Annotated in this window: 37 protein-coding genes; 26 read left to right on the forward strand and 11 right to left on the reverse strand. The window is 53.0% G+C overall.

Features of this window, described 5'->3' with window-relative positions; translation table 11 throughout:
- The first annotated feature begins 697 nt into the window (after window positions 1-697).
- From OSC10802_RS54685 to OSC10802_RS56185, 5 genes are all read left to right on the forward strand, one after another.
- Window positions 698-865, forward strand: coding sequence for a hypothetical protein (locus tag OSC10802_RS54685; RefSeq protein ID WP_232731715.1), 168 nt, complete (start codon window positions 698-700; stop codon window positions 863-865).
- A 239-nt stretch (window positions 866-1104) separates the two neighbouring features.
- Window positions 1105-3015 carry a bifunctional serine/threonine-protein kinase/formylglycine-generating enzyme family protein gene (locus OSC10802_RS0120335; protein WP_017718608.1) on the forward strand — a complete coding sequence of 637 codons (1911 nt, stop codon included), beginning with the start codon at window positions 1105-1107 and terminating at the stop codon, window positions 3013-3015.
- Window positions 3016-3136: 121 nt separating this feature from the next.
- Window positions 3137-3484 carry a diversity-generating retroelement protein Avd gene (avd, locus tag OSC10802_RS0120345; protein ID WP_017718610.1) on the forward strand — a complete coding sequence of 116 codons (348 nt, stop codon included), beginning with the start codon at window positions 3137-3139 and terminating at the stop codon, window positions 3482-3484.
- 22 nt (window positions 3485-3506) lie between these two features.
- Window positions 3507-4655 carry an RNA-directed DNA polymerase gene (locus tag OSC10802_RS0120350; protein WP_017718611.1) on the forward strand — a complete coding sequence of 383 codons (1149 nt, stop codon included), beginning with the start codon at window positions 3507-3509 and terminating at the stop codon, window positions 4653-4655.
- A gap of 24 nt (window positions 4656-4679) precedes the next feature.
- On the forward strand, window positions 4680-4985 hold the full coding sequence (locus tag OSC10802_RS56185) for an SUMF1/EgtB/PvdO family nonheme iron enzyme (protein ID WP_155968123.1): 306 nt from the start codon (window positions 4680-4682) through the stop codon (window positions 4983-4985).
- 55 nt (window positions 4986-5040) lie between these two features.
- On the opposite strand, the gene OSC10802_RS53120 is transcribed toward OSC10802_RS56185, so the two are convergent.
- Entirely contained in the window at window positions 5041-5241 is a 201-nt protein-coding gene (locus tag OSC10802_RS53120) for a hypothetical protein (RefSeq protein WP_198525155.1), read from the reverse strand.
- A gap of 103 nt (window positions 5242-5344) precedes the next feature.
- Between OSC10802_RS53120 and OSC10802_RS0120355 the strand changes: the two genes are divergently transcribed.
- From OSC10802_RS0120355 to OSC10802_RS0120385, 6 genes are all read left to right on the forward strand, one after another.
- Window positions 5345-7144 carry a bifunctional serine/threonine-protein kinase/formylglycine-generating enzyme family protein gene (locus OSC10802_RS0120355; RefSeq protein ID WP_017718612.1) on the forward strand — a complete coding sequence of 600 codons (1800 nt, stop codon included), beginning with the start codon at window positions 5345-5347 and terminating at the stop codon, window positions 7142-7144.
- 671 nt (window positions 7145-7815) lie between these two features.
- Complete coding sequence (locus OSC10802_RS0120360; RefSeq protein WP_017718613.1) at window positions 7816-8853, forward strand: ParB/RepB/Spo0J family partition protein; 1038 nt, start codon at window positions 7816-7818, stop codon at window positions 8851-8853.
- A 154-nt stretch (window positions 8854-9007) separates the two neighbouring features.
- Window positions 9008-9169, forward strand: a complete 162-nt coding sequence (locus OSC10802_RS50435) for a hypothetical protein (RefSeq protein WP_017718614.1) — start codon at window positions 9008-9010, stop codon at window positions 9167-9169.
- A 425-nt stretch (window positions 9170-9594) separates the two neighbouring features.
- Window positions 9595-10629, forward strand: a complete 1035-nt coding sequence (locus tag OSC10802_RS0120370; protein ID WP_017718615.1) for a T6SS phospholipase effector Tle1-like catalytic domain-containing protein — start codon at window positions 9595-9597, stop codon at window positions 10627-10629.
- 98 nt (window positions 10630-10727) lie between these two features.
- Window positions 10728-12368 carry a peroxidase family protein gene (locus tag OSC10802_RS0120375; protein WP_026098665.1) on the forward strand — a complete coding sequence of 547 codons (1641 nt, stop codon included), beginning with the start codon at window positions 10728-10730 and terminating at the stop codon, window positions 12366-12368.
- A gap of 648 nt (window positions 12369-13016) precedes the next feature.
- Complete coding sequence (locus tag OSC10802_RS0120385; protein ID WP_017718618.1) at window positions 13017-14216, forward strand: catalase family protein; 1200 nt, start codon at window positions 13017-13019, stop codon at window positions 14214-14216.
- 170 nt (window positions 14217-14386) lie between these two features.
- Here OSC10802_RS0120385 and OSC10802_RS0120390 read toward each other — a convergent pair whose 3' ends face one another.
- Entirely contained in the window at window positions 14387-16288 is a 1902-nt protein-coding gene (locus tag OSC10802_RS0120390; protein ID WP_017718619.1) for a PEP-CTERM sorting domain-containing protein, read from the reverse strand.
- Between the two features lie 436 nt (window positions 16289-16724).
- On the opposite strand from OSC10802_RS0120390, the gene OSC10802_RS0120395 reads away from it, so the two are divergent.
- The gene (locus OSC10802_RS0120395) at window positions 16725-18101 is read left to right on the forward strand and encodes a helix-turn-helix domain-containing protein (RefSeq protein WP_017718620.1); all 1377 of its coding nucleotides are present in this window, start codon (window positions 16725-16727) and stop codon (window positions 18099-18101) included.
- A 674-nt stretch (window positions 18102-18775) separates the two neighbouring features.
- Here the strand turns inward: OSC10802_RS0120395 and OSC10802_RS50440 are convergent.
- The 4 genes from OSC10802_RS50440 to OSC10802_RS0120410 form a co-directional block, all read right to left on the reverse strand.
- Complete coding sequence (locus OSC10802_RS50440) at window positions 18776-18925, reverse strand: hypothetical protein (RefSeq protein WP_155968125.1); 150 nt, start codon at window positions 18923-18925, stop codon at window positions 18776-18778.
- Between the two features lie 241 nt (window positions 18926-19166).
- Complete coding sequence (locus OSC10802_RS50445; RefSeq protein WP_155968127.1) at window positions 19167-19370, reverse strand: hypothetical protein; 204 nt, start codon at window positions 19368-19370, stop codon at window positions 19167-19169.
- A 762-nt stretch (window positions 19371-20132) separates the two neighbouring features.
- Window positions 20133-21314, reverse strand: coding sequence for a response regulator (locus OSC10802_RS0120405; RefSeq protein WP_017718622.1), 1182 nt, complete (start codon window positions 21312-21314; stop codon window positions 20133-20135).
- A 236-nt stretch (window positions 21315-21550) separates the two neighbouring features.
- Window positions 21551-23731 carry a lytic transglycosylase domain-containing protein gene (locus tag OSC10802_RS0120410; protein ID WP_017718623.1) on the reverse strand — a complete coding sequence of 727 codons (2181 nt, stop codon included), beginning with the start codon at window positions 23729-23731 and terminating at the stop codon, window positions 21551-21553.
- Between the two features lie 388 nt (window positions 23732-24119).
- Here OSC10802_RS0120410 and OSC10802_RS0120415 point away from each other — a divergent pair, with 388 nt between their 5' ends.
- From OSC10802_RS0120415 to OSC10802_RS41025, 3 genes are all read left to right on the forward strand, one after another.
- Window positions 24120-25592: a leucyl aminopeptidase gene (locus OSC10802_RS0120415; protein ID WP_017718624.1), complete on the forward strand. Its 1473-nt coding sequence runs from the start codon at window positions 24120-24122 to the stop codon at window positions 25590-25592.
- Between the two features lie 240 nt (window positions 25593-25832).
- Window positions 25833-26099, forward strand: a complete 267-nt coding sequence (locus tag OSC10802_RS50450) for a hypothetical protein (RefSeq protein ID WP_155968129.1) — start codon at window positions 25833-25835, stop codon at window positions 26097-26099.
- 546 nt (window positions 26100-26645) lie between these two features.
- Window positions 26646-28583 (forward strand): calcium-binding protein, encoded by a 1938-nt coding sequence (locus tag OSC10802_RS41025; protein ID WP_017718625.1) that lies wholly within the window; start codon window positions 26646-26648, stop codon window positions 28581-28583.
- A 72-nt stretch (window positions 28584-28655) separates the two neighbouring features.
- On the opposite strand, the gene OSC10802_RS50455 is transcribed toward OSC10802_RS41025, so the two are convergent.
- Complete coding sequence (locus OSC10802_RS50455) at window positions 28656-29087, reverse strand: ribosomal eL19 family protein (RefSeq protein WP_155968131.1); 432 nt, start codon at window positions 29085-29087, stop codon at window positions 28656-28658.
- On the opposite strand from OSC10802_RS50455, the gene OSC10802_RS44630 reads away from it, so the two are divergent.
- From OSC10802_RS44630 to OSC10802_RS0120440, 4 genes are all read left to right on the forward strand, one after another.
- A complete protein-coding gene (locus tag OSC10802_RS44630) occupies window positions 29068-29457 on the forward strand; it encodes a hypothetical protein (protein WP_017718626.1) in 390 nt (129 codons plus the stop codon). The genes OSC10802_RS50455 and OSC10802_RS44630 overlap by 20 nt on opposite strands.
- Complete coding sequence (locus OSC10802_RS50460; RefSeq protein WP_017718627.1) at window positions 29454-29630, forward strand: hypothetical protein; 177 nt, start codon at window positions 29454-29456, stop codon at window positions 29628-29630. The genes OSC10802_RS44630 and OSC10802_RS50460 overlap by 4 nt, the downstream gene beginning before the upstream one ends.
- Window positions 29631-29824: 194 nt before the next feature.
- Window positions 29825-30898, forward strand: coding sequence for a RuBisCO accumulation factor 1 (locus tag OSC10802_RS0120435; RefSeq protein ID WP_017718628.1), 1074 nt, complete (start codon window positions 29825-29827; stop codon window positions 30896-30898).
- A gap of 150 nt (window positions 30899-31048) precedes the next feature.
- Window positions 31049-32110, forward strand: coding sequence for a phytanoyl-CoA dioxygenase family protein (locus OSC10802_RS0120440; protein ID WP_017718629.1), 1062 nt, complete (start codon window positions 31049-31051; stop codon window positions 32108-32110).
- Between the two features lie 26 nt (window positions 32111-32136).
- Here OSC10802_RS0120440 and OSC10802_RS0120445 read toward each other — a convergent pair whose 3' ends face one another.
- Both OSC10802_RS0120445 and OSC10802_RS0120450 read right to left on the reverse strand, forming a co-directional pair.
- Window positions 32137-33936 (reverse strand): glycosyltransferase family 39 protein, encoded by a 1800-nt coding sequence (locus OSC10802_RS0120445; protein WP_017718630.1) that lies wholly within the window; start codon window positions 33934-33936, stop codon window positions 32137-32139.
- 90 nt (window positions 33937-34026) lie between these two features.
- Entirely contained in the window at window positions 34027-34512 is a 486-nt protein-coding gene (locus tag OSC10802_RS0120450; RefSeq protein ID WP_017718631.1) for a hypothetical protein, read from the reverse strand.
- Between OSC10802_RS0120450 and OSC10802_RS55755 the strand changes: the two genes are divergently transcribed.
- A complete protein-coding gene (locus tag OSC10802_RS55755) occupies window positions 34507-34632 on the forward strand; it encodes a hypothetical protein (RefSeq protein ID WP_255349157.1) in 126 nt (41 codons plus the stop codon). The two genes, OSC10802_RS0120450 and OSC10802_RS55755, sit on opposite strands and share 6 nt — an antisense overlap.
- Before the next feature lie 204 nt (window positions 34633-34836).
- Window positions 34837-36201 (forward strand): serine hydrolase domain-containing protein, encoded by a 1365-nt coding sequence (locus OSC10802_RS0120455; RefSeq protein WP_026098667.1) that lies wholly within the window; start codon window positions 34837-34839, stop codon window positions 36199-36201.
- A gap of 146 nt (window positions 36202-36347) precedes the next feature.
- On the opposite strand, the gene OSC10802_RS0120460 is transcribed toward OSC10802_RS0120455, so the two are convergent.
- The gene (locus tag OSC10802_RS0120460) at window positions 36348-37286 is read right to left on the reverse strand and encodes a DUF4349 domain-containing protein (RefSeq protein ID WP_017718633.1); all 939 of its coding nucleotides are present in this window, start codon (window positions 37284-37286) and stop codon (window positions 36348-36350) included.
- A gap of 212 nt (window positions 37287-37498) precedes the next feature.
- On the opposite strand from OSC10802_RS0120460, the gene OSC10802_RS0120465 reads away from it, so the two are divergent.
- The 3 genes from OSC10802_RS0120465 (at window position 37499) to OSC10802_RS0120475 (ending at window position 40835) form a co-directional block, all read left to right on the forward strand.
- Entirely contained in the window at window positions 37499-39904 is a 2406-nt protein-coding gene (locus tag OSC10802_RS0120465; protein ID WP_017718634.1) for an ATP-dependent helicase, read from the forward strand.
- A 131-nt stretch (window positions 39905-40035) separates the two neighbouring features.
- Window positions 40036-40416 (forward strand): type II toxin-antitoxin system HicB family antitoxin, encoded by a 381-nt coding sequence (locus tag OSC10802_RS0120470; protein ID WP_017718635.1) that lies wholly within the window; start codon window positions 40036-40038, stop codon window positions 40414-40416.
- Complete coding sequence (locus OSC10802_RS0120475; RefSeq protein WP_017718636.1) at window positions 40413-40835, forward strand: type II toxin-antitoxin system VapC family toxin; 423 nt, start codon at window positions 40413-40415, stop codon at window positions 40833-40835. Before OSC10802_RS0120470 ends, OSC10802_RS0120475 begins: the two co-directional genes overlap by 4 nt.
- A 550-nt stretch (window positions 40836-41385) precedes the next feature.
- Here the strand turns inward: OSC10802_RS0120475 and OSC10802_RS0120480 are convergent.
- The gene (locus OSC10802_RS0120480; protein WP_017718637.1) at window positions 41386-41625 is read right to left on the reverse strand and encodes a DUF433 domain-containing protein; all 240 of its coding nucleotides are present in this window, start codon (window positions 41623-41625) and stop codon (window positions 41386-41388) included.
- Between the two features lie 214 nt (window positions 41626-41839).
- Between OSC10802_RS0120480 and OSC10802_RS0120485 the strand changes: the two genes are divergently transcribed.
- Window positions 41840-42037 carry a DUF433 domain-containing protein gene (locus OSC10802_RS0120485; protein ID WP_017718638.1) on the forward strand — a complete coding sequence of 66 codons (198 nt, stop codon included), beginning with the start codon at window positions 41840-41842 and terminating at the stop codon, window positions 42035-42037.
- Between the two features lie 848 nt (window positions 42038-42885).
- Window positions 42886-43371 carry a helix-turn-helix transcriptional regulator gene (locus OSC10802_RS0120495; protein ID WP_017718640.1) on the forward strand — a complete coding sequence of 162 codons (486 nt, stop codon included), beginning with the start codon at window positions 42886-42888 and terminating at the stop codon, window positions 43369-43371.
- Window positions 43372-44429: the final 1058 nt, after the last annotated feature.

Here is a 44429-nt window from a genome sequence, read left to right on the forward strand (position 1 = left end):
CTCTGCGGCGGGTGCCGGTGGGGCCAAAAAAACGGCTGAAGCCGGTGCGGGGCCTGATTTGGATGGGGTTTGACCGGCAGTAATTTGGCGGGAGGGTTAGGTTGAAACTAATTAAGCAGAAAAGGTGTAATTTTGGGAGGGTTTGCGCTGATAGACCTGAAGTGGGTAGTGGGATTGAGGGCACAGAGAAGTATGATAATTATATTAATCTTTATGTAGACTCATCGAATAGGTTTGGGGGTGGACACCGGCACACTGCGGGGATTCCCTGTGCGGCGGGTGCCTGCCGGGCCAAAAAAACGGCTGAAGCCGGTGCGGGGCCTGATTTGGATGGGGTTTGACCGGCAGTAATTTGGCGGGAGGGTTAGGTTGAAACTAATTAAGCAGAAAAAGTGTAATTTTGGGAGGGTTTGCGGTGATAGACCTGAAGTGGGTAGGGGAATTGATGGCACAGAGAAGTATGAGAATTATATTAATCCTTATGTAGACTCATCGAATAGGTTTGGGGGTGGACACCGGCACTGTGCGGGGATTTCCTGTGCGGCGGGTGCCTGCCGGGCCAAAAAAACGGCTGAAGCCGGTGCGGGGCCTGATTTGGATGGGGTTTGACCGGCAGTAATTTGGCGGGAGGGTTAGGTTGAAACTAATTAAGCAGAAAAGGTGTAATTTTGGGAGGGTTTGCGCTGATAGACCTGAAGTGGGTAGTGGGATTGAGGGCACAGAGAAGTATGATAATTATATTAATCTTTATGTAGACTCATCGAATAGGTTTGGGGGTGGACACCGGCACTGTGCGGGGATTTCCTGTGCGGCGGGTGCCGGTGAGGCCAAAAAAACGGCTGAAGCCGGTGCGGGCCAAATTTAGGGATTAGGGATTGGGGATTGGGGATTGGGGATTGGGGATTGGGGATTGGGCAAAAGCTGTGAGTCTTACCCATGCGCCATGCGCCATGCGCCATGCGCTATGCGCTATGCGCCATGCCCTATGCCCTATGCGCCATGCGCCATGCCCTATTGTTAAGGTGTGGGGCAAAAATTGACAGTCAACTTTTTCCTCAAAAGCTCTATCCTGGATATAAATTTATCATAACCGGCATCAAAGCCATGTTGGGACAAACCCTTGCGGGGCGCTATAAAATCGTCAAATATCTGGGAGGCGGGGCATTTGGCCAAACTTTCCTCGCCTCAGACACCCAGCTACCCGACAATCCTGAGTGCGTCGTCAAACAGCTTAAACCCCAGTATAACGATCCGTCTATCCTGCAAATTGCCAGCCGGTTATTCAAAACCGAAGCTCAAACCCTCCAGAAATTGGGCGAGCACGACCAAATTCCCAGACTTTTGGCTCACTTTGAGGAAAATCAAGAATTCTATCTGGTGCAGCAATTCATCGACGGCGACAGTCTGTGCGCGGAAATAAAACCGGGATGCAAGTGGACAGAAAAACAGACAGTTGCCTTTTTGCTGGATGTGCTGACAGCCCTCTCTTACGCCCATCAGCAAGGCGTGATCCACCGCGATATCAAACCGGCAAACTTAATCCGACGCCGCAAAGATAAGAAAATTGTCCTCATAGACTTTGGGGCGGTTAAGCAAGTGAGTACCGGGGTGGTTAATGCGCAGCAGAGTCAGACGAGTCTGACAGTTGGGATTGGCACCCCCGGATATATGCCAAGTGAGCAAACTCAGGGCAAACCCCAGTTTAGCAGCGATGTTTATGCCCTGGGAATCACGGCAATTCAAGCACTCACCGGCATCTCCCCAGAACGATTGCCCGAAGATCCCGTAACGGGGGAAGTTATCTGGCGCAACTGGGCGAAAGTTAGTCCGAAGTTGGCAAACATTCTAGATAAAATGGTGCGCTATGATTACCGCCAGCGCTACTCGCCAGCATCTCAGGCGCTGCAAGCGGTTTCCTCTCTGACAAAACCGAATTCCCCCCTGACGCGCCGGCAAGTTGTCAAGCTGGCGGGATTTGCCGGTGGGGGATTTGTAGCGTCGGTTTTCGCCCGTCAGCTTTTCACCTCTCCCCCCTCTTCCCCAATAGTTGAGAATTCACCCTCACCCCCAAATCCTCTCCCACAAGCGGAACAAAGAGTTGATACTTCTCCCACACCTGAGACTCCGCCTCCCCCACCTAGAAGTAGGGGGAGTGAGGGCAAAACTTTGCAAACTTTTGCCTTCGACGCAATCACGGTAGACGCGCGGGGGCGAGAAATCAACCGCACGCGCCGACAAGCTGAATATTTTACCCATGACTTAGGAGACGGAGTGATTTTAGAAATGGTGTCGATTCCGGGGGGAACTTTTATGATGGGTTCCCCGCAAACGGAGTCAGGGCGATATAGTGACGAAGGTCCGCAACGCCTAGTGACGGTGCAGCCTTTTTTTATGGGAAAGTACGCCATAACTCAGGCGCAGTGGAAAGTTGTCGCCGCTTTGCCTAAGGTAAATCGGGACTTAAATCCAGATCCGTCTCGATTCAAAGGCGCAAACAGGCCGGTGGAGAATGTATCGTGGGACGATGCGGTGGAATTTTGCGCCCGACTGTCCCAAAAAACCGGGCGCGACTACCGCTTACCCAGTGAAGCTGAGTGGGAATATGCCTGTCGCGCCGGCACCACAACGCCTTTCCACTTCGGCGAGACAATTACGACTGATTTGGCTAACTACGACGGCAACTCTACCTACGCCTCCGCCCCGAAAGGTGTTTATCGCCAGCAGACAACAGATGTCGGGAGTTTTCCGCCGAACGCCTTTGGACTGTACGACATGCACGGCAATGTCTGGGAGTGGTGCGCCGATCTTTACCACGGGAATTATGCCGGTGCGCCGGTGGATGGGAGTGTCTGGAGTTCTGGCGGAAACGAAGATCGTCAATCCCGGATGCTACGTGGGGGTTCTTGGCGCAGCTATCCCGGGGTTTGCCGTGCGGCTTACCGCCACGGGTGCGGGCCGGAGTTCAGGGTTGGCGATCTCGGGTTCCGCGCGGTCGTTTCTGCTGTCAGGACTTAATAGCCCTTTACCCTCTTCCCCTTTTGCCCTCTGCCCTTCTTTCCTTTTCCCTCTTCCCTCTCTCGCGCGAAGCGCGTCGCGATTTTTTTTGAAAAATGACCTATTATCTTTTTAGCGAACAATGAGCGAATTACCCATTATCCAAAAAACCTATGACTTGGTTAAATGGTATGTCCCCATTTTGAACCGGCTTCCGCGCCAGTACAAATTTACTGTTGGGGACCGGATGATAATTGGACTTTACGAACTTTTAGAAGGTCTGATATCAGCCCGATACGCCAAAGACAAATTAGCCCAGCTGGAAGCGCTCAACATAAAAATAGACATCCTGCGCCACCAAACGCGCTTGCTCTTAGATTTTCACGAAATGTCAACCGAAAGGTACGAGTACGCGGGAAAATTGCTCAATGACATCGGCACCGATTTGGGCGGCTGGATTAAACAGCAGCGCAAAAAAGACTCCCCGTGAAACCTCCCCGTGAAACCTCCCCGTGAAACTGAAAACATCTCACCTGATTTCTCAGCCACCCATGAAACGATACGGCAACCTGTTCCCCCAAATTGTAGATTTCGCCAACCTGCTATCCGCCGCGCGAAAAGCTCAGCGCGGCAAACGCTTTCGCCCAAATGTCCTGGAGTTCAACTACAACCTGGAAGGAAACCTGCTGCAACTCCAGGAAGAATTGAAATCCAAAACCTACACTCCTGGCGCGTACAGGACTTTTGAGATTTCCCAACCCAAGCGGCGGCTAATTTCAGCAGCGCCTTACCGGGATAGAATTGTTCACCACGCTCTCTGCAATATTATTGCCCCACTTGTCGAGCGAAGTTTTATTAGTGATTCCTACGCAAACCGTGTTGGGTTTGGCACTCACCGCGCTTTGCGCCGGTTCACGAAATTCGCCCGCTCAAGTAAGTACATCCTCCAGTGCGACGTGCGAAAATATTTCCCCAGCATCGATCACAGCATACTCAAAAAACTGATCCGCCGCCAGATTAAATGTCCCGATACGCTGTGGCTGCTTGATAAAATCATCGATAACAGCAACCCGCAAGAACCTGTGATAGAATATTTCCCAGGAGACGATTTGCTCGCACCCCTAAACCGGCGGCGCGGTTTGCCAATTGGCAACCTGACAAGCCAATTTTTGGCCAATCTTTACCTGAACAGTCTCGACCATTTTGTGAAAGAACAGCTGAAAGCAGAAAAATACATCCGCTTTGCCGATGACTTCGCTCTCTTCTCCGACAGCTGGGAATTTTTAGCCGGTGCGCGAATCGAGATAGAGTCACACCTCGCCACCCTGCGTCTGAAAATTCACCCCATCAAAAGCCAGCTGTTTGAAACGCGATACGGCGCAAGCTTTGTGGGATTTCGCATCCTCCCGGATCGCATACGAGTGCGCCAAGAAAATCTGCGCCGCGCCTTCCGCCGGTTGCGCCAGTTGCGGGAAGATTGGATTGCCGGTAGAATTGGACTCTCCGCAATATACCGTTCAGTTCAAAGCTGGGTGGCTCATTTGAAACACGGCGACACCTGGAGATTGTGCCAGAAACCCGTATTCTTAAAGAAACCGGGGTTCTCCGTAACTAGGAGATTGCGCCAAAAAATCTTGACAACTTTCGCCTTGATGCTATAATAGAATTGGAATCGGCAAAACCGGATGCAACGTGGGGGTTCTTGGAACAACAATCCCAGGAATTGCCGTGCGGCTAACCGCAACAGGAACGAGCCGGAGTTCAGGAATGACAATCTCGGGTTCCGCGCAGTCGTTTCTGCTGTCAGCACTCTTCAATGTGAGAGCCGGCGGATGGGAATTCGTCGGGAGAGCGGAAGAGTCCAGCCGGTTCCAGTGATGGGCAATCCCATCCGAACATCAAACTGGGTGGAGTGGCTTGGTAGGCTGTGCCGAAGTGTCGCTCCCCCAAACAGAGTGTTTATATGCCGACACCTATCCCATTATTCTTAATATAACACAACTCCACAAAATTGTGCCGGTGAAATGTAAAAATTTTATGACAATTTTATGAATTTTTTCGCCGGCTCTTCCCCCAAGCACGCCGCCGCCGGCACCGATTGCAGATACCCCCCGCTGTAGGGAGGTGCGCCGGCACGCACTCCAGGGATTCTACCGGCTGCCGGTGCCTGCCGGCTAAGTCCAGCACCCGACTGTGCCGGAACCAAGCGTCAGCCTGCTGCGTATACCCGCGCCTGGCTAGAAACATGGGCGGTGAACCAGATTTAAACTCGCACATCTATAAAATAGAAGAAATAGAGAGAGGCGATGGGTAAAATAGAGATAACTCTCCCACCGGCACCCTTTTCCCAATGATTTACTGCCTCAATCCTACTTGCGTCCTGCCCGAAAATCCAGATGGCACAAACTTCTGCATGAGTTGCGGGACAAAACTGTCCCCGCTGCTCAGAGGGAGATATAGCATAATTCGCGCTATCGGTCAAGAGGGGTTTAGCAAAACCTACTTGGCAGTGGACAGAGACTGGCGCAACGCCTGGTGTGCCGTCAAACAGTTCTCCCCCTCACCGGCACTTCAAAACAGCCCGCCGGTGCTGGAAAAAGCGCGGGAGTTCTTTAACCTTGAAGCGGAAAAACTGCTTCACTTAGAAGAACACCCGCAGATTCCCACCCTGTTCGCTTACTTCGAGGAAAATAATAGGCTGTACCTGGTGCAGCAGTTCATCAAAGGACACACCTTGCTCGAAGAGCTGCAGCAAGAGGGAACCTTCAGCGAGCCGAAGATTCGGAAAGTTCTGGGAGATTTACTGCCGGTGCTGCAATTCGTGCACGACAGAAAAGTCACTCACAGAAATATCAAACCAGAGAGCATCATCCGCCGGCAAAGCGATGGCAAATTAGTGCTGGCAGACTTCGGGGTGGCCAAACAGTGGGCCGGCACGCTGTTGAGCCGGCAGAGGGCAGTACCCCGACGGATACGCGCCGTGGGGCAAATGCGCGGTGTCGCTCACCCCGCCAGCGACTTGTACAGTTTGGCTGTAACTTGCATCCGCCTGATGACTGGCTGCTTTCCAAAAGCCGACGGTGCTGACGAACTGTTTGATGCGATGGAAAGCTGCTGGCGGTGGCGAGAAAAACTGCCTGCCGGCACATCTGTCAGCCCGGAATTGGAACAAGTTTTGGATAAATTGCTCTCAGATTATTTCAAAGATCGATATCAGTCTGCGGCGGAAGTGATGGCGGCGCTTGCGCCCTCAACCCCCACCCCCATCGCCCAAAGAGGGAGTGGGAGCGCGAAAGGATTGCTTCTCAGTTCCTTTGCATTCGAGATGGTGACAGTTGATGCGCGGGGGCGAGAAATTAACCGCAGTCGCCGGGGAGCTGAATACTTTCCCGAAAACTTAGGAGGCGGAATAATTTTAGAAATGGTTTCCATTCCAGGGGGAACCTTTACGATGGGTTCGCCGAAGACTGAAGAAGGGCGATTTGACAGTGAAAGTCCGCAGCACTCGGTAACAGTGGAGCCCTTTTTTATGGGGAAGTATGCGATCACTCAGGCGCAGTGGAAAGCTGTCGCTCTGTTGCCCAAAGTCAGCGGCGACTTAAATCCCGATCCTTCTTATATCAAAGGCGCAAACAGGCCGGTGGAATATGTATCCTGGAATGATGCAGTGGAATTCTGCGCCAGACTGTCGGAACAAACCGGGCGCAACTACCGGCTTCCCAGCGAGGCGGAGTGGGAATATGCCTGTCGCGCGGGAACCACAACCCCTTTTCACTTCGGCGAGACGATAACCTCAGATTTGGCTAACTACGACGGGAACTATACCTACGCTTCAGGGCGAAAAGGCAAATACCGCAAGCGAACAACCGATGTGGGGAGTTTTCCGCCGAACGCTTTTGGGCTGTACGACACGCACGGAAATGTTTGGGAGTGGTGCGCCGATCCCTGGCACGATGATTACACGGGTGCGCCGTCGGATGGGAGTGTCTGGGAAGCCGGTGGGAACAAAAATCGCCGGCTGTTGCGGGGTGGTTCTTGGTATTACTTCCCCAGACGGTGCCGTGCGGCTTTTCGCTGCTGGTTCGTGCCCGACTTCAGGTATGGCATCTTTGGTTTTCGCGTTGCCCTTTCCTTGCCGAGGAATCAATAGCGTGTTTCGCTATTGCGGTTTTGTCTTTTACCGGCAAAAGTTCGTAGGGGCGGGTTTACTAATATCTGAACTTCGCAGAGACATTTTGGGTGAACCCGCCCCTACTTTAGCCCCACAAGTTTGTAGTTGGGCTAATGCCCCACAGGTTTGCACTCCGGGAGGCTTCTGGGCACCCACCGACTGATTCAACCGCACAAGTGCCCCGATAGCCGCAGGCGCACTCCCGCAGAGGCCGCTTGATGCCTGTCGTTTGCCGGTGGCAGGCATCCGGGGTGAGCCAGCTCCAGCCCCCTGTCTCTCATATAACCAACAAATTAAGTGGAAAACCTATAATTTTTACTCGCTGTCTAACTTTACAGCCCAGTGCTGATAAATTAAGCAACTTATTGCGAAGTGTAACAATTATATTAATCTTTATGTAGACTCATTGAATAAGTCCTGTCCTTTTTCTGGCCGGCACACCCCCTTTTCATATCAGTGCGCCGGCGCACCGTTTGTAAGTTCAGCGTAGCCCCAAGGTTTGTAAGTTCAGCGTAGCCCCAAGGTTTGTAAGTTCAGCGTAGCCCCAAGGTTTGTAGTTGGGCTTGTGTAATTTTTAGTTAAAAGTCACACACTTCAGAGAAATAGAGCTATATCAGTAAAGAAGCAAGACTTTTCAGATACAAGAACGAATGACCATCAACCGGTGCTCTAGCTCATCTAGCTTCCAGGCAACGACTGAACACAGAGATGCGGGCTTTGAGGGAAACGACTCTCAGCGGTCACCTGCTGCGCAACAGGTTCCGCTAGCGTCGATTGTGCTGGCGCACTACCAGCCCCGGCATTATTTTGATGAGGTTGCCATGCAGCAGCTAACGGCTAGCGTGAGGGAACACGGCATCCTGCAGCCGCTGCTGGTGCGACCGGCAGGCATTGGCCAGTACGAACTGGTGGCAGGGGAGCGCCGGTATAGGGCAGCCCGGGCAGCTGGACTGACTGAAGTGCCGGTGGTGGTGCGCCAGATGACTGATTCTCAAGCTATCCAGTACGCCCTGGTGGAGAACTTGCAGCGCAAGGATTTGAACCCACTGGAGGAAACCCAAGGAATCCTGCAACTGCTGGCCATGCGGCTGGACTGCGATCGTGCCGGTGTTGAGAGCAAGCTCTACCGGCTCGACAATCAAGCCAAAAAGAAAGCTACCCAAAGCGCTTTGAGCAGACTGTCAAGGGAAGCAGGTGAGGCCGAAGTTGGGGACAGACCGGCGAGTGTAGCTCCGTCAGGGGAGGGAGAGGGGGAAATTCCCCAAAGCACTTTGGGAAAATCAGACCGGGAAATAGTAGAGCAGGTATTTGCTGAGCTGGCGCGGATGACCTGGCAGTCCTTCGTCCGCACCAGACTGCCCCTGCTCAACCTGCCGCCGGAAATCCTGGAACCCCTCCGCCAGGGGCGCATCGAGTGGACAAAGGCCAAGGAAATTGCCAAGCTGGAGTCGGAGGCGGAGCGGGGGGCGCTGCTGGAAGAAGCGAGGGCTCACTCTCTGACGCTGCGCCAAGTGCAAAAACTGGTCAAGGAAAAGAAAGCGCCCAGAGAGCGAGCAGAGCTGCAAGCGGAGATCGAGGAGATATTGAAGAGAGCTAGGAAGTTTGCGGCGTGGGACGACAGCGAGAAGTGCGACAGGCTAAAATTGCTGCTGGCAGAACTGAAATTGCTGCTGCCTGGGGAGGAGTGAAAAGCTTAGTTGAGGGGGAGATCCCTGTGCTATAGTGTGGGCGCTTTGCCTGCGGAATTGGACATGCGGAGTTTGACATTCAGTCAAATCAAAGAGCCGGTCGCATTGCTGAGCAAAAAAACCGACTCGCTGCGTCAGTGTTCTATCTGCCGGTGTGGACACCACTGACAAGCAAATCAAGACCGGCATGAGGGAGAACCGAGAAATTTGGGAGAGCCCTCCAACCCCGGAGCGACTGCCGGCGGTGCTGGCCGAACAGGAAACGCTTTTCAATGCGCTTTTCAATGCGCTTTTCAACGATCCCGATCGCGGCTGAGCAATGAGCGCAGGAGAATGCCAAGCCAAAAGACTTCACTGATAGCCTGAATCTTTGCAAGACCTCGCTTAAAAGATAGAGCGGTGGCTGCAGGCGCTTGACAGGCAACAAGAGGACAAGCCGCGATGGCAAAAATGCTCCAAAAGCTGGTAACACGATGGCTGTGGCCATATCAGGAAAAGGTATAAAAATCTTAACATAAACGGTTGTCATTTTAAAATTAATCAGTTATACTACTGACTATACAAAAAATGTCCCACGGGAGGATTGCGTAAGACTTGAACGAACTTAAGGGAGCTTAATAATCCCAGTCACAACGCCCAAGAGAGCCCGTGGGCAAGTTTATTCTCAATCTTCCTCGGAGGCGCTGAACTAAGTGTCATTCGACCTGAAAAACTTAGGTAAAAAAAGGATTCTAGGCCAAAATGAAACGTTTAATCGTTTGCTGTGATGGAACTTGGCAAAAATTAACCGACCCCTGTCCAACCAACGTCGTTAAAATTGCACAAGCGATTAAGCCTGTCGCTAGTGATGGAACGCTTCAGTTACTCTACTATGATGAGGGCGTCGGTACGGATGAGGATGCAGCAGAGAGGTTTTTGGGGGGAGCTTTCGGCAAAGGAATTGACCAAAATATCCAAGATGCGTATCGCTTTCTTTGCCTGAACTATGTTGAGGGAGATGAAATTTACCTGTTTGGCTTCAGTCGTGGCGCTTATACGGTCAGGAGTCTGGCCGGACTGATGTATAACACCGGCCTGTTAAAACGCGAAAACATCCGTCAAGCGCCGGAAGCTTATCAGCTTTACTGTAACAGGGGGATTGCGCCGAGTGACGAGGAGGCAAAAGACTTCCGGAAAGAAAATAGTCTTGGAAGTCGGGTTGAAATCACCCTTTTAGGTTGCTGGGATACAGTCGGTTCTTTGGGAATTCCCGATCTATCGTACTTTGGGCCACTCACGCAACAGCTCAACAATCAATACAGGTTCCACGACACTCAGCTGAATAAAAAGATTAAAAACGCCCTCCATGCGGTGGCGATTGATGAGCAGCGCAAAGTCTTCAATGTCACGCCGATGCACAAACATCCTGACGCTCCAGACCAAGTGCTGCGCCAAGTCTGGTTTCCAGGAGATCATGGCTGTGTCGGCGGTGGGACGCTGAAGAAAAGTAAATTAGCAGATGGCACTTTGAAGTGGATGATTGAATCTATTGGCTCCTTAGGACTGGGTCTGGAGTTCGATATCAGTAAAATCAATCCTCCTCTTGACTTTGACTATACCTGCGATTTTCAGGTAAAGAGCATCATCGAGAAGGCCACAAAACTGGGGGGAACTATACTTCGGGAGATTGGAGATGAAATTGATGAATTGCATGAAAGTGTAAAATTGCGCTGGAAACAGCGATCGGACTACCGACCCCCCAACTTGAAAAAGTACCTAGACAAACTAGAAGCATAACCCTAACCTAGAGATGCTGGGGGAGCGTTTTAGACGCCCCCATCTAGCAGGTTAAGCTGGGATCAGTCACATCTACAGGACCCACAAGGAAAACAATTATGGCCTCACAAAGAGACACATCAAGAGACGGGCTAAGAAATAAAGTTGAGACTTTGTTGCTGACAAAGTTTAAGCCGATGTGGGCTTTTATTCAAAGCAACGATTTTCTCAAGAGGGCAGTTAATAAAACTCTCATCAATAATGCCATCAATAAAATTCCCAATCGTCCCTATCCGTTCAGTACGAAGTCTCCTTACACGTCTTGGGAGTCATTAAACGATCGCACTTATTCCGGACTCCACCTACCGCCTACGAGTTGGAAACCTTTAACCGATCGCAACTATATAGGCGTTAACTTAACCCCTGGGGAGGAGTTCGAGACAAATCTTCCTCCTGTCGAAGACCTAGCGGTCTTATATAAGAAGACCGGAGAAACTAAATACTCCCCAAAATCCAGCCTGATTTTCCCCTATTTCGTTCAGTGGTTTACCGACAGTTTTCTGCGTACAGACCGGCAGAATCACCTCAGGAATAGTTCAAATCACCAAATCGACCTTTGTAATGTCTATGGATTGACCCCAGAAATTACTCGTCTGTTGAGGTCTTATCAAGGGGGGAAACTAAAAAGCCAAATTATCAATGGGGAAGAATATCCTCCTTTTTACTACGATGAGAATGGCCAAGCCAAGGAAGAATTCAAAGGAATGCCTCATCTAGTAACCGCTGAAGGGGTTAATAAAGCAGATACCTTACCCCCAGAAAGAAAACAAAAGTTATTTGCTCTGGGGTTAGAGGTTGAGCGGGCCAATGTCCAAATTGGTTATGTGATGCTGAACGTTCTTTGCTTACGAGAGCACAATCGCGTGTGCGATCTCTTAGCAAAGAGTTATCCCACTTGGGATGACGAGCGACTGTATCACACAGCCAGAAACATTGTGATGGTTGAGTTCCTCAAAATTGTGCTTGAGGATTATATTAACCACATCACCCCCTATCAATTTCAATTCTTCACCGATCCCCTTGCGTTTACTAATGAGAAATGGTATCGCACGAATTGGATGTCGGTAGAATTTACTCTAGTCTATCGCTGGCACAGTATGCTGCCCGATACGATCGTGTGCGACGGGCAAAACATTCCTGTCCCCGACACGATGTGGAACAATGAGATGATTATTAAGAAGGGTTTGGGAGCTATATTTGAGGAATCTTGCTCCCAACCGGCAGCCCAACTGAGCTTATTCAACACGCCTGATTTCCTGGTACACACTGAGCTGGCCAGTATTCGGTTAGGTCGCGCGGCAAAACTGCGGACTTATAACGATTACCGCGAGTTGTGCAAGTATCCGCGCGTCACCGATTTCAATCAAATTAGTGGCGATGAAAAAGTTCAAAAAGAACTGGAGCGCTTGTACGGGCATGTAGACAATATTGAGCTATATGTGGGGCTCTACGCAGAAGACCTGCGGCCAAATTCAGCTTTGCCTCCCTTGGTGGGCCGGCTGATAGGCATTGATGCCTTTTCTCAAGCGTTCACCAATCCTCTGCTCGCAGAGCATGTTTTCAATCCAGAAACTTTTTCACCAGTAGGGTGGGAAGAGATTATGAATACGAAGACTCTCTCCCAGGTGTTGAATCGCAATGTTCCTCCAGGGAAAGAGTATAATGTTTCTTTCTATCGCGAGGGTTGGCAGCCGGTGTAACATTTTGCAAAGATTTTCACCCTCACCCCCCGTTCCTCCCTCTCCCCGGACGGGAGAGGGGACCATCGGTGTCAGGGCGGCCACGGGGGCATTGGTGTTAACTTAAGCTCCTGGCGATTGAAAGATGTTGTTGGCGAATTAACGGGGGGTTAGACCTCTGGCTAGTTTGCCAGGGTCCTGGCGATTGAAATCGCGGCTATACAGACGAAGCCCGCCTACGCGGGCTAAAGACTAGAGAGAGATTCTCAAAATGTGCGGTTTTTTTCGAGGAAACAGGAGAAAGGGGAGAACAAGGGTTCCCAGAAAGCTCCCCTCCCCGTTCACGGGGAGGGGTTGGGGGTGGGGTCTTACCCTACATCAATTCGCCAACAGTCTCTTGAAATCGCGGCTATACAAACGAAGTCCGCCTACCCTGCGGGAAGGGCTTCGCCCAAGGCGGACTTAAGAGAAGAGCGAGAGTTTTCAAACCCGCGCAGGCGGGTTTGGTCTGTGTAGCTGCGGTTACCCTGCGGGAAGCCGCCAAGGGCGGCTACAACCGCCCAGAGGCTGCGGAACACAGCTTAAATTGACACTAATGCCACGGGGGCCCGCCCCTACTGCCGGGAAGGGGAACCCCTACCGTCACAATCAACTGTTAAAAGGTGGTTTATGGACAAGAAATTATTTACGGAATATCCCGAACAGGATGAGCGCAAATACTACGAACTTGTGATTGAACAAGTCAGGATGCGTATGGATAATCTTTATAAGGATAAAGATCGGGCCCTGCGAGATACCCATACGAAAAGCCACGCTGCTGTTAAAGCAACTCTCGAAATCTTTGACTTTGATGAGGAAGCGATTAAACGCGAATTGAGCGAGCGCACCGCGCTGACTCCTTCCCAGGTTAAAGGGATTTCCATGAAGCAAGGCTTGCTCTCCTCACCCAAACAATATCCTGTTTGGCTGCGATTGGCAAACGGGGCCTTCCAAATAAAAAATGATTACGAGGCAGACACCCGCTCAATGGCAATCAAAGTGATGGGGGTTGAGGGGGAGCGGCTTGAGCACAGCTATGAGTCGAAAACTCAGGACATTATTGTACACAATTCAGAGTTTTTCTTTGTAAAAACCATCAGAGACTACTACGGCTTTTTCTCTGCGGTCGTTGAGTCAAAGGAGGCAACAAAGAAGTGGCTCTTTCAACATCCCGTGCAGTTCTTAGCGCTCCTCAAGGGGACGAGCGAGGTTCCGAAAAGTTTACTGACACAGCGGTATTGGAGCAGTTCAGCCTCTGCTTTGGGTCTGCCGCCCGATTTCGACCCCTCGCAGACGAGTGTCCTTCCTGTCGAATATCCGGCTGTGATTAAGTATGCGTTTACTCCAGTTTCACCCAAACCACCGCACGACAAGATTCCATACAAGTCTCGACCTGGGATTCCTAAATGGCCCTTCACAGATCGCGCGAAAGCACTCGGCTTAGATCCGAGTCAGCCGGACAATTACTACCGGGATGATATCATTCAATCCCTTGCGAAACCGGACGCTGAATACTGTTGGGAGTTTGGCATTCAGTTCCAAGCCAGCCCAAACATGTCCATCGAGGATACCACGGTTACGTGGAAGGAAAAGGAATCGCCGTTTTTCACAGTAGGTCGTCTCACCGTCAAGCATCAAATCATTGATTTCGAGAAACAATACGATTTCTGTGAGAACCTGCGATTTTCTCCCTGGAACGGTCTAGCAGTCCACCGTCCGGTGGGTTGCATCAACCGGCTGCGCGGTTTAGTTTACCCCGTTGTAGCCTCCTATCGCTATGAGAAGGGAGGTATTGCCGGTGAAGAGCCTACTGGAGACGAGACGTTTTGAGTAGCTTCTAATAAGCTGTTAGGCTTTTAACCTGCTTTGCCGGTGAAATGAGGCAGAGCCTCCAGATTGCGTTCCCAGCTCAAGCTGGGAACGAGAGATATGCAGAAGTTGTAGCGCAGCCGTCGGGCAGGCGGGCTGCGCTACGAAGGTGTTGGTTCACGCGGTTGGTTTTATGGTTGGCGGCGTGGTTTGGAACCCACGAGGAACGCACCGATCACTAAAAATCCCATTATCGTTGCCGGTTCGGGAACTTTTGTGGGATTAGATGTGGGCTCGATAGCGTAAAGGCTAAAGTCGGCAGTCTCGGTGTTGAAGGCGAGTTTGATCGGGAGTGCCATCGGGTTGGTGGGGTCGATCGCGTCACCGGTTCGCACGGTGAATTTCGTCACGCCTTTTGTCCCGTTGTTGTCGATCAACAGGTCGCCCAGAAGGTCGGCATAGTCGCCGAAGTTGAGGCTGTCGCCACTGCCGAAGACGCCGAGAACTTTGTCGGCAACGGAGACGGTAAAGGGATTCTCAAAGGTGGCGGGCAAGTCCAAGATGGAGGTAAACAGGGAGTCACTGTCCATCTCATAGTCAAACCCGTAGGCGGTGGGCGGGTCAAACCAGTGGCCTGTCGTTACGCCGCAAAAACTCATGGAATTAGCGGTCTGGATGGGACAATTGGGCAGCCAAGGGTTGAATTGGGATGCACCTACCACATTAGAGACTGCCATGAACACCCCTTCCTGATTGTTGGCAAGTCTTGCCCAGAAACTTATCTCGCCATCATCGGTCAAGCTCCCGCGATCCATTGATAAGGCTGTAACTGTAGAACCGAGAAGGGAATCGCCCAGCGCGATAACTTTATCTTGAACACTATCCGATCCAACGAAGATGCCTGGAGTATCATACCAGAAGTTCGGTTGGTATGACTTACCCATGAAAGCAACATTGCCGTTGTTATTAAGCGAGCTAGTACCAAGGGTGTAAAAAGTCTCCTGAAGGGGGACGATCTCTCCTGCGGGATCGTAATTGTAGTAGGTTCCTGCAATCACGCTGCCATCGCTGCCATCACCAGTGAAAATGACTTGACCTTGTACGTTACCACTACCTATAATGACAGTTTTGTCACCGCCTACCGCAGTAAAGGCTGAAACCAAACCGGAATTGTTAATGTTGGCTTCACGATACGACCCCAAGATAAACATGGGGTCGTTAGAAACAATGGGAGAAATCCCGCTTGAGTCACTGACAAAAACACCGTCTTGGGTAGTGAAACTAACCTTTCCAGCATTGTTAATGGACGGAGCTTCAAATTTAACGGAGCATACCTGGTTCGAAGCCGATCCAGGGGTACACCCTGTCATTGAAGTAACGACGGAACTACCTGCCGACGTGGCCGGCGGTTGGGCTTTGTAAACATTGGTGATACCATTGCTTCCTTTAGCAGTGAAAGCCACTTCTCCTGCATCATTCATGCTTAACCCAGGAGCGAATTCACCATATTGAGTGCTGCTGGCAACTTCCCGTGGCACTGAACCTGGAGCCGAACCAACAACAAAGATTTTAGTTTCATTAGTCCCACGCATTTTGGCAACAAAAGCCACTTCCTTCGCTTGTGTGCCAGGAATGGAACGAAGGGCAATCCCCTGACCAAAGCTCGCAAAAGGACTCGTAGATTTGGTATCAGCTACATAGATTGGTGTAGCCCCTGCACTGGCGGTATTTGGATTGCCCAAACTAATCACCTGATAGGTCTGCCCACTAGCAGTTTTATCTGCGATGAAGGCAACTTTACCGCCTTTCGCTGCAATTCCCTTGCCCGCTTGATACATAGGGTCGGTTGACAGGTTGTAAACGTCGCTGTTCCCCCACAACAAACTGGCAGAACCGCTAGTACCCAGTCCATTGTCAATACTGGTGTACTGAGTGCTAGGAGTCAAAAACTGATTGCGCGTGTCGGCAACAGGTCGAAAAGTGAAACTAGCAGCCTTCGCTTCACCCGCCATCAAAACCGGCAACAAACCCAAAATCGCGCTAGAAACACACAGAACCGATCGATTAAATCGAGAAAAATTGGAGTTATTCATGTTGTGATTTCCCTGATACAAAGTGAACACAAACTTAGCATTTAGCCCTTAAATATGCTAATTAAAGGACTGAAATGTAACTGCATTTTACAATTAAAAGCCCATACTTTAAATGCTTTTGTATGTGCTCATAGGAGGCTCCTAAAATTAGGTCAGACCATTTTCTCCTTAAAGGAGGCTACAGCCAATCAAGCCATCACTCCATGTCCGCTCTGAAGGTGGCTTGCTTTGCCGCGAGTTCCTTGAATTGCTCTGGCTGCTTTCTATTGTAAGCACCATCCGGAATTCTTCAAGTAGTAAAATGGAGAAAATCGGATAAAGTTTGAGCGGATAAACTTTCTTGTCAGTCGTTGAAAAAAGTATACTTTAGTATCAAGAGTTGACAAAAGGTGAAAAAAGTAGTAGAATCTCCGTAAAACTACGCAATAACTCGCCTATGGATGTCCAAGAAGTCCTGCAATGGGTCGATGAGTTAGCCCTGTCCAATAAGGGAAAACACCTAACCAACCTGCAACAAGCGGTATTACTGGGGGTTTGGGACAGTCAGCGGTACAAAGAAATTGCTCAGACTTATCGCTGTAGCGAAGCCAACGTCAAAAAAGCTGCGATCGCTTTATGGGATATGCTATCAGAAGAATTAAACGAAAAAGTTAGTAAATCAAACTTCCGCTCTGCGATGGAACGATATCATATCCACCATGTTTCCATTGTTGGGGATGGCGCACAGAGTAATTTTATTCAAGGCAACATAAATGTTTGTAGGGAAAGTCAGACTTCCACCGGCACGCCCAAAGAGCGCTCGCCCTCAACCAGCAATCCAGACAAAGTTCAAGCCAAACAGCGCCACGATCTAACCGATGCGCCAGAACGCGCTCATCCCTTCTGCGAGCGCACCGAGGAACTCACCACCCTAAAACAGTGGATCTTAGAAGAAAATATCCGCACTGTCACCTTAATAGGATTGTCCGGTATTGGCAAAACTTCCCTGGCAGTGGAACTTGTCGAACAAATTAAGCAGAACTTCGATCTGATTGTCTGGCGCAGCCATCATAAATTCCCAACGCAGGAATCCCTGACCACAAATTTAATGGAGTTTTTCTGTGAGCAGCAACAAACTCAATTCCCATCCCTAATTGACTATTTGTCCGCCCATCGCTGCCTGATAATACTCGACGATCTGCAAGAAACTTTTCGCCGTGGGGAATTAGCCGGCACCTACCTTCCCGAGTACCGGCATTATGGCAAATTGCTCAAACAGCTGGCTGTAAACCCTCACAAGAGTTGCTTGCTCCTGCTCAGTTGGGAAAACCCTATAGAAATTGCTACCTTAGAAGCGGAAAACCGGCACTGCCGAACCTTACAGATGAACGGGTTAGGAAACTCGGCGCGGGACATCTTAAAAGAAAGGGGGTTGACTGATGAAGATAAATGGCCAGAACTCATTGACCTGTACGCCGGCAACCCTTCGTGGTTAAAGATAATCGCCACGACTATTGTCCAGCTGTTTAACTGTAGCGTTGCCCAATTTTTATCTTGCCCAAGCCCGTTTTTAGGAGATCTAGATTCAATTTTGCTGGAACACTATCAGCGCTTGTCAGAATCCGAAAAACTAATCATGTTATGGTTGGCTAGCCACCCAGGGTTGCAGCTTACCCGAAAACCGGCTGAGTTCACCTTCTCTCACTCGGATTTTTTGAAGGCGATCCAGTCTTTGTCGAGACGCTGTTTAATTGAAAAAACGGCAGAGAAGGGCGAACCGTACTTTACGCTTCAAGCTATAATTAAAGAATATGTGAGGGACAAATCTCTGTAGGAATGGGTCAGCGGGAGGGGCGGGGGCGGGTTGACAAATATTCTCCGCTGTGCTAAAAACATTTCGGGTGAACTGCATGTGGTCGAAAGGAGGCAGAGCCTCCTGAGTAGCGGTCCCAGGCAGAGCCTGGGAACAAGGGGAAAGAGTGCCTTTCTAAAGAAAAAGTGATGCCGGCTCAACATCAAACCTCCTCCAAATCCTCCTCAAACTCCTGCAACTTTTGATGCTCAGCGTCCCGCCTGTCCCATTAAAGTCTCTTTGGTGCAGGTGCGCAGGGGAGACGCCTGCGCCTACCTCTGTTGGGAGTGGGAATTGCCTCTCGCCTGTCCCATTAACCTCTTTTTGGCGTAGCACAGGCGTCCCGCCTGTCCCACCAACCTCTCGCAGGCCCGGGTGCGCAGGGGAGACGCCTGCGCCTACGTCTTTTTGGCGTAGCACAGGCGTCCCACCTGTCCCATTAAGTTCCCCACCGGCAACGTTCAACTCCCCTCGCCTTCTTGGACTTCCCCCCTGTTGGAGGCTGCGAGGGTACATCATCTTCCTCCCCCACACACTCGCTCAACTTCTCTTTCAAAATTGCCCGCGCATCCGATCAATACTGCAAGCGGATTTCAATGGCATGACTCCCACCAGCAGGCAAGCTCTGCACGATGCTAACTCTGGCACGCCTCAATTTAAGGGACAATCTCAAACAAGACTGTCAAACCGGCAGTACGGCGGACTTTAGGCCAAAAGAGCGGCAGCGGGCGATCTTCGCAGACGCGAGAGCCGGTGCCGTCGCAAATCGGCCAACATTTTTCGTCCTGGCCTTTCCTCACTGCCACACAGTTACCTCTAGCAGCCACAAACCCCCTGACAGAAGTTCCATTTGTGTGGTTAGGGCCTTGAACCCGTTAACTGTGTGCCATCTATTTTGCAGTCCATATCTACGCTACTCCTGAAGATATAGCAGTATGCACTTAGGTTAGAACATTAGACCTTCAGGGGGGGCGGGACGCCTGCCCTACGTCTATATAGCGATATGTAATATACCTCTCAAGATAGAGAGCTGTCAAGAGCCTGTATTTAAAGTTTCTGTAAAGCCAAATCCTCTAATGTAGGGGCGGTGCGGCACGACTGATCGCTGGCCACTGCAGGCTTGGCCATGTCCGGTGCTCCATGCCCGATTGTCCAAGGCCCAATGCCCCATGCGGGCGCGATCAGTGCTCGGTGCCCCACGTCGGGAGGGACAATTTCACCGATAGCTGTGCCACCAACTTTGATGTCCAATCAACCCGCCCCTACAAATGCGGCGTGGGGGGCGGGTTTATTAGTCTTCTTCACAGTGTCCCAAATATTGTGGGGGAACCCAGGCACGCACTGCTACAGGATGCAAGCTCTGTAAATAAACGCCTTAAGCCACAACATCCAGCACTATTGCCCAACCGGCAGTGCGGCGAACTATCGGCAAAAGCGCGGCAGCCGGTGAGCCTGCCACTTGCGGTCGCGGGAACGCTCGCAAACGCGCCAACATTTCTGTTCCTGGCTTTCCGGGACTGCCACACAGTTGCCTTTAGCACCCAAAACCCCTTGACAGAAGTTACACCTGTGTGGGAAGCGCCCTTAACAAGTTAACTGTCTGTCATCTATCTTGCGATATATTTAGCATACCTTTGGCCATAGATACCTGTCAACGGTTTCTATTTAAAGTTTGTGTGAAGAAAAGCCGTGTAATGTAAAGTTATGCTGGCGCTGTGCCCCATGCGGGCGTGCCCCAACCAATCCCCAATCCCCAATCCCAATCCACCATCTGGGCATCCCTAGTTGCTCGGCTTCGCGGATGGCCCCTGGCTCCAGCACCCACAAACCCCTTGACAGAAATTGCACTTCTGTGCTGTTTCCGTTAAACTTGTTTACCCTCTGTCATCTATCTGGCGATAGATTTACCTTGCTCTTCGAGAGATTGAGGTGTCACCGGCCAGAATTTAAAGATTCTGTAAAGAAAGGGAATGGGGGATTGAGCGTTGAGCGCGCCCCACGCCCCATACCAAACTATGCGATTTCCGAGGGGGCGAGGGGGAAAGATGCCGGTGATCTCACCGGCAGGTGTTTTCTTACAATTTCCAGAACTTTTTTGGCGTCTGGGGGTTTGCTTAAAAAATCAGAAGCGCCGGTAAATTTCGAGCGGAGGCGCTCGACAACGCCATCGTGGCCGGTGAGAATAATCACCGGCGTATTGCGAAACACAGAAGTTTGGCGCAAAAAAGCGCAGAGGGCGTGCCCATCCGCATCGGGCATCACCAAATCCAAAAAAATTAAAGCCGGCTTGTGCTTGACAAGAACAGGCATTTCCAGCAGCGGCTGTTGAATTTTCAGCACTTGGTAGCCTGCTGGCACTAGAATACTCTCTAACGTGTGGCAAACAACAGCACTGTCATCAATACAAGCGATCGTCGGTGCCGAGAGGTTGACCGCATGGGAAACCAAACGGAATTGATCCATCGGAGAGAGCAAGTCAGGCACCTCTCGGACTTCAATCAGTCCTTGCTGTAAAAAGTGATGCAAAATTCGGCTCACTCCGGTCACAGATTGCTTCCTTTCCAAAGCAATATCCCAAAGAGTATTCTGACCGTTGAAAAGAGTCTTCATGCCGAAAAACGTATCAGAAGAAACAGGAGGTTCGGCAGTGGAACGCTCTTTTAAAACCGGCGCTCCGTCAGGAGAGATGTAGCTTAAACCCATCGCGTGCCACTGCTGCCATGTCTCCCCTGTTTTCTGGAGAACTTCCTTGACCTCAACTGAAGACAGGGGCAGGGTGAGAGTTTTGTGAGAGTCAGGCTGTCGGGGGGAAGGGAACCACCGGCTCGCCAAATAGGTCTGGCCAAACATCGTAAACAGCACCTCCCTGACGGTGGATTGAATCACACCCCGAGCTTGAGAGAGGCTGAGTTGCTCTTGAGTGACTCCTTGGTGGAGCAATTGATACTCCCAGAGGTGAGCGGACGAAAGTTGGTTGGGGTCCGCCGCAAAGCCGGGACAGAAAAGGGAAACACCTCTTTTCCACCGCCTGACTCGGTGGGAGCCGCCGGTGGCATAGACAAGCTGACCGAGGCGGAAGAAAAATTGCCATTGGCGTTCTCCCTGAGCGAGAATCAATTTCCCTGTGGCTCGTTTCTGGGTCAGCGCTGCTAGCTTTGTGGCAAGCTTGGCAAACTCTGATGAATCGAATTCCATAGGAAGCCCAGCTACACAGATACCGGCTATTTTAAATTGTCTCGATATATTGCTGCCTCAGTAATTTTCCGGATATTGCCCGTCAGTAATTTTCCGCACATTCAAGGACAGGGGGCAGGAAAAAGGGCCGGCGAGCGATGCCCGCCCTATCCTGCAGGGGTGAGGTCAAAGGCTCGTGCCGGCGCTAGGGGCCTTCCAGCCTGCTGCCCCCTTCGCCACACGCCCTGTCCAAAAAATTACCGGCTCCATGCCGTTTTCTGGGTGGCAGAGTGCTGGGCTACCCGCTGGCCCACCTCTGGATTGTACAGCCGCAGGTAATTCCAGTAGTTCCCAAAAACCGCCTTCACATAGCCTCGCGTCTCATCAAAAGGAATCCTCTCAATAAACAGGTCAGGGTCGCCCAAATCCGACTTGCTCAGCCAGTCTGAGACACTTCCCGGGCCGGCATTATAACTCGCCACTGCCAAAAGGGAGTTATTGTTATACGCCCTGTGCGTAAAATCCAGATACGCCGTTCCCAGCTGAACATTATTGTCAGGATTGTCCAGCTTGTATTGTGTCAAACCCATTGATTTCGCCATTTCAGCGCCGGTTTCTGGCATCACCTGCATTAAGCCGACCGCACCGGCAGAAGATTTAATCCCCGGCATAAATCGGGACTCCTGCCGGATCACACCCGTCACCAGCATGGGATTGATATCTTGTTTTTCCGACCAGGTGAGAATGCTCTCCACAAAAGGGAAGGGATAGAGAGCCTGCCAGTAAGCCGGTTGCTGGCGGAGAGTCAGGTATTGGGCTCGCTCCTCAGGCACCTCTCGCTGCCTCAAGAAAGACACCATGAACAGCCCTTCTAAATTGTCCCCGACAGCCAGACGCATCAGGCCATCTGTGAACTGTTCCGCCACACTAGGCTCGATCCGGTTTTTATATTCCCCCTGCCAAAGCGACCAGGCATCGCGGTCCTGGCCCAGCAAGTAGAGTTCTTTCAAAACGCCAGACCCCACCGGCAGTGTCGGTCGCACCGGAGGGCGCACCACTTCGGGAAGCCGCTGGCGCACCGTGGTAAAATCTCCCACATCCCAGCCCAAGAAAACAGCAGCCCGCCAGGCATAGTAAGACTCAGGATACCTAGCCAGCAGATATTCAAAAGTTTTCTTCGCGTCTTCCCCCCGCCCCAGATTCTTCGCCCATTTCCCCACCCAAAACGCCGCCTCAGGAGCCTGATCGCTGTCGGGATTTTGCACAGCCAGCTCTTGGGCCCACTTCCAAGCCCCTCTCCAATCCCTAGCCGCAGCCTGTTTCTGAGCCAAACTCCAGCGCAGTTCGGCGGCGGCGTCGGAATTGCTGTACTTCGCCAGCAGGATTTGACGGGTTTGTTCCGCAGCCTGGGGCTTTTGCAGGGTGTCGAGAACTTTCGCTTTTTCCAGCAGCGCCTCAGGCGCTTTTTGTGGGAACTCGGCGATCGCCCGGTCGAGATAGGGGATTGCCAGTTTCACGGAGAGCATCTTCTCCAGACGCAGCAGCGCCAGAGCGGTTTCATCGGATTTGGGGAATTCCCGTATCAGCTTCAGATAAGCCTCCCGGGCGGCTTCTATCTTGTCGCCCAGCTGCAGCCCCCTGCCGGCGCGGTAGAAATTGCGGGGAGATCGGGGAGCTTTGGCGTAAGCGGCACCGGCTTTGGCGTACTCCTGTTTTTCCCAGTAGGCAAACGCAACCGTCTCCCAGTCTTCTGAACTGAGCTGGCTGCCAAACTTAGCAGTCAGCCGGTCTAGGGCTGAGACAATATCCGGGTGGTAGTGGCCATATTTGGCCAGCACCATTAGCGGCTGCAGCTGGTTGGGATTTTTCTGCAGCCTGAGGCTGGCAATTTCAACCGTCCGGGGGTGGGCGGGAAATTCCTCTAGCGCTCGATCCCAGTATTGCGGCTCTTTCTGGCCCAGTGCGTAGAGGGCTTCCGCCGCCACCGGCTCTTTGGGATAGCGTTTCAGAATATCCTGCCAAGCCGCGCTTGCTTTTTCCGCGCTGCCGGTCAGTTCGTAAGCTCGGGCGCGTTTGAAGGCAATGTGGCTGCCTAAGAGCGGGTACTCCTTCTCCAAGCCTTCCAGCAAGCTGAGCGCCTTCTCCCCCTGGCCCTGTTCAATCAGGTCACTGGCCAGCAGATAGCGGGCTTGGCTGCGAGCGTGGGATTTTTCTCCTTGCGCCAAGGCTTGCAGTTGCGAAGCTCGCGCGGAGGGTGACACCTGCGCCAGATGGTACACTTCCGAGGTGGATGTTTGGCTGTCCACCAGCACTAGCGGGTCGCGGAACAGACCCGAGCTCGTCCGGTTGATTACCGGCACGGAAACCCCGATTAACAGGACACACACTCCTGTGCTGACGGCCAGAGGCAATTTGATGTTGCGTCGCTTCTTGAACATGGATTGGGTTTAGCCTTCAAGAGAAATGTAGATTGCAAAGCAGCTCGGAAACGGAGCTGCTCGCGAGTACGCGCTCGCAAAACTTGAGCGGCTGTGAGTGTTCCAGAGTTTTCAGCAGTCAGGAAGCACGCGCTCATGCTGCGTGACTGCTGACTCCTGAATCCTGACTCCTGATTTTGACGAGCTCATCGCTGAGAAGGGGACATATAACTTTTATTTTGCTATATCCTGCTGTAGCTAGAAAACAAACGCCAGCAACAAGCCCTTGCACGCCAGCTATCTTTTCAGGGTGCCGGTGCTTATCCCTAGCGCCAAGCGGGGGAAGACGCGCCGGCAGGCTTACAGTTAAAATGCGTAAGTCGTGAGGTATTACTAGGCAGAAGAAGGAATGGAATTTCAACCGACTGAACTGGGCTACTTGGACTGGTCTGGGGACGCCCTGGCAATTGGCTTGTTTGAAGAGGACGTTGAGTTGGCTGGCTCGCTGGCACAGCTGGATGAAAAGCTGGCCGGCACGCTCAAGGAACTGATTTCTGAGACGGATTTTAAGGGCAAGGAAGGCAGCAGCGCTGTGACTCGCGTCGGTGCCGGCAGTCCCATTCGTAAAATCGCTGTTATCGGTCTGGGCAAATCGGAAAATAACCCTAAACTAGATACCTGGCGTCGCGCCGCCGCCGCCGCCGCCCGACTGGCCAAAAAGCAAAAGTGCAAAACCCTGGGAATTAGCTTCCCCGTCTGGAATGACGCACCCGACGCTACGGCTGGGGCTGTTGTTGAGGGCGCTGAGCTGGCTCTCTACCAGGATAACCGCTTTAAGTCAGAATCTGATGACAGAGGGCTGCCGGTGCAGCGGGTCGATCTTCTGGGGCTTGCCGGCACTGATGCGGCGGTGGCCCGCGCACAGCAAATCGTCTCTGGCGTTATCCTGGCGCGCCAGCTGGTGGCAGCCCCGGCTAATGTGGTGACGCCGGTGAGTATGGCGGAAACGGCTCAATCTCTCGCCGCTGAGTGCGGCTTGCAGCTAGAAATCCTGGAGCTCGAAGACTGCGAAAAGCTTGGCATGGGCGCTTTTCTCGGCGTGGCCAAAGCGTCTGACCTGCCCCCCAAGTTCATCCACCTCACCTACAAGCCTGAGGGGACTCCTGTCCGCCGCGTGGCCATCGTAGGCAAGGGCCTCACCTTCGACTCTGGCGGTCTGAATATTAAAGTCGCCGGCGGCAGCATTGAGATGATGAAAGTGGACATGGCCGGTGCGGCGGCAACTCTCGGTGCCGCCAAGGCTATAGGTCAGTTAAAGCCAGATGTGGAGGTTCACTTCATCTCGGCTGTCACTGAAAATATGATTAGCGGTCGCGCTCTGCACCCGGGCGATATCCTCACGGCGTCTAACGGCAAAACCATTGAGGTTAACAATACCGATGCGGAAGGTCGCCTGACGCTCGCTGACGCCCTCGTGTTCGCAGAAAAGCTCGGCGTTGATGCGATTGTCGATTTGGCTACCCTCACCGGCGCTTGTGTCATCGCTCTCGGGGATGATATTGCCGGTCTGTGGAGTCCTTCTGACACTTTGGCCGCTGAACTGTCCGCCGCCGCCGAAAAAGCCGGTGAGAAACTCTGGCGCATGCCTCTGGAGGAAAAATACTTTGAGGGTATGAAATCGGTTGTGGCGGACATGAAAAATACTGGCCCTCGCCCCGGCGGCTCGATTACCGCTGCCATGTTCCTCAAGCAGTTCGTCAAGCAAACCCCCTGGGCTCACTTGGACATTGCTGGGCCGGTATGGACTGACAAGGAAAATGGCTACAACAGCGCCGGTGCCACCGGCTACGGCGTCCGCACTCTGGTCCACTGGGTGCTGTAAAACTCGCCCGTTGCCTCTGTGCGAAGCGAGCCCCTGCAACTGGCCGCTTTTGCTCTCTCACTTCCGGTTAATCGCACATAATTGCTAATTGGGGGCTATGGACTGGAAAATTTGTATTTTCTTGCCCCTAGCCCGTAGCATCCAGATATCGCCACTCATTTTTAACAACTCTTAAAACGGATTAATTATTAAGCCTAAAATTCCCAGCACAGAAGCGCGGTTTTCAGTGGGATGAAGTACATGCCAGAAACCCGGTTTCTTAAAGAAACCGGGTTTCTCAGCACCTCACCTCGGATGAAAACCGCTATGGCCCTATCGCTGGCTCACTACCGGCGGCAGAGTTATAAATACAATCCTTTGCACCAGACGCGACTGTTCGCTCTACAGTGTTTTGTCAGGTTCGCCGGTGGGATGAACGGGGAATCCCCACCGGCAGCCCTAAGAACCACACCACCAGCAGCCACATCTTTCAGGCAGGAATCAGCAACCGGCAGCTCAATACGATGATGCGATCGTGTCCAATGTCCAATGCCCCAGTCCCGCCGCCATGCCCAATCCCCATGTCCTAAACTAACTATTTATTGCTATATAAACATTTGTAAATTCTAGCCAAAGTGGCAACACAGCCCTAGGGCGCGGGTTTTAAATTACTTTATAGAGCCAGTTTTATTGATCTTTTCCCACTCAGCCATTAAGTGGGAAGTTCTGAGCGCTCTCCGCAGGAGCAGCGCTCAAGAGCGTGACATTTGCCAAAAATTACAAACTCATAAGTCAGAATTTAAACCTGAGGAGAGATAACTTATTTCTCCCCGAATTGCCTTTGAATATTTATCAAAATACAAAACGCTTTCAGGGAGATTCTGACAGCTCAGTGGAAGGGGATTCCACGAGGCGACGGGTTGAGTAGCGAGAGCGCTGGGGAAGAGGAAACAGCAAATAGCAGTCAACCCAAACAAACGCCCTTCTTCTCCTCCCTCCGAGCCAGAGGGTTCGTGCGGTTAAGAAAACCAGGCTCACCCCCTTACCGAACTTTTTGCGAAAGGAAACACACTCATGGCATACATACCAGGAACTGACACAGCAGACTATCTTTCAGGCGATCTCAGCGGCACTGTCGAGGATGACTCCCTCAACGGCTTCGCCGGCAGTGACTCCCTCTTTGGCGTGGGGGGCAGTGACACCCTCAGTGGCGGAGATGGCGATGATATGCTATACGGTCAAGATGGGGATGACTCCCTTTCTGGCGATGCCGGCAGTGATTCGCTCTATGGCGGCACCGGCAGCGACACCCTAATTGGCGGCACCGGCAGTGACTTCCTGATCGGCGACAGCGGCAGTGACTCCCTGATGGGTGGCGAAGGCAATGACACCCTGATTGGCGGGGAGGGCAATGACACCCTGATTGGAGGAGACGGCACTGACGGAGTATCCTACGACAGCGCCACAACCGGCGTTTCAGTCAACCTCGCCACCGGCACCGCCAGTGAGGGCGCAGCCGGCACAGACAGCCTCAGCGGCATCGAAATTGTCGCCGGTTCCGCCTTCGCCGACACCCTAATAGGCAGCACCGGCAGTGACAGCCTTTCCGGGGGAGACGGCGCTGACTCCCTCGATGGCGGTGCGGGAGATGACACCCTCAGTGGGGGTGCCCGCAATGACACCCTGATTGGGGGAGAGGGGAATGATCGAGCTGTCTACGACAGCGCCACAGCCGGCATATCCGCCAACCTGGCTACGGGCGCAGTTGCCGATGGCACCGGCTCGGCAGACAGCCTCACCGGCATCGAAGCCGTCACCGGCTCAGGTTTCGACGACTCCCTGTATGGCAGCGCCGGCAGTGACAGCCTCAACGGGGGAGCGGGAAATGACCTTCTCTATGGCGAAAAGGGCAGCGACTGGCTGGCTGGCGATGCCGGCAATGACTCTTTTTATGGCGGAGAGGGCAATGACACCATGATAGGCGGGGACGGCTCTGACCGCCTTTTTTACGACAGCGCCACCGCCGGCGTTGCGGTTAACCTCGCCACCGGCACGGCAGATGACGGCACAGGCGGCACAGACAGCGTCAGCGGCATGGAAAGCGTTATCGGTTCCGCATTTGCTGACACCTTAATTGGCAGCGCCGACAGTGACAAGCTTGATGGCGGCGCGGGCGATGACTTGCTGGTGGGTGGGGCCGGCAATGACAACCTCTACGGCAAAGACGGCAACGACTCCCTGATTGCCGAAGAGGGCAATGACTACCTCTATGGCGGTGCCGGCGATGACTCCCTGACCGGCGGGGCGGGCAGGAACTATGTCTACGGGGAAGCTGGCAGTGATACCCTCAATGGGGAGGACGGCAACGATCTGCTCGATGGCGGCAGCGAGAGCGACTCTTTGGCCGGCGGGGCAGGCAGGGACAACCTCTATGGCAGAGAGGGGGATGACTCCCTCTCAGGCGGAACTGACGCTGACTACCTCTATGGCGGGGATGGCAATGACTATCTCTATGGCGAAGAGGGCACTGACTATTTCTTTGCCGGTGACGGCAATGACTGCCTCAATGGCGGAGCGGATAATGATAACCTTTATGGCGAAGACGGCGATGACACCCTGACGGGCGGTGCCGGCAATGACTTCCTGACAGGAGGCAAAGGCGGGAGCGACTGCTTTCTTTTCGAGAGCAATGCAGCTTTCACCACCGCTGATTTTGGTGTGGACAGGGTGGCTGACTTTGCCAGCGGCACCGATAAATTCATCCTCGACAAGACTGCCTTCGCCGCCCTCACCAGTGCGGAGGGCGCGGGTTTTAGCGTGCCGGCTGAATTTGCCACGGTGACGACTGACGACGCCGCCGCCACTTCCAGTGCCTATATTGTCTTCAACTCCACCTATGGCCGGCTATTCTACAACGAGAATGGCAGTGCGGATGGGTTTGGCAGCGGAGGGCAATTTGCCGCACTCACCGGCGCAACTCTTGCCGCCAGTGACTTCATCATCCAGGAGTGAGGAAGAGTCTGGCGCTGCTGTCTTCGGGGCAATCCTCCAGGAGGTTTGCCCTAATTTTTCCCCTCTGCAATGCTATAATATAGCGACCGAATTCCGCAAGGGGGAACGGGATGCTTCAGTCGTACAGACTGCCGGTTGAGTCGTACAGACTGCCGGTTGAGTCGTACTGACTGCCGGTTGAGTCGTACTGACTGCCGGCACCATCGTACAGACTGCCGGCACCATCGTACAGACTGCCGGCACCGTCGTACAGACTGCCGGTTGAGTCGTACAGATTGCCGGCACCGTCGTACAGACTGCCGGCACCGTCGTACAGATTGCCGGTTCGTCGTACAGACTGCCGGCACCGTCGTACAGACTGCCGGCACCGTCGTACAGACTGCCGGTTGAGTCGTACAGACTGCCGGTTGAGTCGTACAGACTGCCGGTTGAGTCGTACAGACTGCCGGTTGAGTCGTACAGACTGCCGGTTGAGTCGCACTCAGTGCCCGCTGACTGCCCCACGTTTGCCGGCGCAACAGACACGATTTATATATCGCGAGATTTCCTGACGCAGAATGCCGGCAATAGTGAAACAGTGACCGGTGTGCTGCTGGAAGACATTGGTCACTCTATAGACTGGCGTCTGAATCGTGCCGGCACTCCTGGAGATGAAGGTGCCTTTTTCTCTGCCCTGGTTCGCGGGGAATTGCTTGACTCCCAGCAGATGCAGGAACTCTTAGCTGAGGATAACACAGATCCCGTTACTTTGGACGAAAAACAAGTTAAAATTGAGTTCAGGCAGACAAAATTATCCTCGACAGGACAACATTCACATCGATTGCTAGTGCGGCGGGGACGGGTTTTAGCATTGCTGCTGAATTTGCCACTGTGACAGCAGACGCCGCCGCCGCAACTTCCGCTGCGGATATTGTCTACAATTGTGCCAGTGGCAAATTGTTCTACAACCAGAATGGAACGGCTGCCGGTTTTGGCACCGGCACTCAGTTTGCCACCTTGGCGGGGAATCCTGCGTTAGCCGGTGCGGATTTTATGATTCAGCTGTAGCACCTGAGCGTGGGGCGTGGGGCGTGGGGCCTGCGTCTCACGCGCATGAGGCAGAGCGCATCTCACGCGCATGAATTCGAGGTTCAAAAACGCCCAATGCCCACTGCCCACTGCCCACTGCCCACTGCCGAGCGCCCACAATCGCGGTACAGTCTTCTGCTAGACTGAGAGCGCATTAGCTGCTTGCTGCGATTATGACCGACACACCACAAGACACCCCCAATCCCCCCATCCCGCCTGAAGACTTGCTGTTCGCCCTCCGGCGCAAAGAAGGCACTTGGGTGGAATGGGGGCAAGCCTGCCAGACTCTGCAAAAAGCCGGCTTCAACCCCCAGAAAATTTTTGAGGAAACCGGCTTTGAGCCCATCCACCAAAATCAGGTCATCGTCGGTGCCCAAGTCTACTCCTCGATGGTGAGTGCCGGCGTTTCCGAGGCGGCGCGCGCTCACTTCGGCGCGCGCGGCAGCGATATCCTGTACGAATTGCGCATCCTGACTCAGGCGGAACGCGCCGCCGCTGCGGACTTCATTCTCGCCAAACAGCTGGACGCAGATGGCGCTCGCGAAATCGCCAAAGCCATTAAAGAGTTCTCCCGCCTCTTTGAAGCGCCAGAGGGATTTTCCCGCCATCCGGGTGATGCCGCCGCGTATCAATACTGGAGGGCAGCCAAACAAAAATCTGACTTGCAGGAGCGCTCGCGCCTGATCGCTCAGGGGTTGCGGTTCGCCCACTCTCAAAGCGCCCGAGAGCAAATTGAAAAGCTGCTGACCGATTTTAGCGTAACACCGGCTCGACCGGCTCCCCGCTTGCCGGTGTACCGCCTGGAGTCGGAAGAGGAATTGCCTCGGGTGCTGCCGGTGGTTGGCGAACTGCCGCTGGCGCTAGACGACCTGAAATCGGTGCCCCAAGTGCGGGAAACCGGCCCGTTTCAGATGGTGTCTTTTTCCGGAAATCAGGCGTGGGTGCCGGTTCCGGGCTGGCAAGTGGTGCTCAAGGCAGAAGATCCCGTGGCCATTCTGTGCCAGAGTGACCGGCTGCCGGCAAAACTTCCCGGCAAAGTGGAAACGGTGCTGGTGGTGATAGACCGAGCGCAACAGGAATGGGACGCTAACAGCTATTTCCTGGTTGAAGGAGCCGGTGAGTTGCAATTGCAGTGGTTCGAGACAGCACCGGAAACCCGCCCCCACGGGCGAGTCATTTTAGTGATGCGCCCCAAGAAAATCTTCGATGAGGAGTTCACAAAAGAACCCTGGCAAATTGACGAGTGATTTGCCGGTGGTATTCCCCTCGTTCCCCTCGTTCCCAGGCTCCGCCTGGGAACGCAGCCCTGGAGGCTCTGCCTCCATTTCCGAAAGGAAGTAAATTAAAATCTAGCTTATCGTTTCGCAGGCATAAACTCGTTAAAAAGACACAAGCGCATGACAGACACTGAAGTAATTCCAGGGAGAAAGATTCCGCAAATGAATATGCCCTGGGTGGACTCCCCCTTTTTCAGTCAGTTATTGGAGTGCTCCAGTTTGGATGACGCCACAAAAAAGCTCGCCGAACAGTTTGCTGAGGACGGCTATGTAATTTTCGACCCGGAGATAGAAGACTTTGACCGGCTCGCTGAGGATATTATCGAGAATTTAACTCCGGAATACCTGCGCCGGCAAGCGGACAGGATTCAAGACGCCTGGACTTTTAGAGAGCCGGTGCGACAGATTGCGGCAGCTCCCAAGGTGCTATCTTTGCTGAAAGTTCTTTACCAGCGCGAACCCATTCCTTTCCAAACCTTAAGCTTTTCTAAAGGCAGCCAGCAAAAAACTCACAGCGACACTATCCATTTCCATTCCGTGCCGGCTCGCTTTATGTGCGGCGTCTGGGTGGCGCTAGAAGATGTTGACGCTCAAAAGGGCCCGCTTCACTATTACCCGAAAAGTCAGAAACTTCCGATTTTTGACTTGCAGGATATAGGGCTGAACAGTTATAATATGGAATGGCAGGAGTTTTACCCGCTGTATGAAAATTTTATAGAAGCTTTAGCCGTTTCGCAAGGGCTGGAAAAAGTGGACGTGTCTTTGCGGAAGGGGCAGGCGATCATTTGGGCGGCGAATTTGCTGCACGGAGGCAGCCCGATTCTGGATTATAACAGGACTCGCCACAGTCAGGTGACGCACTACTTCTTTTCGGATTGCATGTATTACACGCCGATGTATTCAGATCCGTTTATCAACCGGCTGTACCTGAGGTCAATTCAGAATATTGTCACGGGAGAGCGAGTCGAGCCGGTGTACAATGGGAAAAAGACAGACACCGGCGGGGGGAAGCGGGAGAGAGAGCCGGTGTTGGCGGACAGTGCCTTGGCGGCGGATAACATAAGTTTGGACGCAGGTTTAGGGAGTTTTGTCAAGCCATCTCTAGAAAAATCAAGGGGGCTGAAGCCCCTGATTTCAAAAACAGTCAACTTTGCCAAACGAGTTTTGGCGAGAAAGCGCTAAGATAGGGGCGGGGAGAAAGCCCGGCGCTACCGGCACCGGTAATGCTGGTAAGGAACGCCAACACTGCGGTAGCCCTTTTCGTCGCGGGCGCACACCGGCTTTTGGGGAGAGCGGAGCGACAGCTGCTGGGGATAGTCTGCCGGTTTCAGCCCGGGCGCAACCACCCACAAATTGAGCGGGGGAGCCGGCATATTTTCCAGCTGGGAAAGATTTTGCCAGACGGGTTTGTATTCTGCGGCGGGCTCGCCGGCGGTGGTGTTTCTCTGCAAGAAAGCCAAATAGGCTTGCGGGCGATTTTTAGAAGATCGCCTGTCAATTTCTAAGGCAAAACTCAACCCCAAAGCCACATCCTGCAAGTCGTTGTATCCGACGGCAAACACAATGGGAGCGGAGGAGTCGCGCAGCACGTCGCGGGCGAGTATATCGGGAAAAAAGGGCTTCTTAAATGCTAAGTCTGAACCCAAGATGGCACAGCTGATAGCGCCAGCGATTAAAATGATGAAAGGTGCGCGAGCGCGGCTGACTTCTAAAATCGTTTCTGGCCTTTTTTTTAGCGGGTTACTCTCACTTGTGACTTCTGAGTGCTGGCGGGTGACGGCGGCTTTCCAAACACCGGCTCCCAACAGGGCGCACACAGCTGGGTAGTAAACAAAGTGATAGCGAAACGCAACCGTCATGTCTTTGCGCAGCAGGTAGACGATGGTGAATAATTCCAGCAGAACCCAGAAGGTAAAGCTCAGCAAGGTTCGGGTGGCGAGCTGAGTTTCTCGGTTGCTAGACAGCACCTTGAGCGGGTGCCAAATGAGTCGCGCGAGCCAGGTGCCAAAGGCAAGCATTAGCAGTATTGCCGGAATTTGAACCCACAGCGGCTGCTTTTCCACCGGCAGGACGATAACCATCGTCAGCCAGCCGACCAGGGTTTGGTAGAGGGGAGCGATATTGTGTGGCGGCGGAAGCCAGCCGGTTTCTGAACGCCCCGAATGGCTCAACAATGTCTGCAGCCACGGAATCAAGCATATCCCAACACCGGCTATCGCCAGAACAACGCAAAAGGAAAGGTAGGCAATTGGAAAATTTTTGCCTGCCGGCGATTGCGGGTTGCCTGCAGTATCCGCGTTTTTCTGAAGTTGGTAAAGCAGCCCGAGAAGAGTGGCGATTTGGGCGGCGAAGACGAGCAGGAAAAAGTAGTGAGTGTAAAACCCAATGCTGTTGACAGCCACCCAGCCCAGCCAAACTGCCGGTCGCAGTTTTAGGGTGCGGAGGTCTTGCTGCAAAAGTATTAGCGCCAGCAGCGCCAGGGCGATGAGCAGCACCGGCAAAGTGTAGTGCCGGGCTTCTTGGGAGAGGTAGACGCCAAAGGGAGAGACTGCCATTACCGCCGCAGCCATCAGTCCGGCTGCCGGTGAGAAAGCGGCGCGATTTAGCAAGTAAATGGCAACAATTCCGCAGACACCAAAAAGTGCCGGCAGAGATCGCAAGTCCCACGCCAGAGCGTGAAATTGTCCTGTGGGGTTTCGCCCTTCCGCAAGCCAGTTCAGCCACTGGTGCGTCAGGCAAAAAAACAGCGGCGGATGGGTGGACTGGGCAGCCACCGCGCTAGAGATTAGGCTGCAACTCGCCTGCGGTTTGAGGGCGAAGATTTGCTGCAATCGGTCGAGGGGAAACAGCACATCCAGGGGTGCGCTATCGTAACGGTTTCCCTGACTGAACAGCGCGGTAATCGCTTCATCCATCCACAGGGGTTTGAAGTCAAGATGCCAGAAGCGCAGGACTGCGCCGGCGACGATCGCCCCAGCTAGCGCTAGATTGTGTTGGAAGCGTTGCATATTTTCAATCTAGAGGCAATAAGCAATAGGAGAGAGATGGGGAGGGAAACAGTAAAAGTTCCCTCTCGCCAATAGCCTACAGCCTATAGCCTATTTTAGCAGGGTTGTTCCCAGAAAATCTGCCAATTCTGCGACTAGCCACTCTTTTTCCACCGGCGTCAGGACTGAGCCGAAATGGCGGTTCCGCACTCCCCGCACCAGGGTGCAAACCCCTAGCCGCATGCCAGAGACTGTGATAGCAGTGTTCAGTTCGGCGCGCTCAATATCCTCTGTGCGCCCCTCAATTCGCCGGCTAAAGCCAAGCAGCGCCCACTGCAGCCGAAAGGAATGCCGGTCCATTTCCAATCGCGTCCTGCAGGCTGTGCTGAACAGGGAGCGCCCCAGCATGCTGGCAGAGAGCGCCCAAAAGGGGATGGAAAATAGAGTCAGAAACTCCGTTTCTGACTCTAGAATCGCAGCAGTCCAGAAAAAGGTGAGTGCGTTCCAGATCAGAGCCAAAAGTGCCAGAGAAACGCTCTCCAATCGCAACCCCGCCGGCGGAATTTCCAGCACTAAGCGAGAGCCGGTTTTTTGCAAAACAACGCGACTTCCGAAGGGCTGACGGCGTGCCGGTGCTGGGGGGCGGACAATCTCTCGCTCGCCGCGCAGCGCTTGCTCATTTGGATGAAGTGCGCCCCAGAAACCCGGTTTCTTTAAGAAACCGAGTTTCTCAATTCCTATTGCTCCATCTCTCCTGGCTGTATGGTATTATTTAATAGGGGGAGCCGGTGCGATGTTTTTGAAGAGTTCAGAGTTGCCGGTCGCTAAGCAACAGTCCGCCGGCAGAGCCGGCTGCACTTCGTTCCCAGGCAGTCGCTTCGGAACGGGAGAGCGAGAAAACACGAAAACAGGAGGACGCCAGTGAAACGTAAAGGGAAACGGTACAGTTGGGCGCTCGCGGGAGTTCTGGCAGCCGCAATCATTCTTTCAGGAATTGGCGAACAGGCAAGTACAGCAGTGAAGGATACCCGAAGGAATTCCGATATATTAGCACAGGCGGAACTGCCCTGTCAAGTGAAAGAGGAAAACACGGCAAATCCCTACTCCAACGATGCCGAAATCGACCGGGCGGTGGCAGAGGAAATGTGCGCTCAAAAGCTGTATGGCTTAGCAATAGGTATCGTGAGAAATGGAAAAAATATCTATCTCAAGGGGTACGGCTATGAGGATTTGGAAAAGAAAATTCCTGTGGGGGCGAAGAAGACGATGTTCCGCTGGGCGTCGCTGTCTAAGTCGGTGACGGGAGTGGCGGCGGTGCGAGAGGTTTTTGCCGGCAATCTGGATTTGGATGCGGATGTGAGAAAATATGTGCCGGAGTATAAATTTCCCGCAACATACGCTTACCCGTTAGAAAATGGCAAGTTCGATATCCGACGGCTTCCCGACTCTCCCAAACCGATCATTACCACGCGCATGCTGCTCAGCCACACTTCGGGGATTAAGAATTTCAGTAATGGGCCAAGTAAGGCCGGCACGCCGCCAGAAAATTTGGTGAGCGATCCCAATGTCAACACCGGCATCTTTTGGGCGGGGAAATATTTTTGGGACGATCCGAATCATTTGCTTTACATTCCGGGCACGAAAGAGAGCTATTCGGTTTTCGGCTATACGCTAGCAGGGATGGCAATTGAAAGAGCCGGTGAGCCGAAAACGTACTGGGAAAAAGTCCGCGACGGAATCGCGGTGCCTTTGGGGATGACACCGGCAGATTTTCCCAACCATCCGGGAGCCGGCTACCAGTCAGGCTCGTTTTTCCAGCCGGATTACGAGTGGGTGAGTATCCCGCACCGCGCGGTGGGATACCGCTACGATAAAGAGACGGGAATCTATAAGAACTCGGGGAGTGTGGATGTGAGCTGGAGGCTGCCGGCTGCCGGTTTTATTTCCACGGTGGAGAATCTGGCGCAATACTGCAACGGGTTGATGAATCGGGAAGATGTGGTTTCGGCTAAGATGAAAGAAGATTTCCTCTGGAAAGGAAGCCAACTTAGCGATGGCACCTATATCAGCGCCAGCATGGGTTTTGGGATCGGCGAGACTGACGGGAGAAAGCGGATTGGAGCGATTGGATCTCAGCAGAAGACCCGAACCCGCTTGACGATGTACCCGGATGAAGGTCTTTGTTTTGTGATAATGACTAACTCAGAATGGGCGAAGATAGATGACATTTTCAATGTCCTGGAAACGGCTTACCGGAATAAGAAGTTGCCCCTGAATGGCGGGTAGTTCAAAAGGTTCGTAAGTTCAGCGTAGCCCAAAGGTTTTATCGCTCCCAAGCGGAGCCTGGGAGCGAGGGGTGGGAGGCTCTGTCTCCTTCTTGTTTTATTTGTGCCGGTTACGCAACGCTTACCCACCCTACTTTCTAATACTTTCTACTTTTTGGGCTTTCTGAACCGGTTCACACCGTAAACAGCACCGGCACCCAGCAGGAGATAGGGGCTGAACACGAGTAACCAAAGGATGAAAGCAAACAAGCTAAACGTGAATTCGCTGAGGGAATTGGTTGCCTTGCCCCAGGTTTCTTGCACCCGCAAACCGAGGGCAGGCTGCGCCGGCGCGCCGGCAGAAATAGCGGCTTCCAGGTTTAGGTTAATCGTAGAGTATGCAACTTGGTTGCGCATGCTTTTCAGCTGAGCGTCGAGCCGCTCAATCGACTCGCGAATCGTGCTCAGTTCGTTGGCGGCTTTGAGGACATCACCAACGGAGCCAGAGCGCTCCATAATTTTTAAGACCATTTCTTCGGATTTGCGCAAATTTCGCAGCCTCGCCTCGCTATCGACGAGTTGAGAGGTCACGTCTTCTACGGTAAGGGAGCGGTTCTGCACGGTGCCGAGTTTGGCGAGAGCATTAAGGGTGGTTTCCAGCTTATTTTGCGGAACGCGAATTTGCACCGATGCGGTGTGGCGGCTGCTGGGATCTAGGGGTTTGTTATCTTGCAATCCCAGTATGTCTCCCTGCTGCTGTTTCGCGATGGCGGAAACTTCTCGAATGCTCTGGTCAATGGATTTGACAAGGAGGTTTAGCTCGGCTTTTTTGATGAGTTGGGGTTGGGATCGCGGCGCTTCTGCAGCGGCTGCCTGCAAGTTAGCCGGCGCAACTGGAGCCATTTCCGATTTCGCTGCCGGTGCAGGGGCTTTCATGTCCGCTTTCCCGAACTGGGCAGAATCCTGGTATGAGCCACCACCGCAACTGGGCAAAGTCACGGCAGACAGCAGTCCCAGCAGGGTGAGGGTGAGGAGACGCTCAGTGCCGGCGTGGTTGGTTTTGTTGAAGAAATGTTGCGGGGACTTAGCTTTGAGGTGAGTGTTCATAGCGGGTTTCTCCTGAGTAAATCGAGTGGGTTGCGCCCTACTATATCTAAGTTAACCTCCCGCAGATGGGAGAGGTGCGAGTTGATACAAAAATTGAAACAGCGGCGAGAAACCCTTATTCTTTAAGAAACCGGGTTTCTGCAGCGCAAGGATGCCTTCGGGTTATAAACTCAGAATTAGTACCGGCAAAACATTCCCTCGCCAAGCCAACGATGCCAAAAGATTCGGACAGGAATGGAACCCCTCCAGAAGCGGAATCGCTCTCACCGGCAGCCTTGCGGGAGGCGGCGCTGCGCAGCATCCGCGACGGACTGCGATCGGGACAGCAGCAAATGGCCGACTGGCAGGGTGGCCCTCTGGCGGTTTCGGCGGTGCCCGGTGCCGGCAAGTCCACCGGCATGGCGGCGGCGGCGGCTTTGGCCATTGCGCGCCACCACCTGCACCCGCGCCGCCAGCTCGTCGTCGTCACCTTCACCCGCGCGGCAGCGCATAACATAAAAAAGAAAATTCGTCAATACCTGGAGAGGCTGTCTTTACCGCAACTGGGGTTTTCTGTCCACACGCTGCACGGTTTGGCGCTGAATATTGCCCTCCGCCACCAGGATCTGTCAGGTTTGAGTCTGGACAGCACAGCCTTGGTGACGCCGAACCAGAGTCACCGGCTGGTTCGCACCTGTGTGGAGCAGTGGGTTGCCTGCCTTCCGCGCCGATATCAAATGCTGGTGCAGGGGGGGCAATTTGACGGGGAGGAAACGGAGCGGCTGCGCCGGCAGTCGGTGCTGCGCACGGATGTGCTGCCAAATCTGGCGCTGACTGTGATTCACGAGGCGAAGTCGTCGGGGTTGCAAGCGCAGCAATTGCGGGAATTGAGCGAGCTGGCAAGAGATGAGTACGAGATTTTGGCGATCGCAGCGGGGCTGTACGAGAATTACGAGAAGTTGCTGCGCTCGCGACAGTTTATTGACTACGACGACATGATTCTGGCGGCGCTGCGCGTGCTGGAGAATCCAACCGCCCGCCGGCTGGAACAAGCCAAAGTGTTTGCGGTATTTGAAGATGAGGCGCAAGACTCTACGCCGCTGCAAAGCAAGCTGCTGGAAATTCTGGCGACTGACCCCGCACAGCCGCACCTCCCCCCCAATCTTATCCGAGTCGGCGACCCGAATCAAGCGATTAACTCGACGTTTACGCCGGCAGATCCGGTCTATTTCCGCAAGTTTTGCAAAGATTGCGACGAGCGAGGTATGCTAGCGACGATGGATAGAGCCGGTCGCAGCAATCAGATTATTATAGATGCGGCTAATTTTGTTCTGGAATGGGTGAACCAGCAGTGGTTAGCGGGAAGTGGGAACCTCCCCCTCAAACCGCCCCCGCACGGGGAGAGTGAGGAAAGAGGGGCGAGAGGGGCGAGAGGGGCGAGCGCAGCCAACCGCGAGACACCTTTTCGCGAGCAAAAAATACGAGCGGTTGACAGTGGAGATCCGCAACCCGACGCCAACCCAGATAAAGTCGGTCGCGGGCTGGAAATTTACGCGCCGCGAGATATATTTCAAACCGCACAACTGATGGGGAAAAGGGTGATTGAGCTGTTTGAGGAAGATCCCGACCGGTCGGCGGCGGTACTGGTGCGGGAAAACCGGCAAGGCGAGTGGCTAGCCGGTGAGATCAGGCGTCTGTATCCAGACCGGATTAGGATTTATGAAGTGGGTCAGCAGGAGCGCCGGTCCCACGTGCCGGCGGAGATCGTGGCGGTGCTGCAATTCCTCGATCGCCCGCACTCGCCGGACTATTTGAAAGCCGCTCTCACGGTGTTGGCAAATCGCAAGCTTATCCCGGCACAAGACCTCGACGCTCTCGCTATTTTACCAGAGCAGTTCCTGTATCCGGGACCGCTGGCGCAGCCGCAACCCGAGCCGGTGCTGCTGGCGCGGCGGTTTTGCTCCAGTTTGCTTCGCGCTCGCCTGGAATTGCCGATCTATAATTTGATTTCGTTTGTGGCTTTGGCGCTGAATTACGACCAAGCGGAGCTAGCAACGGCTGACAAGCTGGCGGAAAGAGTGGCGCAGCAGACGGTTGGCAAGAATTCTATGAGCGGTTTGCTGGCGGTGCTGAGTGAAATTGTCAGTTCCGAACGGTTTGAGCCGGTAGATCCGGATGAGGCGGAGTCGATTTACATTCGTGCCGGTCAGCTGACGATTATCACCATGCACAAGGCAAAAGGGCTGGATTGGGATTATGTTTTCCTGCCCTTTTTGCACGAACAAACGATTCCGGGGCGGCTGTGGGTTCCGCCGCAGATGCAGTTTCTCGGCGAGTTCACGCTGGCGGAAGTGGCGAGAGCGCAAATTCGCGCCAGTTTGCACGAGCAGTATCCTTTGCCAGATGTGGGCGCTGCGTGGGAGCAAGCCGGTTATTTGAAGACAGCGGAGGAGTACCGGCTGCTGTATGTAGCGATGACGCGGGCGAAGCGGTTGCTGTGGGTTTCTGCTGCTCAGCAAGCTCCGTTTACTTGGAATAAGCCGAATAATTTGCAGGAGCAAAAACCCTGCCCCGTGGTGCCGGCGCTCAAGAGCCGGTTTCCGGAGTCCGTGGTGTTTGTGCCGGCGATGTTGAGGTAGGTGCTAACCCCTCACGGCTATTTTTCATGCGATTAGCTACTTTCCTGGCGATTGGAAATCGCGGCTATACAAACGAAGCCCGCCTTCGCGGGCTAAGAGAAGAGCTATAAATCAGATAGGAGGAGAATCTTATGAGTGCCAGTTTTGTGACTTCCCCATTTAGCCAAACGACTAAGCTGACTTACTCAGTGCTGGTTGAAGAGGGAAAAGAAGGGGGATATAAAGCGACGGTGTGGGGTTTGCCAGAGTGCGAGGCTGCCGGCGCTACGCGAGAGGAGGCGATGGAAAATGTGCGCCGGCTTGTGGAGGCGCGTCTGGAGCGAGCGGAAATCGTCTATCTGGAAATGGAACTGCCCAAACCCGAGCATCCTTGGATGAAGTTTGCCGGTATGTTTAAGGACGATCCGTACTTTGATGAGATGCTGGAGGATATCAAAGCCCTTCGCCGCGAGCGCGATGCCGAAATGGAAGAGTATTACCGGAAACTAGATGCGGAGGAGCAAGCCAAGTGAGTGTTTGGGTACTGGATACGGATCATGTCTCGCTTTTTCAACAGGGGCATCCACTGGTAAGGCAGCGTGTTAATGCAGTCGCTCCTCAAGAGGTTGCTGTAACCATCATTACACTGGAAGAGCAACTGTATGGCCGGCTCAATCGTATCAGGAGGGCTTCTTCAGAAGATGAGGTGGTATCAGCTTACGCAAAGCTGAGGGCTACCTGGAATTACTTCCAAACAGTTAATTTGCTGGATTTTGACCAGGATGCTGCCAGATGTTACGCCGAGTTTGTCCGTCAAAGAATCCGCGTTGGTACGCAAGATTTACGGATTGCTGCTATTGTGATTTCCAGGACCGGCATTCTGGTTACGCGCAACCAGCGCGATTTTTCACGGGTGCCAGGTCTGAGCTTTGAAGACTGGACAGTAGAATAATCTTGTTGGGGGAGGGGTGGGATCATTAGTGTCAACTTAACCTCCTGGCGATTGAAATCGCGGCTATACAAACGAAGTCCGCCTACCCTTCGGGAAGGGCTTCGCCCAACGCGGACTTAAGAGAAGAGCGGGACTTTTCAAACCCTTGCCTTGCGGGTTTTGTCTGTATAGCTGCGGTTTCAACCGCCGGGAGACTACGGGACACAGCTTAAGTTGACACCGATGGGGTGGGATTCCCCGCCTCATCTTGCCAAGATTACGCCATTGAAGGATTTGCGATGACACACCTGCCGGATGACAGTAACCTAAATAAATGCAGGTTTACACCTCATTCATTTGGCACCGGCTATATACTAAAAGTATGAGTAATATAAGTGGCATAATACAGCAACTGCAACCCGACACAGAAGCAGAAATGACCTACCCTGAAAGCGACGGACAGCCAATGGCAGACAGCACGAAGCAATTCCGCTGAATTGTATGCCAGACCTCTTGCATCTAGACTCGATATGTGGTGAATTCGGGAGCCTGTTTTCATCCAATTTTATTTTCACGACACCGGCACCTTCCAGAGATTCTCCCGCGCCAATTCAGCCGCATAAGCAACTGCAGCCCGAATATCCTCAGGCGTCAGTGCTGGGTAGTGGTCTGTAATTTGCTCCGGAGTCAGCCCTTCGGCTAAGGCATCTAAAATGATGGTAATGTAAATGCGCGTCCCCCGGATGCAAGGAAATCCCCCACATACTGCCGGGTCTGCTGTGACGCGACTCAGTAACTCTTCACGAGTCATGGAATACCTCTGCTATCGTTAATTCCATATTACTTGAGTTTGGCGTCAAGCGACCTGTCCCTCTCTTGGCGGAGCGGAGGTCGAGGGTTTGCACTCACAATAAGATGTGCCGGCACAACCCTTATCTCTTGCTTCTTGTTAAAAAGTTATGGCTGTGATATGATGTGAGGGGACAGTAAAAAAGCCGGCTGCTGAGGGGAGGGAATTAAGAGTTATGTTGGAGCGCATCACGTTTGACCCGCAGATAATGGGCGGACGCGCCTGCATTCGGGGGATGCGGATCACTGTCTCCCTGGTCGTGAATCTGATGGCCAATGGCATGAGTGTTGATGAGATTCTCAGGGAGTATCCCAGCTTAGAAGCTGAAGATTGCCGGTGGGCGCTTCAGTATGCGAGAAACCAGGTTTCTTGAAGAAAAGGATATCAACGGTATGGCTCTCTTACGGCACGCTCCAACTCTTCCCGTTCTTGTCGTCCCTGTTCTAGCCTATCTGCGCTGACTTCCGCCGAAACTCCGTATACTCTACAGTCAGGACTGCCGAATCCTAATAGAAAAGTCCAGTTACCACTCCAGCAAGCCTGGGCGACTAGGGGGTTATGAAAACTACTATTTGGAGGTATACGCTGGAGCTTAAAAAAGCAATAATTTTGTTGATTACAGCCCACAAAAGTCAGGCTAAAACACTCCGCAGCATCGCGCGTACAGCGAACTCTAGTCCCAATATCTTTTCCGCGACTGACAAAAAACGGCTCCCCTTGATCGCTGTAGACAATCCCTTCCTGGCTTAAAGCCTTTTGTGCGGGAAGAACTCCCAGGCTTATAAAGGTAACTAATCCCAATCCTGCTGTTACTAAATGTCTGGTTTTCATTTGGGGAATCTCTTCCTAGATGAAAATCTTTAACGGCGCTAGCTCACCATCCCCCACAATCAGCCTCACTACCCAGCCATCTGAGTGTGGTGTCCACCACAACTACAGGAGAGCCATTTACGTCTGAGTTATTCTCAGATGCGCTCTAGCCGTGCTATAGTCAGATATTAGCGGTGCCAGACATGGAACTTGTGAGGCTAGGGGAACCCCACGCCCACCGGCTCGACCCCTCACAGCGTCCCAGCCTCCGAATGCCTGAATCCTGGCCCCTTCAGCCTGTCCGCTCGCTTGGTTACATTAATCGTAAGCTAGTCACAACCGGCATATCAACTAGCCGGCACTAGCAAAAACATTATAATTTCATTAGTAATTTTATCAAGACTACCGGCAATGGCCACCGACGAGCTTTTTGCCCAGGCTGCAAAGGACTGGGACTTGGACACGCTGTACGCAGACCTGGCCTCGGCCAAGGGGAAGCGCCTGACACCCATTGAGAAGCTGCACCTGCGCGGCTTGCTGTGTGGCCACAGTCCCGCCGAGATAGCCGAAAGGCTCAATAAGAATGTCAAAGGAGTTGAAGTTAACTTTTGTAACACAATATACCAGTACGTTAAGAACCTTTTAGGCAAAGCCAGCGAAAAGGTAGAAAACTGGAGGAATATCTGCGAGTGGCTTGAGGAAGCGGGATATAAAGCTCAGTCGTCTGCTGAATCGCAATCAGATGATTGTTTGCCAATAAAATTCTTAATAAAGAAAGCTAATATAACTCTTGACAAAAATCAAGTAATAATTGACATCAACCTGAGAATCATCGCCTCCTCCCCTATAGAACCCCCAATAGAAGACACAGACACCGGCAACGGTGCTTCGCTCTAGATGCGGGGAAAAGCCCCAACCGCAAATACCAAAAAACCCGTTTTCTTAGAAAAAACGGGTCTTCAGACCGGCAAAACTGAACTCACTCACCAGAATCTCCGCTGATTTCTCGCACAAGCCGGTGAACTGCACTGGTTGGTGCCACCCTACAGATAGAGGCTTTGCGTAAGTCCTGCAGAAAATAAAAGGGAGGCAGAGCCTCCCCAAAAGCATTCCCAGCCTGAGGCTGGGAACGAGACAATCTTCTCTTAGCCCGCGAAGGCGGGCTTCGTTTGTATAGCCGCGATTTCAAGAGACTGTTGGCGAATTGATAGGGGGTTTTACCCCACCCCCAACCCCTCCCCGTTAACGGGGAGGGGAGCTTTCGAGGGAACTTTTGTCCCCCCCTTTCCTTGTCTTTCTTGGAAAAAAAAACGCGCAGATTTTGAGAGTATCGATCTACTCTTAGCCCGCGAAGGCGGGCTTCGTCTGTGTAGCCGCGATTTCCAATCGCCAGGAACCTGGCCAACTAGCCAGAGGTCTAACCCCTCACCGATTCGCCAACAGCTTCTTTCCAATCGCCAGGAGCTTAAGTTGACACTAATGGGGCACGGGGGCACCGCCCCTACTTTGGGGGGCTTTGAGTATTTCCCCCCCTTTTTAAGGGGGGGCTAGGGGGGGATCTCACCTGACTCACTGGTAAGTAGAACTTGGGTTAATATATTTGCCGCGAAAAGTCAATGTCATCCCCTGTGCCGGTTGGGGCATTTGGGGGGAGAAGGGGTGAGCATGGATTGCTTCCGCAAGCGAGTTTTGCCCAGTCGCTGCGAGTGACGCAAATCCTGAGAAATAGCTGGCAACCTCGAATGTTTAAGGGCGCTGCACATTGAAAGGATAATTGCAACTTTTTTACACTCACAAAATATCACCTCGCACGCCCCCTCCCCGAACGCGCGGGGAGGGGGTTGGGGGTGGGGGAAAACAAAGTTTGTAGTTGGGCTAAAGCCCAAGTTTGTAGTTGGGCTTTAACCCAAAAGGTTCGTAGTTGGGCTAAAGCCCAAAAGGTTCGTAGTTGGGCT

The organism is Kamptonema formosum PCC 10802 (assembly GCF_000332335.1).
In the GTDB taxonomy this organism is placed as follows: domain Bacteria; phylum Cyanobacteriota; class Cyanobacteriia; order Cyanobacteriales; family Oscillatoriaceae; genus Oscillatoria.

Bases quoted from the DNA above. Each gene is read 5' to 3' on its own strand.
- OSC10802_RS0120335 (WP_017718608.1), top strand. From the start codon at position 1,105: ATGTTGGGACAAACCCTTGCGGGGCGCTATAAAATCGTCAAATATCTG.
- avd (WP_017718610.1), top strand. From the start codon at position 3,137: ATGAGCGAATTACCCATTATCCAAAAAACCTATGACTTGGTTAAATGG.
- OSC10802_RS56185 (WP_155968123.1), top strand. From the start codon at position 4,680: ATGCAACGTGGGGGTTCTTGGAACAACAATCCCAGGAATTGCCGTGCG.
- OSC10802_RS53120 (WP_198525155.1), bottom strand. From the start codon at position 5,241: ATGTTTCTAGCCAGGCGCGGGTATACGCAGCAGGCTGACGCTTGGTTC.
- OSC10802_RS0120355 (WP_017718612.1), top strand. From the start codon at position 5,345: ATGATTTACTGCCTCAATCCTACTTGCGTCCTGCCCGAAAATCCAGAT.
- OSC10802_RS0120360 (WP_017718613.1), top strand. From the start codon at position 7,816: ATGACCATCAACCGGTGCTCTAGCTCATCTAGCTTCCAGGCAACGACT.
- OSC10802_RS0120370 (WP_017718615.1), top strand. From the start codon at position 9,595: ATGAAACGTTTAATCGTTTGCTGTGATGGAACTTGGCAAAAATTAACC.
- OSC10802_RS0120375 (WP_026098665.1), top strand. From the start codon at position 10,728: ATGGCCTCACAAAGAGACACATCAAGAGACGGGCTAAGAAATAAAGTT.
- OSC10802_RS0120385 (WP_017718618.1), top strand. From the start codon at position 13,017: ATGGACAAGAAATTATTTACGGAATATCCCGAACAGGATGAGCGCAAA.
- OSC10802_RS0120390 (WP_017718619.1), bottom strand. From the start codon at position 16,288: ATGAATAACTCCAATTTTTCTCGATTTAATCGATCGGTTCTGTGTGTT.
- OSC10802_RS0120395 (WP_017718620.1), top strand. From the start codon at position 16,725: ATGGATGTCCAAGAAGTCCTGCAATGGGTCGATGAGTTAGCCCTGTCC.
- OSC10802_RS0120405 (WP_017718622.1), bottom strand. From the start codon at position 21,314: ATGGAATTCGATTCATCAGAGTTTGCCAAGCTTGCCACAAAGCTAGCA.
- OSC10802_RS0120410 (WP_017718623.1), bottom strand. From the start codon at position 23,731: ATGTTCAAGAAGCGACGCAACATCAAATTGCCTCTGGCCGTCAGCACA.
- OSC10802_RS0120415 (WP_017718624.1), top strand. From the start codon at position 24,120: ATGGAATTTCAACCGACTGAACTGGGCTACTTGGACTGGTCTGGGGAC.
- OSC10802_RS50450 (WP_155968129.1), top strand. From the start codon at position 25,833: ATGCCAGAAACCCGGTTTCTTAAAGAAACCGGGTTTCTCAGCACCTCA.
- OSC10802_RS41025 (WP_017718625.1), top strand. From the start codon at position 26,646: ATGGCATACATACCAGGAACTGACACAGCAGACTATCTTTCAGGCGAT.
- OSC10802_RS0120435 (WP_017718628.1), top strand. From the start codon at position 29,825: ATGACCGACACACCACAAGACACCCCCAATCCCCCCATCCCGCCTGAA.
- OSC10802_RS0120440 (WP_017718629.1), top strand. From the start codon at position 31,049: ATGACAGACACTGAAGTAATTCCAGGGAGAAAGATTCCGCAAATGAAT.
- OSC10802_RS0120445 (WP_017718630.1), bottom strand. From the start codon at position 33,936: ATGCAACGCTTCCAACACAATCTAGCGCTAGCTGGGGCGATCGTCGCC.
- OSC10802_RS0120460 (WP_017718633.1), bottom strand. From the start codon at position 37,286: ATGAACACTCACCTCAAAGCTAAGTCCCCGCAACATTTCTTCAACAAA.
- OSC10802_RS0120465 (WP_017718634.1), top strand. From the start codon at position 37,499: ATGCCAAAAGATTCGGACAGGAATGGAACCCCTCCAGAAGCGGAATCG.
- OSC10802_RS0120470 (WP_017718635.1), top strand. From the start codon at position 40,036: ATGAGTGCCAGTTTTGTGACTTCCCCATTTAGCCAAACGACTAAGCTG.
- OSC10802_RS0120480 (WP_017718637.1), bottom strand. From the start codon at position 41,625: ATGACTCGTGAAGAGTTACTGAGTCGCGTCACAGCAGACCCGGCAGTA.
- OSC10802_RS0120485 (WP_017718638.1), top strand. From the start codon at position 41,840: ATGTTGGAGCGCATCACGTTTGACCCGCAGATAATGGGCGGACGCGCC.
- OSC10802_RS0120495 (WP_017718640.1), top strand. From the start codon at position 42,886: ATGGCCACCGACGAGCTTTTTGCCCAGGCTGCAAAGGACTGGGACTTG.